Annotated in this window: 47 protein-coding genes, 1 tRNA gene and 1 pseudogene (1 of these 49 running past the window's edge); 30 read left to right on the forward strand and 19 right to left on the reverse strand. The window is 45.7% G+C overall.

What is annotated here, in order from left to right; all coding sequences use genetic code 11:
- The first annotated feature begins 282 nt into the window (after nt 1-282).
- Both AC5JL3_RS10860 and AC5JL3_RS10865 read left to right on the forward strand, forming a co-directional pair.
- Nucleotides 283-717 (forward strand): hypothetical protein, encoded by a 435-nt coding sequence (locus tag AC5JL3_RS10860; RefSeq protein WP_496074508.1) that lies wholly within the window; start codon nt 283-285, stop codon nt 715-717.
- A 559-nt stretch (nt 718-1,276) separates the two neighbouring features.
- Nucleotides 1,277-2,302, forward strand: a complete 1,026-nt coding sequence (locus tag AC5JL3_RS10865; protein ID WP_496074509.1) for a glycosyltransferase family 2 protein — start codon at nt 1,277-1,279, stop codon at nt 2,300-2,302.
- On the opposite strand, the gene AC5JL3_RS10870 is transcribed toward AC5JL3_RS10865, so the two are convergent.
- Nucleotides 2,201-2,485 carry a hypothetical protein gene (locus AC5JL3_RS10870; RefSeq protein WP_192221540.1) on the reverse strand — a complete coding sequence of 95 codons (285 nt, stop codon included), beginning with the start codon at nt 2,483-2,485 and terminating at the stop codon, nt 2,201-2,203. The two genes, AC5JL3_RS10865 and AC5JL3_RS10870, sit on opposite strands and share 102 nt — an antisense overlap.
- A 664-nt stretch (nt 2,486-3,149) precedes the next feature.
- Between AC5JL3_RS10870 and ybaK the strand changes: the two genes are divergently transcribed.
- Nucleotides 3,150-3,617, forward strand: coding sequence for a Cys-tRNA(Pro) deacylase (gene ybaK, locus AC5JL3_RS10875; RefSeq protein WP_496074510.1), 468 nt, complete (start codon nt 3,150-3,152; stop codon nt 3,615-3,617).
- A gap of 94 nt (nt 3,618-3,711) precedes the next feature.
- Here the strand turns inward: ybaK and AC5JL3_RS10880 are convergent, their stop codons facing one another.
- A complete protein-coding gene (locus tag AC5JL3_RS10880; RefSeq protein WP_496074511.1) occupies nt 3,712-4,722 on the reverse strand; it encodes a zinc-dependent alcohol dehydrogenase family protein in 1,011 nt (336 codons plus the stop codon).
- A gap of 90 nt (nt 4,723-4,812) precedes the next feature.
- On the opposite strand from AC5JL3_RS10880, the gene AC5JL3_RS10885 reads away from it, so the two are divergent.
- The 3 genes from AC5JL3_RS10885 to atpC all read left to right on the forward strand — a co-directional run bounded on the left by AC5JL3_RS10885 (nt 4,813) and on the right by atpC (nt 7,427).
- On the forward strand, nt 4,813-5,112 hold the full coding sequence (locus AC5JL3_RS10885; RefSeq protein ID WP_496074512.1) for an ArsR/SmtB family transcription factor: 300 nt from the start codon (nt 4,813-4,815) through the stop codon (nt 5,110-5,112).
- 366 nt (nt 5,113-5,478) lie between these two features.
- The gene (atpD, locus tag AC5JL3_RS10890) at nt 5,479-6,933 is read left to right on the forward strand and encodes a F0F1 ATP synthase subunit beta (RefSeq protein ID WP_496074513.1); all 1,455 of its coding nucleotides are present in this window, start codon (nt 5,479-5,481) and stop codon (nt 6,931-6,933) included.
- A gap of 83 nt (nt 6,934-7,016) precedes the next feature.
- A complete protein-coding gene (gene atpC / locus AC5JL3_RS10895; protein ID WP_496074514.1) occupies nt 7,017-7,427 on the forward strand; it encodes an ATP synthase F1 subunit epsilon in 411 nt (136 codons plus the stop codon).
- A gap of 74 nt (nt 7,428-7,501) precedes the next feature.
- On the opposite strand, the gene AC5JL3_RS10900 is transcribed toward atpC, so the two are convergent.
- Nucleotides 7,502-7,801 (reverse strand): 30S ribosomal protein PSRP-3, encoded by a 300-nt coding sequence (locus AC5JL3_RS10900; RefSeq protein ID WP_192221534.1) that lies wholly within the window; start codon nt 7,799-7,801, stop codon nt 7,502-7,504.
- Nucleotides 7,802-8,018: 217 nt separating this feature from the next.
- On the opposite strand from AC5JL3_RS10900, the gene AC5JL3_RS10905 reads away from it, so the two are divergent.
- On the forward strand, nt 8,019-8,852 hold the full coding sequence (locus AC5JL3_RS10905; RefSeq protein ID WP_496074515.1) for a TIGR01548 family HAD-type hydrolase: 834 nt from the start codon (nt 8,019-8,021) through the stop codon (nt 8,850-8,852).
- A gap of 183 nt (nt 8,853-9,035) precedes the next feature.
- On the opposite strand, the pseudogene AC5JL3_RS10910 reads toward AC5JL3_RS10905, so the two are convergent.
- Nucleotides 9,036-9,296: pseudogene (locus tag AC5JL3_RS10910) on the reverse strand (IS701 family transposase); the annotation flags it as partial.
- A gap of 374 nt (nt 9,297-9,670) precedes the next feature.
- On the opposite strand from AC5JL3_RS10910, the gene AC5JL3_RS10915 reads away from it, so the two are divergent.
- Both AC5JL3_RS10915 and AC5JL3_RS10920 read left to right on the forward strand, forming a co-directional pair.
- Nucleotides 9,671-9,949: a hypothetical protein gene (locus tag AC5JL3_RS10915; protein ID WP_496074516.1), complete on the forward strand. Its 279-nt coding sequence runs from the start codon at nt 9,671-9,673 to the stop codon at nt 9,947-9,949.
- Between the two features lie 218 nt (nt 9,950-10,167).
- Nucleotides 10,168-10,947: a class I SAM-dependent methyltransferase gene (locus AC5JL3_RS10920; RefSeq protein WP_496074517.1), complete on the forward strand. Its 780-nt coding sequence runs from the start codon at nt 10,168-10,170 to the stop codon at nt 10,945-10,947.
- Nucleotides 10,948-11,151: 204 nt separating this feature from the next.
- Here the strand turns inward: AC5JL3_RS10920 and AC5JL3_RS10925 are convergent, their stop codons facing one another.
- From AC5JL3_RS10925 to AC5JL3_RS10945, 5 genes are all read right to left on the reverse strand, one after another.
- Nucleotides 11,152-11,268 carry a photosystem I reaction center subunit VIII gene (locus tag AC5JL3_RS10925; RefSeq protein WP_192221465.1) on the reverse strand — a complete coding sequence of 39 codons (117 nt, stop codon included), beginning with the start codon at nt 11,266-11,268 and terminating at the stop codon, nt 11,152-11,154.
- 294 nt (nt 11,269-11,562) lie between these two features.
- A complete protein-coding gene (locus tag AC5JL3_RS10930; protein ID WP_496074518.1) occupies nt 11,563-12,069 on the reverse strand; it encodes a photosystem I reaction center protein subunit XI in 507 nt (168 codons plus the stop codon).
- A gap of 290 nt (nt 12,070-12,359) precedes the next feature.
- On the reverse strand, nt 12,360-13,919 hold the full coding sequence (gene kaiC, locus AC5JL3_RS10935) for a circadian clock protein KaiC (protein ID WP_496074519.1): 1,560 nt from the start codon (nt 13,917-13,919) through the stop codon (nt 12,360-12,362).
- Nucleotides 13,920-14,004: 85 nt separating this feature from the next.
- Nucleotides 14,005-14,319 carry a circadian clock protein KaiB gene (gene kaiB, locus AC5JL3_RS10940; protein WP_192221468.1) on the reverse strand — a complete coding sequence of 105 codons (315 nt, stop codon included), beginning with the start codon at nt 14,317-14,319 and terminating at the stop codon, nt 14,005-14,007.
- A gap of 226 nt (nt 14,320-14,545) precedes the next feature.
- Entirely contained in the window at nt 14,546-15,439 is an 894-nt protein-coding gene (locus AC5JL3_RS10945) for a circadian clock protein KaiA (protein ID WP_496074520.1), read from the reverse strand.
- Between the two features lie 335 nt (nt 15,440-15,774).
- Between AC5JL3_RS10945 and AC5JL3_RS10950 the strand changes: the two genes are divergently transcribed.
- Together AC5JL3_RS10950 and AC5JL3_RS10955 are read left to right on the forward strand one after the other, a co-directional pair.
- On the forward strand, nt 15,775-19,176 hold the full coding sequence (locus AC5JL3_RS10950; RefSeq protein WP_496074521.1) for an ATP-binding protein: 3,402 nt from the start codon (nt 15,775-15,777) through the stop codon (nt 19,174-19,176).
- Nucleotides 19,177-19,304: 128 nt separating this feature from the next.
- Nucleotides 19,305-21,050 carry a glycosyltransferase family 39 protein gene (locus AC5JL3_RS10955; RefSeq protein ID WP_496074522.1) on the forward strand — a complete coding sequence of 582 codons (1,746 nt, stop codon included), beginning with the start codon at nt 19,305-19,307 and terminating at the stop codon, nt 21,048-21,050.
- A gap of 148 nt (nt 21,051-21,198) precedes the next feature.
- On the opposite strand, the gene AC5JL3_RS10960 is transcribed toward AC5JL3_RS10955, so the two are convergent.
- Nucleotides 21,199-22,293 carry a RuBisCO accumulation factor 1 gene (locus AC5JL3_RS10960; RefSeq protein ID WP_496074523.1) on the reverse strand — a complete coding sequence of 365 codons (1,095 nt, stop codon included), beginning with the start codon at nt 22,291-22,293 and terminating at the stop codon, nt 21,199-21,201.
- 372 nt (nt 22,294-22,665) lie between these two features.
- Between AC5JL3_RS10960 and AC5JL3_RS10965 the strand changes: the two genes are divergently transcribed.
- The 4 genes from AC5JL3_RS10965 (at nt 22,666) to AC5JL3_RS10980 (ending at nt 26,779) form a co-directional block, all read left to right on the forward strand.
- Nucleotides 22,666-23,616 carry a response regulator gene (locus AC5JL3_RS10965; RefSeq protein WP_496074524.1) on the forward strand — a complete coding sequence of 317 codons (951 nt, stop codon included), beginning with the start codon at nt 22,666-22,668 and terminating at the stop codon, nt 23,614-23,616.
- A complete protein-coding gene (ubiE, locus tag AC5JL3_RS10970; protein ID WP_496074525.1) occupies nt 23,613-24,341 on the forward strand; it encodes a bifunctional demethylmenaquinone methyltransferase/2-methoxy-6-polyprenyl-1,4-benzoquinol methylase UbiE in 729 nt (242 codons plus the stop codon). Before AC5JL3_RS10965 ends, ubiE begins: the two co-directional genes overlap by 4 nt.
- A gap of 155 nt (nt 24,342-24,496) precedes the next feature.
- Nucleotides 24,497-25,726 carry a DUF445 domain-containing protein gene (locus AC5JL3_RS10975; protein WP_496074552.1) on the forward strand — a complete coding sequence of 410 codons (1,230 nt, stop codon included), beginning with the start codon at nt 24,497-24,499 and terminating at the stop codon, nt 25,724-25,726.
- Nucleotides 25,727-26,209: 483 nt separating this feature from the next.
- Nucleotides 26,210-26,779, forward strand: coding sequence for a hypothetical protein (locus tag AC5JL3_RS10980; RefSeq protein ID WP_496074526.1), 570 nt, complete (start codon nt 26,210-26,212; stop codon nt 26,777-26,779).
- A gap of 58 nt (nt 26,780-26,837) precedes the next feature.
- On the opposite strand, the gene AC5JL3_RS10985 is transcribed toward AC5JL3_RS10980, so the two are convergent.
- The 3 genes from AC5JL3_RS10985 to AC5JL3_RS10995 form a co-directional block, all read right to left on the reverse strand.
- The gene (locus AC5JL3_RS10985) at nt 26,838-27,416 is read right to left on the reverse strand and encodes a DUF981 family protein (RefSeq protein ID WP_496074527.1); all 579 of its coding nucleotides are present in this window, start codon (nt 27,414-27,416) and stop codon (nt 26,838-26,840) included.
- 156 nt (nt 27,417-27,572) lie between these two features.
- Nucleotides 27,573-28,904, reverse strand: a complete 1,332-nt coding sequence (locus AC5JL3_RS10990; RefSeq protein ID WP_496074528.1) for a sensor histidine kinase — start codon at nt 28,902-28,904, stop codon at nt 27,573-27,575.
- 259 nt (nt 28,905-29,163) lie between these two features.
- Entirely contained in the window at nt 29,164-29,400 is a 237-nt protein-coding gene (locus AC5JL3_RS10995) for a hypothetical protein (protein ID WP_496074529.1), read from the reverse strand.
- 382 nt (nt 29,401-29,782) lie between these two features.
- Here AC5JL3_RS10995 and AC5JL3_RS11000 point away from each other — a divergent pair, with 382 nt between their 5' ends.
- The 4 genes from AC5JL3_RS11000 to AC5JL3_RS11015 all read left to right on the forward strand — a co-directional run bounded on the left by AC5JL3_RS11000 (nt 29,783) and on the right by AC5JL3_RS11015 (nt 33,355).
- Nucleotides 29,783-30,823: a permease gene (locus tag AC5JL3_RS11000; protein ID WP_496074530.1), complete on the forward strand. Its 1,041-nt coding sequence runs from the start codon at nt 29,783-29,785 to the stop codon at nt 30,821-30,823.
- Nucleotides 30,824-30,870: 47 nt separating this feature from the next.
- Nucleotides 30,871-31,680, forward strand: a complete 810-nt coding sequence (locus AC5JL3_RS11005; RefSeq protein WP_496074531.1) for a TIGR03943 family putative permease subunit — start codon at nt 30,871-30,873, stop codon at nt 31,678-31,680.
- A 149-nt stretch (nt 31,681-31,829) separates the two neighbouring features.
- Nucleotides 31,830-32,540 carry an actin-binding WH2 domain-containing protein gene (locus tag AC5JL3_RS11010; protein ID WP_496074532.1) on the forward strand — a complete coding sequence of 237 codons (711 nt, stop codon included), beginning with the start codon at nt 31,830-31,832 and terminating at the stop codon, nt 32,538-32,540.
- 113 nt (nt 32,541-32,653) lie between these two features.
- Nucleotides 32,654-33,355, forward strand: coding sequence for an actin-binding WH2 domain-containing protein (locus tag AC5JL3_RS11015; RefSeq protein ID WP_496074533.1), 702 nt, complete (start codon nt 32,654-32,656; stop codon nt 33,353-33,355).
- A 250-nt stretch (nt 33,356-33,605) separates the two neighbouring features.
- On the opposite strand, the gene AC5JL3_RS11020 is transcribed toward AC5JL3_RS11015, so the two are convergent.
- Entirely contained in the window at nt 33,606-37,787 is a 4,182-nt protein-coding gene (locus AC5JL3_RS11020) for a PAS domain-containing protein (protein ID WP_496074534.1), read from the reverse strand.
- A gap of 437 nt (nt 37,788-38,224) precedes the next feature.
- Between AC5JL3_RS11020 and AC5JL3_RS11025 the strand changes: the two genes are divergently transcribed.
- Nucleotides 38,225-39,049: a SirB1 family protein gene (locus tag AC5JL3_RS11025; protein ID WP_496074535.1), complete on the forward strand. Its 825-nt coding sequence runs from the start codon at nt 38,225-38,227 to the stop codon at nt 39,047-39,049.
- 153 nt (nt 39,050-39,202) lie between these two features.
- Here AC5JL3_RS11025 and AC5JL3_RS11030 read toward each other — a convergent pair whose 3' ends face one another.
- Nucleotides 39,203-39,661, reverse strand: coding sequence for an SRPBCC family protein (locus tag AC5JL3_RS11030; protein ID WP_496074536.1), 459 nt, complete (start codon nt 39,659-39,661; stop codon nt 39,203-39,205).
- A gap of 353 nt (nt 39,662-40,014) precedes the next feature.
- Here AC5JL3_RS11030 and AC5JL3_RS11035 point away from each other — a divergent pair, with 353 nt between their 5' ends.
- A complete protein-coding gene (locus AC5JL3_RS11035; protein WP_496074537.1) occupies nt 40,015-41,790 on the forward strand; it encodes a mechanosensitive ion channel in 1,776 nt (591 codons plus the stop codon).
- Nucleotides 41,791-41,943: 153 nt separating this feature from the next.
- On the opposite strand, the gene mutS is transcribed toward AC5JL3_RS11035, so the two are convergent.
- Both mutS and AC5JL3_RS11045 read right to left on the reverse strand, forming a co-directional pair.
- Complete coding sequence (gene mutS, locus AC5JL3_RS11040; protein WP_496074538.1) at nt 41,944-44,670, reverse strand: DNA mismatch repair protein MutS; 2,727 nt, start codon at nt 44,668-44,670, stop codon at nt 41,944-41,946.
- Nucleotides 44,671-44,847: 177 nt separating this feature from the next.
- Nucleotides 44,848-44,920, reverse strand: a tRNA-His gene (locus tag AC5JL3_RS11045).
- Between the two features lie 116 nt (nt 44,921-45,036).
- Here AC5JL3_RS11045 and AC5JL3_RS11050 point away from each other — a divergent pair.
- The 8 genes from AC5JL3_RS11050 (at nt 45,037) to AC5JL3_RS11085 (ending at nt 54,110) form a co-directional block, all read left to right on the forward strand.
- On the forward strand, nt 45,037-45,417 hold the full coding sequence (locus AC5JL3_RS11050; protein WP_496074539.1) for a DUF4359 domain-containing protein: 381 nt from the start codon (nt 45,037-45,039) through the stop codon (nt 45,415-45,417).
- A 13-nt stretch (nt 45,418-45,430) separates the two neighbouring features.
- Nucleotides 45,431-46,033 carry a hypothetical protein gene (locus tag AC5JL3_RS11055; RefSeq protein WP_496074540.1) on the forward strand — a complete coding sequence of 201 codons (603 nt, stop codon included), beginning with the start codon at nt 45,431-45,433 and terminating at the stop codon, nt 46,031-46,033.
- Between the two features lie 307 nt (nt 46,034-46,340).
- Complete coding sequence (locus AC5JL3_RS11060) at nt 46,341-47,720, forward strand: GUN4 domain-containing protein (protein WP_496074541.1); 1,380 nt, start codon at nt 46,341-46,343, stop codon at nt 47,718-47,720.
- A gap of 272 nt (nt 47,721-47,992) precedes the next feature.
- Nucleotides 47,993-48,676, forward strand: a complete 684-nt coding sequence (locus tag AC5JL3_RS11065) for a manganese catalase family protein (RefSeq protein ID WP_496074542.1) — start codon at nt 47,993-47,995, stop codon at nt 48,674-48,676.
- A 171-nt stretch (nt 48,677-48,847) separates the two neighbouring features.
- Nucleotides 48,848-49,768 (forward strand): sirohydrochlorin chelatase, encoded by a 921-nt coding sequence (locus tag AC5JL3_RS11070; protein WP_496074543.1) that lies wholly within the window; start codon nt 48,848-48,850, stop codon nt 49,766-49,768.
- 10 nt (nt 49,769-49,778) lie between these two features.
- Nucleotides 49,779-50,576, forward strand: coding sequence for a uroporphyrinogen-III C-methyltransferase (gene cobA / locus AC5JL3_RS11075; protein WP_496074544.1), 798 nt, complete (start codon nt 49,779-49,781; stop codon nt 50,574-50,576).
- A gap of 207 nt (nt 50,577-50,783) precedes the next feature.
- The gene (locus AC5JL3_RS11080; RefSeq protein ID WP_496074545.1) at nt 50,784-52,565 is read left to right on the forward strand and encodes a tetratricopeptide repeat protein; all 1,782 of its coding nucleotides are present in this window, start codon (nt 50,784-50,786) and stop codon (nt 52,563-52,565) included.
- Nucleotides 52,566-52,715: 150 nt separating this feature from the next.
- Nucleotides 52,716-54,110 (forward strand): MATE family efflux transporter, encoded by a 1,395-nt coding sequence (locus AC5JL3_RS11085; protein WP_496074546.1) that lies wholly within the window; start codon nt 52,716-52,718, stop codon nt 54,108-54,110.
- A gap of 222 nt (nt 54,111-54,332) precedes the next feature.
- On the opposite strand, the gene AC5JL3_RS11090 is transcribed toward AC5JL3_RS11085, so the two are convergent.
- Nucleotides 54,333-54,998 carry a DUF2834 domain-containing protein gene (locus AC5JL3_RS11090; protein ID WP_496074547.1) on the reverse strand — a complete coding sequence of 222 codons (666 nt, stop codon included), beginning with the start codon at nt 54,996-54,998 and terminating at the stop codon, nt 54,333-54,335.
- A 38-nt stretch (nt 54,999-55,036) separates the two neighbouring features.
- Here AC5JL3_RS11090 and AC5JL3_RS11095 point away from each other — a divergent pair, with 38 nt between their 5' ends.
- On the forward strand, nt 55,037-57,379 hold the full coding sequence (locus tag AC5JL3_RS11095) for a phosphodiester glycosidase family protein (protein ID WP_496074548.1): 2,343 nt from the start codon (nt 55,037-55,039) through the stop codon (nt 57,377-57,379).
- A 25-nt stretch (nt 57,380-57,404) separates the two neighbouring features.
- Here AC5JL3_RS11095 and AC5JL3_RS11100 read toward each other — a convergent pair whose 3' ends face one another.
- Nucleotides 57,405-57,671: the 3' end of an HD-GYP domain-containing protein gene (locus AC5JL3_RS11100; RefSeq protein WP_496074549.1), read on the reverse strand. 339 nt of this gene lie beyond the right edge of the window; only the last 267 of its 606 coding nucleotides appear in the window; its start codon lies off the right edge, out of view; its stop codon occupies nt 57,405-57,407.

Raw genomic sequence — 57,671 nt, forward strand, 5'->3', positions numbered from 1 at the left:
TCATCAGTTTTCCTTATGAATCTGTCGTGGTGAGCGCAGAAAACGGGTGAGCGATTGCCTAATTTCAGACCTCATATTACCCCAGCGACGACTTTTGCAAGAGGTCTATTAGCTATCAGCGGTCAGCCATCCGCTACTAGCACCGTGTGATGAACGGCTTACGGAACCCTTGAAAGATTCGGCTTAACTAAGGAAGCTCTATGTTGTTACCTTAATTTAAAGAAGCACAACTCTCTGGTACAGTTTTGACGTTTTTACATAAGTCAGGAAAAAACGCCCAAGATGGAACGTGGTTTACTCTGGTTACCTTTACTAGCTGCATTTTTTTGGCTTACTTGGTCAGGTTGGAACGAATTCCAAAAAGTTGAAGCCTATGGTCAGTGGGCAGCTCAGTTTGAGCGGGCAAAATATGATATCTATGCGGTACTGGGTCAAAAAAATAGTGACCTAACGTGGGGAAAGCCAACACGCAAGGGTCCGATAAATCTAGATACCTTTTCTCTCAAAGAGGTGCAAGCCATTCGCCTACTAGTGGATACTCAACCCGTTGACTTGGAGAAACCACCTCGCGGAGGTCGTGCGATCGCTTTAGAATTTCTTTTTCCAGAACCCACCGCTTCAATCCAAGTTCCCTTTACAGAAATACCTCTAGCGGCCGAATGGGGAAAGTTTTTACAACAAGAATTGCAGCGCTTGCGTCTAGAAGCGGCTGAGTAGGGTTTTATTCACTTGGTCAAACGGTTTAAGCATCATCCGCTAGAGAGAGGAGTAGGATGACAGGGTTTTCACCTGAACAACGACTGTTTGAACTAAGTAGTACTCAAAAATGCTGCTAATTCAGTAAAAGGGGCAGGAATCAATGCCTGCTTTCTCCTGCTCCCTGATAGCGTTGCTAGGGTAAAATAGTGTCCATTTCTCTTTATAGAATCTTTATATACCGAACAAAGAATAAAAAGATTAAGTAAAGAACTGCTGAAGAGGATAACGCAGTGACATTTCCTCAGTAGTATTACGTAGAGCGACAAACAACTCAGAGCAGAACGCTCAAAATGGCGTAGATATTGAGTAAATAGTTTCTTTAAGACTAGAGGGGTTTATCCAAAAGACGGCGCGTAAGTAGTTATACGATAGATACCTCCTCACTCCGAGTTTAGTTTCAGGCAATTCTTAATAATTGACAAAGAATGTACTATAGCTAAACAAAGAAGAGTTTTTTAGAAAAGTTAAGAAATTAAAGCTATCCACTTGACTTAAAACACAAAAGGGTTACGGGTGTATGAAAAAAGTATCAGTCATCATTCCGGTCTACAAAGTCGAGAAATATATCGCTGCCACCGTCCAATCAGTCCTCGAACAAACCTACAAGAACTTCGAGCTTTTGATTGTTGATGATGGCTCCCCCGATCGCAGCATCGAAATCTGTCAACAATTCACTGACCCTAGAGTTAAAATCCTTCGTCAAGAAAACCGTGGGGTTGCTGCCGCCCGTAACACTGGTATCCGTGCTGCCCAAGGTGAGTACATTGCTTTCCTAGATGCTGATGATCTGTGGGTACCCCACAAACTCGAAGCCCATGTTGAGCATCTTAACTCATCACCCCAAGTTGGTGTTAGCTTCTGTCGCTCGGCTTTTATCGATGAAATGGGTAACCCCTTAGGTATCTACCAGCTCACTACGCTGACCGACATTACCCCATTAGACATTCTTTGTCGTACTCCGATTGGCAATGGTTCAGTTGCGGTAATTCGACGCAAAGTCCTAGAGGAGATTAGCTTCCAAGATAATCTTTATGGAACTGTTGAGGACTTTTACTTTGATGATGACCGAGTACTACACCCCTCAGAAGACGTAGAGTGTTGGTTACGGATTGCTGTCAAGACCAATTGGCTGATTGAAGGGGTAGCCGAGGCATTGACACTGTATCGTGTTAATCCCGAAGGACATTCAGCACAATTGCTCAAAAAATTACGTTCTTGGGAACGGATGCTAAAGAAAGCCCGTGCTTATGCTCCCGAACAGGTGAAAGATTGGGAAAAACCAGCAATGGCTTATCAGTTGCGCCATTTAGCCCGCCGTGCGGTGACATTGGAAGACGGAAAGACGGCGGTAGAGCTAGCACATCAAGCAGTAGCGGTACACAGCCGTCTTCTTTTGGAGGAGCCGCATAAAACATTGTTGACGTTATCGGCGGCGCACACATTACGGTTGTTGCCGCGCTCCTTCTACAGCCAGGTGGAGAATTTGGCGTTCCAACTGGCGGGGGCGCTCCAACGTCGTCGGATTCTTCAGGACAAGCTCTGATGGAGTGACGGTTCCGTCATAGAGGAACTGAGCTTGAAGCTGAAGTCCTCTATTTTGACCGTGAGACTTGCGTAAATCTAGGACAAGTAGTAGACCTAGAACCATATAGACAGCGATCGCCATTCCGAGTGTGATGGTAACAGCCCCAGCAGTCCAAAAAACAAGAGATAGCACTAAAGACATATATTTATCCTATGACTGAGGTTTGATCGGTGAGTTGGTTGCGTCTACTTTCAGTATCGAAAGCGGATGTCTATGATGGTGTTGGTCTGGGGTTTTAGTTATGTATACGTTGCGTCGGTACTAATCAAGTCAGATTCTGGTACCGCTTATGCGAAGGCAACGATTTAATTTCCTCATACTTTATGTAGCAACTGGTATTAAGCCTTTCTAATAAGTCTTAATTACCAGAACTTCAATCACAGCCTTGTTTCCAAGACTTGTATTGAGGGTTTTGAATACTTGCTCCCCTGTCATTAGCGCATCTAACAAGCGCTTAGCTTAAAAGTCATTAATCTACCTACTGAGAGTTTGGGTGCATCTAAGATCGCTTCATTGTTCTTGTTGCTGGCTCTCAGGGTTATTTCTTTTCCTTTCTTTAATGTAGGGTTTATTTCAGGAAGTGTCCGTAAAGCTTCAATAGAGAAACTGAGTAACAAGTAAAATTTTTGTAAATCCTTGTCTAATAGAACTCTACTGACTAAAGCTTTTTGGTTAGATACACCAGATTGCGGATTTTACCGGGAAAGCCGCGCATGACCCAGGGGTCGAGGTAGCCCCATTCCCAAACTGTTAGAGTGTATTGGCAATATTGGGAAGAGAGTCGCTTATCTAGCCCAACTCCCAGATGAAAACTAATGCTGTTCGCATCCTTGCTCATCTAGAAATCTCCTACCAACTTCTCCACTATGAGGTTGATCCAGAGGATTTGGCAGCTGAGAGTGTAGCGCAGAAGATTGGTCTTCCCCCAAAACAAGTTTTTAAAACCTTGGTCACACGGGGAGATCGAACAGGTGTTTGTCTTGCTGTTGTGCCTGGAAATGCTCAACTCGACCTTAAAGCCTTGGCACTGCTGACAGAAAACCGCAAGGTTGAGACGGTTTCCCTGAAGGATGTTCAGCCGCTAACTGGATACATCCGTGGTGGCGTAACGGCATTGGCTTGCAAAAAAGATTATCCAGTCTACGTTGACGAGACTATTGAACTGTTTGATCAGATTGCTGTTTCGGCGGGTGTGCGCGGTACGATGATTCTGCTTGCTCCAGATGATTACCTACGTTCTGTGAAGGGTACGGTAGGAGCGATCGCAAAATAACTCACCATATGTGTCTGAATCCTTTGCCAGTAAGACGATGATAAACCGCTAATAGCTAGATTCTTGCAGGGATACAGTCTATATATATCCTTGCCTAGAAACGAATCACAATCTTACCAAAGTGCTTACCGCTCTCCATGTACGCTAGCGCTTCACGCACGTCTGTAAAGGGAAAAACCGAATCAACTACTGGACGGAGTTGGTGCAGAGCAATTGCACGGTTCATTGCCTCGAACATCGCCCGACTACCAACATAGATGCCCTGAACCCGAATCCCCTTATGAAGAATGGAACCAGTACTGATGTCTCCAGTCAATCCAGTCAGTACACCGATTAAACTGACAGTGCCACCGAAGCGAACAGCACGCAAGGATTTATTCAAGGTGCCAGCACCACCAACCTCGACAACGTGGTCAACACCAACTTCATTGGTTAGTTTCCAAACCTGTTCATCCCAGTTTGGGGTTGTTTTGTAGTTGATGCCGTTAGATGCCCCTAGCTGAAGGACTCGCTCTAATTTCTCATCACTGCTGGAGATTGCGATCGCACGCGCACCGACTAATTTCGCAAATTGAACGGCAAAGAGGGAAACCCCACCTGTCCCTTGCACCAAAATCGTATCACCGGCATTCAAGTTGCCTTGAGTAATCAGTGCTTGCCAAGCGGTTACAGCCGCGCAAGGCAAAGAGGCGGCTTCTTCATCAGATAAATGTTCCGGCACATGAACAACACCGTCTTCGTGCAGCGTCACGTATTCCGCTAAGATGCCGTCAATTGCTCCTCCTAGCGCGGATTTCGGCTTTTCTGCCGAGAATTCTCCATCCAACCACGTTTGCATGAAAATCCCAGCAACGCGATCACCTATCTTTACTCGTGTCACACCCTCCCCAACCGCGACAACTTCCCCAACACCATCGGACAAGGGGATGAGTGGCAATCGCTGCTTCGAGTTGTAAGCTCCTTTTACGGTTAGCAAGTCGCGGTAATTTAACGATGCAGCACGCATTCTTAGCAGAACTTGTCCTAGCGCTGGCTGCGGTTCTTGGCGCTCAGTCAAAGTCAACGCTTCCAAGCCCTGCTTATTTTGAATTTCCCAGACTCTCATCTGAACCTCCTAATATTTATTCGATTGTTCGTAAATTTACGAACAATCGAAATATAAACGAGTTTGTGAGATAATGCAAGGATGAGAAAAATGAGTTTCCCGGTACGGGATGAAATCTCCTTAACTGGCGTGCTCTACGCTCTGAGTGACCCAATCCGGCTTCAAATCGTTAAAAGCCTAGCGACGAAAGGGGAAATAACTTGCTGCGCCTTTAACATCCCCGTTGCTAAATCAACCCTTTCTCATCATTTCAAAGTGCTACGTGAGACAGGCGTTATCCGCACTCGGACGGAAGGGACACAAAGCTTCAACACGCTACGGTGCGAGGATTTGGAAATTCGCTTTCCTGGATTGCTTGATGCTGTGTTGCAAGCATCTGAGCCTCTTTAGAGGTGTTAGGTCGTAGGTGGTAGGTTTTAGGGAAAATCTAAATAAGGTGTTAGGTCGTAGGTGATAGGTTTTAGGGAAAAATCTAGCTTAAGACTTTGGAAGATTAGAACTTCGGGGAAATTCTAACTCCAAGACTCGCCGCTCACCCTACCACCTCACCCCCTAACACCTGCCACCTTACCTAAGCTAAGTCTTCCCAATCCCTAGCCTCCAATCGCCGATCCCCACCCCCCAACCCATAGCGCTTAATCAAGCTACCAGTAAGATTCAGAGTCCTTTCAGTGGTAATCTGGAAGATAGCATTTCTAAATGTTAAGACTGTTTTCCAGTATCTGAAACATAGCTGATCACACTTATAGGCGCAGCATGGTCACCACTACAGAAAAGACAAACACTGGTCGTATCACCAGAATCATTGGTCCCGTTGTCGATATTGAGTTTCCTCGCGGTAAAATGCCGCAGATTTACAACGCCTTGAAAATTGAAGGCACAAATGAAGCAGGACAAGATGTTTCTGTGACCTGCGAAGTGCAGCAATTATTGGGCGACAACCAGGTACGAGCCGTTGCCATGAGTACCACGGACGGTCTAGTACGTGGGATGGAAGTCGTTGATACTGGTGCTGCCATTAGTGTGCCAGTAGGCATGGCTACCTTGGGTCGGATTTTCAACGTGCTGGGTGAACCTGTAGACAACAAAGGCCCCGTTAATGCCGAGGAAACTTCCCCAATTCATCGTTCTGCTCCGAAGCTGGTTGATCTAGAAACCAAGCCTTCTGTCTTTGAAACCGGGATTAAAGTGATCGACTTGCTGACGCCCTATCGTCGTGGCGGCAAAATTGGTCTCTTTGGCGGTGCAGGTGTTGGTAAGACCGTAATCATGATGGAGCTGATCAACAACATTGCTACCAATCATGGTGGTGTGTCGGTGTTCGGCGGTGTGGGTGAGCGCACTCGTGAGGGAAATGACCTCTACAACGAAATGATCGAGTCAGGGGTGATTAATAAAGACAATCCCTCCGAATCCAAAATTGCGCTGGTTTATGGTCAGATGAACGAGCCACCTGGAGCCAGAATGCGGGTTGGTCTTTCTGCTCTGACAATGGCGGAGTACTTCCGGGATGTGAACAAGCAGGACGTGCTACTGTTCATCGACAATATCTTCCGGTTTGTGCAAGCCGGTTCGGAAGTATCGGCGCTACTCGGACGGATGCCTTCAGCAGTGGGATATCAGCCAACGTTGGGAACTGATATGGGGGATTTGCAAGAGCGGATTACCTCAACCAAGGAAGGCTCGATTACCTCGATTCAAGCCGTTTATGTACCAGCTGACGACTTAACCGATCCGGCACCTGCAACCACCTTTGCTCACTTGGATGGAACTACGGTGTTGTCTCGTGGCTTGGCAGCTAAGGGAATTTACCCAGCGGTTGACCCACTAGATTCAGCGTCTACAATGTTGCAGCCTGCTATTGTTGGTGAAGAACATTACGGGACCGCTCGTGCTGTCCAGTCAACTCTACAGCGGTACAAAGAACTTCAGGACATCATCGCAATCTTAGGTCTGGATGAATTGTCTGAAGATGACCGTCTGATTGTGGCGCGGGCGCGGAAACTGGAGCGCTTCTTGTCGCAACCGTTCTTTGTAGCGGAAGTTTTTACGGGTTCTCCTGGGAAGTATGTGAAGCTGGAAGATACCCTCAAAGGCTTCGATATGATTCTGTCTGGGGAACTAGACCCTCTGCCGGAGCAAGCCTTCTACATGGTTGGCAGTATTGATGAAGCGGTCGCCAAAGCCGAGAAAATCAAGTCAGGCAGCTAATCAATCTGTCTTTACTTAAATGAGTAGAGTGGGCGTTGTCTCACTCTACCAACAACAAACAACAAACAACAAACAACTAACTGATGACCTTAACTGTTCGTATAGTTGCTCCCGACAAAACAGTCTGGGATTCTGAGGCAGAGGAAGTTATTCTGCCTAGTACTACTGGTCAGTTGGGAATATTGACTGGTCATGCTCCTTTGTTATCGGCTTTGGATATTGGTGTCATGCGAGTTCGTCCCGGAAAAGACTGGGTTGCGATCGCGTTGATGGGTGGATTTGCCGAAGTCGAAAATGATGAAGTGACGATTCTTGTCAATGGTGCTGAACGAGGAGACACGATTGAACGAGAAACCGCACGGGAAGCTTACACCCAAGCGCAGACTCGCCTCAATCAAGTCCAAAACAGCGACAATCGCCAAGAGAAGATTCAGGCGACTCAAGCCCTGAAAAGAGCACGCGCTCGCTTTCAAGCCTCTGGTGGGATGATTTGAACGTAAAAAACAAAAAGGCAAAAGGAAGAAAAATTTTCTCTCTTTTGCCTTTTGTATTTCACCTTTTACCTTGATTATGCACTGCCAGTAAAGGTAACTTCTGGGAACTTTGATTGAGCTTCAGACATTGGACGACGCCGACCTTCCTCTTGCCAGTAGTTAATCACTTCTGTGGCTTTGTTAAGTAGCTCAACGCGATCCGTTTCATCAATCCAGTGCTTTTTTTCCAGCTCGTCTTTTAGCTGATCCCACGCATCAGCACGAGGCCAGAAAAAGTAGGAAGTCAGCGGGCTAGTGCCTTTGCCTACTACTTGATCAACGGCTAGGGCAACGTTCTCATCCAACCAAAGAACTTTTAAAATAAATTTCGACAATCACACCTCCAAGGACACCCAAGCTTCCTTCGATTACATTACAACTCTTAATCTTAACCTACGGTTCAAGCAACTGAGAAATAATGTAGGGCAGATGTTAAAAGCCTTGGCGATAAGAGAGCAAAAAGCTTTAGCACTTGGCAAAATGTGCAAGTTCGTGTGAGAACTATTCTCCTACTGCGTTTTCTAAAATATCAGCCGATTTGAGATTTGCAACGTGACGAATCCAACAGCAACAACACCTACTGCCAACTCAAGCGCGATCATTGTTTTCGACATTGATGGTGTTGTGCGTGATGTGGGTGGTTCTTACCGACGTGCGCTCGCTGATACAGTAGAGCATTTCACGGGGGGCGCTTATCGACCATCCTCGATAGAAATTGATGACTTAAAAGCAGAGGGGATTTGGAACAACGATTGGGAAGGATCTCAGGAGCTAGTTTACCGCTACTTTGAAGCTCAGGGTCAGGAGCGATCGCAAATTGCTCTCGACTATGACACCCTCGTTGCCTTCTTTCAGTCTCGCTACCGAGGATCAAACCCGGAAAATTGGACAGGATATATCTGCACTGAACCACTACTCTTAGAGCCTCGCTACCTAGAGAACTTAACAGCAGCAGGGATACTCTGGGGCTTTTTTAGCGGTGCGACACGAGGTTCAGCGACTTATGTATTAGAAAAACGCCTCGGTCTTCAGTCCCCAGTACTCCTTGCCATGGAAGATGCTCCGGGTAAGCCTGACCCCACAGGTTTAGTCGCAACAATTGAGCAGATAAAACAGCGATATCCAGTTGTCAGTGAGATACCAGTTATTTATGTGGGGGACACCGTAGCAGATATGTACACCATAGAGAAAGCCAAAGCTTTGTATCCTGAACGCCGTTGGATTGGTGTTGGTATCCTACCGCCTCACGTTCAGGAAACAGCAGAACGCCGTCATGCCTATGAGGAAATTCTCAAAGAAGCAGGTGCTGCTGTCGTTTTCAGCAATGTTGAACAGTTGAGTGTTGACCAGATTCAGCGATTGGTGATTAACTCATCCCATGCCTAAAAGACATAGGATTTCGGGTTGGTTGTTGTTTGTTATTAGTTATAGCGGTTCTCGATCAAATGAGGTATATATTTTAAGCTGAAAAGCTTAATGATAAGGGGATTCACTGTACCTCACTGGTGTAAGAACCGCTATAACCCTCTTCTGTCACTCTCCGAAATACGAAGCAACAAGAAAGCCAAACTATCCATCAGGAAAAAAAGGTTGAAATTGATTCATGGCATGAATTAACTCGTGAAAACTGAGCAATAAAGAAGGATTAGGGAAAAGGTCTAGCCAAGGAAAAATGAGCGACAAGGCAAGAGTCGGCTGGATAATTAAACGCAGATTATTTAAAACATTTTTCCAGCCCGTTTGAAGATTCCATTGTTGATGGCTAGAGAAATCAACAGGAGTCGGTTGAATCTCAGCTTCAGTTGAACCAGATTGATTTAAAGACAAAATCTCCAGTTTCATCGATTACTACTGTGAGCGCATTGCCCTTTAATGCGGCTAATGTTTGCGATAATCTTCGCTCTCTTAATTCGCTGTATCCCACACAATATTTATCGATGAAGGATACAGTCGGCTGTGCCTCTCTTGCCAAATGTTTTAGGATTTGTAACTCTACATCCATTGCCCTGCCTACAAGGCACGCGGTTTACAGTATCTATTTCTTCATTCTAATTCTCGGAGAGTGACAGAAGAGGGCTAAGCAAATAAAAAGCTAACGGGCTTGGGGCAGGCGGGACGCCATAGGTGTCAAGTTAAGAAAAAGGAAAGCCTGTCAAGATGGGGACAGAAATCGCTAAACTCAACAAAAACAGTCGAGTCGAGCGATGGCAAAACCGCGCAAGAAACAAGGCAATCCAGACTTTCGGCATCGTGTAACTCCCCCCGCCCCACCGACAGAAGAAATTGAAGCCCGGTTGTGTAAGTTACTCACTCCTGGCACGTTTACGAATCTCAAAGGAGTGAAAAACAAAGAGCGCAGCTTACGTAGTCGGGTGCTGACGTTACCTGTGATGGCAGCCATCGTGTTGAGTCTGGTGTATCGGCAAGTGCAACAACTGCGGGATGTCTACAAGCATGAGCAATACTTCTGGGAAAACTTCTAAAATTATGCGATCGCCTTTATCTAGTAGAAAGCTGTCAGCCATCAGCTTTTTAGTTTTCCTGATGCGAACGGTTTTGAGAACCTTTGACTCATTCAACTGAAAACCGTTATAGAAGCGTCCCCATTCTTAATGGATAGAGTAATGTGTATAAACACGTATCTCCTCTTTCTAAAAGTCAAGCTAGAGAGCAATAACCCTAAATTTCAACCTAGCCCTCAATGATTACATCACAAGTGAAGACTTTAAACCCTACTAGCATCCTTAACGAATTAATTAAAATTCAAGAGCAAAATAGTAGTTGTAGCTTGTGGCAATTTAGAAGCTTAATCAGTGCCAATCAATATCGTCGGCTTTATCAATATTTTTTAAAGTATGTCCCTCAAGGAAGCGAAGTTTTAGATTGGGGGTGTGGGAATGGTCACTTTTCGTATTTCCTTGCCAGTTCAGGTTATAAGACATCTGGCTTCTCTTTCGAGGATTTTTGTCTTCGTAGTGGTCTAAATAACGTTGCTTATCAATTTAAGCAAGGGAGTTGGGAGGAACCAACAGCTATTCCCTTTTCAGATAATCAGTTCAATGCAATTGTGTCTGTGGGTGTTTTAGAACACGTTAGAGAGACAGGAGGAAGCGAAATCACTAGCTTAAAGGAAATTTCCCGTCTCCTGAAACCTGGTGGCTTTTTTATCTGTTACCACTTCCCCAATCAGTTTAGCCTTATAGAAGCGATCGCTTCTCGATTCCCAAACAAATACCATCATCAATATCGTTACACCGGGAAGTCAATTGAATCGCTTTGTCAAGAGACGGGATTTGATGTTCTAGACATTAAGCGTTACGGTTTTTTACCTAGAAATATGTGGGGTGTATTCCCCAAACCAATCAGAAATTCCCAATTGCTTGCCTATATTTGGGATTTACTTGATGACGTTCTGAGCTATCCTTTCTCTTTAGTTTGCCAAAATTATCTGTTTGTGGCGAGGAAACCCTTCACCGAATAAGCTAAGCAATTCAAAATCCAAAATGCTTTAAGCTAATAGAGCCGTACCTTCTAGCGCCTGCAACAATGTAAGTTATAGACGCGGCAGCTGATTAACTCAAGCAATCGACTTTAGTTAAGAAAATTCCCTACCCGAAGGCAAGGAACTTTCAACGATTACAAGAGACTTTTATCCCTATGGGACAAGCTCTAAAATTTGACTGAGTTAGGATTCGCTTTCAATGTAGATAAAGAAAAGACTAAACGCAATCAGAGGTAAGACCCAGGTCACTAAGGGTATCAAGATCCAAGGTAAGAATGAAGCCGCGTATGAACCTGTCATATCAAACTGTCCTATTGAAATTTACAGGGTTACAAAAGGGATATTACTGCGAAGTGAGCTACAGTTTCTTCTATCTAAAGATTCTTAACGTTTTGTGGGGTTCTGAGTGACCTAACAAAAAAGTGTTTAATTGTCTAGCCCCTACAGAACCCAACATTTTGTATTAAAACGATGACGGTGAAAGTAGGCGTTAAAAACCTAAGCTTTAATCGCCTATCAAACTAGCCTGGACAATGGCTCAATTCACTTAAACGTGTTATCGAGCCATACTTGCCAGTTTAAAAGTGGCTAGGATTAGGTGTTGTTAACGATTCCACGCAAGATGGAATCCACAACATCAAAATTTTCAAACAGGAAAAAGGCGAGGAAAGCGCCAGCCATTCCGCCCAGGAAGAACCCAGCCGTTAACTGACTCCAACCTTCAGCCGTTTTTAGTTCCGAAGGGGTACGAGGATTTTGTGATTCAAACTCATTACCCGTTTGGAATGAGACAATGCCATAGATAGACATACCTACGGTGGCGACAAGAACTAATGCGATCGCTGTCAGTAATCCGCCTACATAAGCCACATCTGTCTCCCGTAGAGGACCGAGTAACGTCTCTGGACCAAACAGGAAAAAGCCATGTGCCAAGCCAATTTCTACCCCCCGAACTAAGGGAGCTACATTTCTGCGATAGGCTGGCAGATTGTTGATGTAAGCCCTAACTACAGGAGAATCACTAATCGGTGTTGATAGATGACCCACAAAAGGATCATCGTAAAACGGTTTAACAACCTCTCCATCTCTGGGATCAGCCATATTTATTAGTCCTCTTTGTCCTAAAGTTTACAAGTGAACTTGAGATCACATTCTACGCAAGTACGGGTTACCGAGTTGCAGAATCAGTTGCGACCTTTAGAAAAGTTCATTAAATAGCCATTGGCTAAGCTTATCCCTCAAAATCCATCTATACCATTAGACTTAACTCGAATGGCACTGACTTAAGACAAAAGTCATTCTGCGCTGAAGAACTCAGCCTCAGGTATCTTCTCTTTTCCTTACCTTCGGGGATGCTAGTGCCTAGCAGAGGTCTCCTAGGACAGATTTAATCATTCCCCTGACTTGTCACGGACTCCTTGAACAATCCGAGAGAGTTCATTTTTCTCATTGATCGTAACGCGAGTAGGAGAACCACTAATGATTCGTTCATAATTGCGGAACGAATCTTTAATTTCTGGGCCGTCCGCACTAATGGTATATTCGCGAATCCCTGTATCGTGCCAAGACCCCCGCATCTTGAAGACATTGATCGCACGGGACATGTCTCCGCGAATCTCCACATATTGCAGCATCAAAATTGTGTCTGTAATTGTGGAAATATGGGAATCTGTGATCGAATTAGAACCCATAAACTGGTCAGTTGTGTTCGTAAAAAAGCCAGTAATTTCTTCTTGCTTAGCGTAGCCAGTAACTCCAATCACAAACTGACGGAAGGCATTATTACTAACTCCTCGTGCCAAAGCAGAAAGTGAATCAATGGCAATCCGAGACGGCTTAAATTCGGCAATTTCTGATTTAATAATTTGCAAGTGATCTTCTAATCCTGCTGATTCTGGGTAGGTGCAAAGGATTTTCATCAGACCTTTTTTTTCCAATTCCTCAAAATCAATCCCCCAAGACGAAGCATTACGAGATAGCTGAGCGCGAGATTCTTCGTAGGCAAAAAGAATTGCGCGGTCGCCTCGCAAGCAAGCATCTTGAATAAACTTACTAACTAACAACGTTTTTCCTGTACCCGTAGCACCCGTTGCCAAGATAATCGAATCTTTGAAAAAGCCGCCACCACACATTTCATCAAGTGTTTTTACACCTGAAGAGACACGAGCATTGGAAGACCGTTGAGTCAGGCGCATTGCCCCTAATGGGAAAATATTGATTCCTTGATTCGTCATTGTAAAGGGATATTCTCCCTTCATATGGGTTGTTCCACGTAGCTTGAGAATCTCCATTGTCCGGCGCCGACGTTCGCCTTCTAGAACATTACGAACAATTACCACGTTGTCTGAAACAAACTCTTCCACGCCAAATCTTGCGACTGGACCATACTCCTCAACTCGCTCGGTGGTCATTACTGTTGTTACACCGATTTGCTTGAGCCTTGCAACTAAGCGAAAAATTTCTCGTCGCACGACCGAAGCCGCATCGTACTGCTGAAATATAGCAGTCATAGAGTCAACAGAAACTCGTTTTGCTTTGTATTTACGAATAGCGTATTGAATCCGTTCAATTAAAGCAGAGAGGTCAAAGTTGCCGACAACTTCTTGTCCCTCTGGGTCAGGTGAGGCATCTAAAATAAAGAGCTTACCTTCATTAATTAATTGTTGTAAATCCCAGCCAAAGCTAGAGGCATTTTTAATAATATCTGTAGGAGATTCTTCAAAAGTAACAAATACACCAGCCTCATCAAAATAAGTGATGCCATGGTAAAGAAATTGCACAGCCAACAAAGTCTTACCCGTGCCAGATGTTCCACTTACAAGCGTCGTCCGACCTACTGGTAGCCCTCCATGGCTAATATCGTCGAAGCCTTCGATCATTGTGCGGATTTTCTGAACTCCTACCGTTGCTGAGTTATCTAGCTTTGGCTCACCTTGGTTAAGTTGACTCATATTTTCGATCAAAAAAGATATTACTCAGGAAAAAATTACTACGCTTTCCTTAGGAAGGATTTATTTCACCAGAACCATCAAGACTTTAAAAATCTAATTCTTCTTCACGAAGCTCCTCATAGAGAAGATCCAATCCGATTAAGACTTTTTCCCGATCCGAAAGATCACCAATAATTCTACGGACAGGCGGTGGCAAAACTTTTGACAAAGTGGGTGTAGCCAAAATTTTATCTTCCTCTGCTAACTGGGGGCTTTTTAAGACATCAATCACTTTGAGAGCGTACACCCCCTGAAATTCCTGTTCAAGGATATTTTTAAGTGTTTTTAAAGCCTTGACAGAGTGGGGAGTGTTCCCAGCAACATAGAGCTTGAGAACATAGGTTTTCTTCAGCGGACTCATAGGTTAGCAATTAGCAATTAGCAATCATGGATGAGAATGTAATAGCAACCAGAGATGAACTCAAAGACAAGGTTGGGTAGAGAGGCTCAAATCAAGCTTATCGCTAAATGCTGGTGAGTAAGGTGGTCAAAACAGATTAAACAACCTCTGTTGCCTTTTGGCAAAAGGATAGGGGTAATCAGAGGTTATTATTTTACAGCTACCGACTTCGCACTAAAAGTGGTGGTCACAACTCTCTAGGGATAGAACGACGATACATTTCGCCTAAGTGAGCAATCACATCGATAAGCGTCAGGCGATAGTCAAGTAAAACCTCCTCATTTCGCCCTTCAAGCTTCAACTGCTTGGAAAATTCTTCCATCAGTTCCATATGGATTTCTACAATCCTTGACACCGATATATCTGCAAAAAAGGCTTTATCAACGAAGTTATCGATTTTTTGATTCAGGTTATCTTCTTGAGAGAAGTACTTCAAAACAATTTCGCGATACTCTAATTTTAAGTTTTCTAACAGCTTCTGCCTGTCATTTTGAGACAGATGACGTAAAAAAAGCTGAGGGTTTCTCTTGTAGTACACACCTAGGTATCCTAGCCGCTCTTTGAGTTTTTCAGATAACCGACGCTGCTGCTGGATCAGAAAACTCCGAGTGGCGAGTTCTGCTGTGGGATCAACCGCAGCAGACGGTTCAGGTAAGCTAGAGGCAGTAGAAAGCGAAAGAAACTGAGCGATCGCTTTTTCAATGAACTCGCCAATCTCAGGAGATTGAGTGACACCGAGTTGAACTTCCGCCGCGTGGAAGAGGTAGTCGTCCTGACTAGGTGGAGAATTCTCAGTTATCTGGATAGTCTTGAGTAGGTGATGGGTCGTAGCGCGATGAGCTGTTCTTTCAATTTCCTTAGGGAAAATTACAACAGGGAGCAATGTCCCTTGTTCCAACAAGCGGTTGATGACGGGTAGCAATGAACCGTCATCTTGCAAAACTAAACAATCGAGCTGCTGCTTGTACTGCTCTAAAAAGTCGAAAAACTCAGATTCTGAGCCTGTAACATGCAACGTATAGCGATCGCTACTCAAAATCTGGCTCAACGACTGAGCTAGCGATTCCGAGTGTACAAACATACAAATAGACAGTTGGAGAGGCAAAACAATACAACTTAAAAAAATAAGCGAGTGAATTCAGTAGCGACCTCATTGAGTCGAGAATATTTTAACAATTTCTTTATAGAAGAACTTCATATTAATTTAAACAATCTGGAAATTGTAAGTAATTGTAATTGGTAGGCCATCCCTACCCCCATTTAAGAGCAATAATTGAGCTGTACTTGCTCGTTACGAGTACCAAAAATTATCAATCAAGCAATCTTGCCTTACTAAACCTGATTTGTAATTCACCCAAAAAAGATGTGCTGCCGCCATGGCATCACCCTACTATTGCAGCCAGATTGGTCATATCCATGCCAACTCCCAGTCTAAAAGAATTTGCTCAAGCGGCTCCAGTGTGTCAACAAACCTCTGGTCTTGCTGCCGTACTGGAGATTTTTCGCACTTCAAGGTGTGATGCCATCGTTGTGCTAAGCGAACAGCAACGTCCTCTGGGAATTGTTAAGCTGCAACAAGTCATGCCCTACTTGCTCTCACCAGCAAGGGTAGGAGAAAGCAATATCACGACAGCAAGTGTAGATTTCCACCAACCCATAGTTCAACTTGAGCCGTCGATCATTGAACCGCTCACCATTTTGTCAGCACAGTTGAGTTTGAACCAATTCTGGGCTTATGTAGACGAGTCAGGCGATGAACTCACGCCAAACTGCGGACGCTGTACAACTCAGAAGAACACAAGAGTTGGGGAATTTTACTCTTGTCCTGCCTTACCGGATTGGGCAGTGGTAGACGAGGAAGGCAAGTTTCTCGGACTGCTCAATAGCTGGCTGATTTTAAAATCTACAGCAGCAAGTTTTACCGCGTCCCCAACCGCGAACACCAGTCAGCCACCTGTGCTAAACGATCTTTATCCTTTAGTACAACTATTGGAACAACTACCATTACCCCTGAGCTTACAGACAGCTACAGGACAAGTACTGGCTCAAAATCTGACTTGGCGTAAGCAGATTGGAACCTCACAAGATCTAGATTGGGTGAGACGAACCACCGCCGCTATGCTAGATTTCCCTGCTGTTGAGGCGCACTCAGCGTCCCACAGTAGTGCGGTGTCTCATGACGCGACGAGGCTAGTACCGCTTAGCTTTGGTGAAGTGGCTTTAGAGGAGAATACAGTAGCCACCCTAGAAGCTATGGCTTCCCAAACATTAACGAGTGCGCCAATGGTCACAGGAAAGAGCATCAAAGAGCGCTATGAGCCTTCTCAGGCAGCCGTTCAACGCTACTGTGCCATTGATACGCCCCACATGATGGCAACAGCCTTTAAACAACGAGTGATTTTGTCAACGCCATCAGGGTTACATAGCGCTGAGACACCAACATCAGAAACCCTCAAAAACAACATCCAAGAGCGCGTCTTCTCATTTGTCAAAATTCCCCTGTTGCAGCCAATTACGAGAGAGGGAAGACGCGCAGGAGCATGGAATCAGCACTTTAACAACGTTGGACAAGACTTGAGGCGCTCACCTCATCCCTCACCCAACTCGGATTTATGGCTAGTGCTGGCTCAAGACACAACGGAACAGCAACAAGTTACGAAAGAACTAGCCGCGAAAAATGCGGATTTAGTCCAACTCAATCGCTTGAAAGATGAGTTTTTAGCTTGTATTAGTCATGAACTGAAGACCCCTCTGACTGCGGTTTTAGGGTTGTCAAGCTTGTTAAAAGACCAGGCATTGGGAGAACTCAATGAACGTCAATCCCGCTATGCTCAACTGATTTATCAGAGTGGGCGACAGCTCATGACTGTGGTCAACGATATCTTGGATCTGACTCGGATGGAAACAGGCCAGCTAGAACTGACACTGGGGCCTGTACATATTCAAAGCGTATGCGATCGCGCTTACTCCCAAGCCCAACAACTCCATCCAGAAGCATCCCAACAGGACGAAGAATCAACACCCGAAACCCGTTTTACCCTGGAAATTGAGCCGGGTTTAGAGATGCTCATTGCTGACGAACTGCGCCTACGGCAAATGCTAATGCATCTCCTTTCCAATGCCCTCAAGTTTACAGATGCTGGGGGTGAGATTGGTCTGAGGGTCAATCGTTGGGAAGACTGGATTGCTTTCACAATTTGGGATACTGGCATCGGTATCCCCCCAGAGAAGCAGCACTTAATCTTCCAGAAATTCCAACAACTGGAAAAACCGCTCACCCGGCGGTTTGAAGGAACAGGCTTAGGACTCGTCTTAACCCAACGCCTTGCTCACCTACATGGTGGAGATATTTCCTTTGTTTCCAAACTCAATGAAGGAAGCCAGTTCACTCTACTTCTACCACCCTGTCCGCCCCAGAACAGTGAGCAAGATGGAGCCACCCAGAACTGGGAAAATGGAGGCAATCCCAAATCCCAAACCCCAAATCCTCAAAAAGAAGGACAGCAAGAGAACCAAAACCGTTTGGTGCTGATTGTTGAAACCGTACCCCGATACTTGGAAGGTTTAACAGAACAGCTCAAGAATTTAGACTATCGGGTTGTGATTGCCCGCGCAGGGACAGAAGCGATCGAAAAAGCTCGAAGCTTGCAACCCTGTGTCATCTTACTCAATCCCTTACTCCCCCAACTTTCCGGATGGGATGTCTTGACTCTTCTTAAATCAGACACCCAAACCCTTCACATCCCAGTCTTAGTAACAGCCACACAGGCAGAAAAACAGCAAGCTTATCATCACAAGGCTGATGGCTTCTTAAACTTGCCAGTACAAGAGCAAGCCCTACTCCAAAATCTGACTCGCTTAGGGAAATATAAGGAAGGTACCCAAAGTGGTCTGACAATTCTACACCTACATCCTGACATCGTTGAAACACAGCCTGACCAGCCAAGCTTGTGTTCTGCGCTGACTGACATACTCAGCCTTGAACACTCCAAGCTCAACTACCGAGTTCTTGAAGCAGATGATTTAGAGCAAGCTGAATTATTAACTCGTGTTTGGCATCCAGATGTCGTCTTACTTGATGGTGCTGCGCTCAAAGACCCAGCGAACTACTTGAAAGAGTTCTCATCTTATACAGACTTAACTGCTTTACCACTAGTAACGCTAGACCATCAGACGACAGAGGCAGCCAATCAAATTACTGAACTTTCGGTATATCCCTGTTTAGCAGCCGATAACGATTCAAAGTTCTCTGCCATCTTGCAAGTCCTTCAAGTAGCGACTGGGATGAGTCGGCAACCTAGCATTCTCGTGATGGATGTTAGTATCGCACAGCAAGATCCAGATAACTCAAAGGGCGAATCTCAAACCGCAAAGACAACGCGGCAGCGAAAACTTCAACGCCAAAGTTGCTCTGATTCAGCCCTAACGCCACATTACTCATGGCTTAAGGGATTGATTCAATACTTAGAAACCGCTGGATTTAAAGGCTTACTCTCATCGTCTTGGGCGGAAGTATCCCGTCAACTCCAAGAGCAAAGCCCTGATATGCTCTTGATTTGTTTAAAGGACGTGACTGACTCTTGTGCGCTAATGAAAGGCTTAGTTTCCCTTGCTCAGTTACCAAACCTCCCTCCAATTCTTGTTTTGGATCATCGCTTAGAGGTTAAGTATCCGAATAAAGCAGCAATGGACAAGGATGTCTCAAACTCTGAGCTAGAGTCATGCTTGAGATCTGTAGCCACTCGTATTGTGGGCGGGGCATCCCAGTCGATGACCCAGTTAATAGATCAGGTTTATCAAACTATGGCTCAGAATTGATAGTTAGTTGTTAGTTATTTGTTGTTGGTTGTTTGTAAAAAAACAAACAACTAATAACAAACAACCAACAACCTTTTGCTATAAAGCCGTGCGTCTGTTGTAGAGTGGTTTCGCAAGGATGCCGGAAGATGAATAACAGCAAAAACCTTTCTACACATTACTGGACGTTGGCTGGAGTTATGGTTCTAGGAGCCATACTGCGGTTTTGGCATCTCGACCTCAAGCCTTTATGGTTAGATGAGGTACTGACTGCGTTGCTGAGCTTAGGACGCCTCTATGTCGATGTCCCTCTAGACGTTGTGTTTCCTCTCTCGACTTTGCAGCAGCTATTTACCCTAAAGCCAGATGTCAGTTGTCCTGAAATTGCCCAAGCTGTTGCGAGTCAATCGACTCATCCTCCTCTGTTTTTTTGCTTGATGCACCAATGGCTAAGTTGGCTAGAACCAGTCGCTCAGTCATTGAGTTGGAAACTCAGGGCACTACCTGCTTTGATTGGAGTTTGTGCGATCGCATCAATCTATTGCCTAAATCGCATCGTCTTTTCTCCAGCCGCTGGCTTGATGGGGGCGTCTCTTATGGCTGTCTCTCCATTTGGTGTCTACCTTTCCCAGGAAGCACGACATTACACGCTACCTGTGCTTCTAACCACGCTGGCACTTTTGGGCTTCGTTCAAATTCAGCAAACTCTTTATTCCCGAAAGCTACCACGACCAAGGATTTGGGCAGTGTGGGGCATTGTTAATAGCCTTGGTTGCTATGTCCACTACTTTTTCATCCTTGCTTTTATTGCCCAACTTGCAACACTTATTGGAGTAATGTTGCATCGCCGGAGGCTACCAAAGGGCAGTTGGCTAGCCGTTGGGCTTGTCGTTGTTGGCGTAGCGGTGAGCTATCTGCCTTGGCTGCCCATGCTGTTTGGAGACTTTGGGCGTCCAGAAACAGGTTGGCTACCAACGCCTGAACACATCATGCCCCTTGTCCAAACCTTGATGGGGTGGATACTGATGGTGATTGCCCTGCCAATAGAAGGTCAACCCCTAGGGATTCAGGTGCTAATGGCATTGTTAATGCTGGGGTTTACGAGTTGGGTTAGTTTACATTGGCGTGGATTTAAGCAACTGTGGCGACAGCCAGAAACCCACGTTGCTACGCTTGCACTCTCCTGTTTCACCGTTTGTGTACTCCTGCAATTTTTTGCGATCGTCTATCTATTAGGTAAAGACATTACAGTTGCCCCTCGGTATAACTTTGTCTACTATCCAGCTATCACTGCCCTACTAGGAGCCAGTCTCGCCGTCAATACAAGAACGATGGGGCAATGGAGAAAAATTCTCCCCCTGTGTCTTGGATTATTGAGTTGTGTCTTTGTCGTCTCAAATTTGGTCTTTCTTAAGCCCTTCAATCCTCAGCAGATAGCACAAGACATGAACCTAGAACCAGTTGTGCCCATGATGATTGCAATGGGATACAACAACTTTCAAGATGTCGCTTTGGGATTAAGCGTTGCCTTGGCTGTTGAACAAGAAGAATACAGAAGTTCAGGAGTTCAGGAGTTCAGAACTTTTATGAACTCTGGACGAACTGAACTTCTGGCAGAGGATACCTCTTTTGTTTTCCTGGATAGTAAGTTGGGATACGACCTTGTCTGGCAAAAGCTGTCGAAGCTGCCAGCGTCGTCGCTAGGTCGAATGAATCTCTGGGTAATTGCTCCCGGGTTAAGGCGTAGGGACTATCCCCAGCAGTTGACGATTGGTTCTGCGGAACCGGACGTAGGTATTGCTAATCAAATCCCTTGCACCCGTGACCCTAGTGAGTACTACCGCATTGGCTTTCCCTATCAGTTATATCGGTGCCAAAAAGGAGCTAGCCCCTAGTCTCCTATAGCCTCTTCTCACTAGACCTCTTGAAGAGCATTCTTTTTCATCAAATTTTTGGGCAGACGGGACGCCTACCCCACAAGAAAAAATGACTATGAGTGGGATGGGCTGAAAAGCCCGTCCTAGCTATTGCTCTTCAAGAGGTCTACTCATCAATTTGCCAAACATCACGGCTTAAGGCTTCATCCAGAATTTTTTTCGGGCGTAACACCAAGATGATGCGTCCCAAGAGGGTGGTATCTGGTGCGTCTGGAAACCACTTAATTTCTAGCTGTCCTGCCTGGTCAACGACAAAGTAGCTCTCAGCATCCCATTCCTGCTGGGTTCTGTCGATGAGCAGTAGGATATCTTCTGGTTTGTCTGTCGTTTGAGTCGGTAGCTGACTTGTGTTACACAAAATCCCCACCAGGTCTTGCGCCTGTAAGATAACTTGCCAGCCAGGTATTGCCATGAGTGTCTGCTTGCCAGATACTTCAACTAACTGGAAGGCTCCGCTACTGTTAAGAGTCGGAAAATCTTTCAGGTCAGTTGTCTTCAGTGGCAGTTGACCTGCTACTGGCACCAGCCTTGGCACTCCTTCCTCGGCTTCGAGACGGTAGAACGGGAATCGAGGGGCGTGACGCTGTTTACCGCCGACTGATTCGGTCAGCAATTTCTCGATTTGTTGCCGTGCTGCTTGGGTGTGAGCGAACATTAAAGCGCGTGCAATCAAACGCGATCGCTCTTGTAAGTCATTGTGCTCTCTGGCACTTCTCCAATACCCATAAGCAACGGCATCACCGGGATGATTGGAAAATCCTTGCGGTGGAGAACCACGGCGGGAAAATTCTTTTACAGCTTTTGCCACCTCACGCGCTCCCTCTGAGTCGAGGTTTCTTGCGACAATAAATTCTGCCGCTGCTGCGCGTTCCGGTTGGGTAAGGATGCGTAACTCATACAAGGAATCACTACCCGTCCGCTCAAAACGCGATCGCACCGCATCAGATATTCCAACCTTTTCCAACGTCGCGTAGACTTGAGACGCTACAATCACTTGATTTTGTTGGATTGGCTCAAATCCGGTTTCTTCAAAAATTGCCTGGGAAGTGTATCCTGCTTTTTGTAGCTGCTGACAAGCCTGTCCCCACTCAACCCAGTTGCTCTCTTTTCGTCGCAGCAGTTGTAGTAAGTCTTTAACATTGACATCTCCTGAGTCTGCTTGAGGCTGATGCTCAGGAGTGCCGGGTGATATTTCAGTCATGATTTAGGGAAAATTGACGATGCTTTTCCAGTGGGATGATGTCTCTAATTTATCGTGATTGGGATATTAATAATTCAGCGTACTCAGCGGTTAGCTTTCAGCTATCGACTTTACCATATACCTAAAAGCCCATTGATTGCATAAACTACTAGGTTTGATTGACTGCTTTGTTAACTTTTAAGAGCAAATCTTTACTTCTATTTCAGGGCTGCGGCAGTGAACGCTGATAGCTGATAGCTTTTCCTTGCTCAGTTTCACAAAAAACGCTTTTTTCCTGAAAAATTGCCTTCTCCTGGCAAATATAACCAAAGATAGCCGTTAGCTAAATTGGTTGCTAGCCTGGGTTTGCTACAAGAAGTTTATTGTATTGTTATGGACAAGGCTATCCCCAATCTTGACAATATCAGCCGTCAGTTGATGAACTTAGAACGACCCAAAAAACCGAAAATGCTGGTAGTGGACGATGAGCCAGATAATCTGGATTTGCTGTACCGTACCTTTCGGCGAGAGTTCAACGTCCTGAGAGCTGAAAGCGGTCACAATGCCCTCTCTTTGCTTTCCACTGAGGGGGAAGTAGCTGTAATTATCTCCGACCAACGAATGCCGGAAATGAAGGGAACAGAGTTTTTGAGTAAAACAGTACCCCAGTTTCCCGATACGGTGAGGATTATCCTGACAGGTTTTACAGATGTTGAGGATTTGGTTGAGGCAATCAACTCAGGACAAGTTTACAAGTACATCACAAAGCCTTGGGACCCCAATGAACTCAAAGCCGTGGTGCAACGTGCGGCTGAAACCTATGAACTACTTAAACAACGAACCGAGGAACTACAGCGATCGCAAGCGCAAACCGAGCTACTCGCAACCATTGTCCAGGTTGCTCAGGACTCGAATACTTTAGAAGATTGCCTTGCACCGCTTGCCAAGGCGTTTGGTGAAAGCTTTTGTGCAAATTGCTGCATTTTACAATTAGCAGAGAATAATGCGCTTCTCCCGGCACGGGGGATTTATACAACATTTGACACGATTGAATACGGTTTAGAGAATGACCCACTTGTCCAAGAAGCGCTTACTAGCCATTCACTTCAGGCTTGGGTCTATACTCCCGGAGAGATACAGCAAGCGAATACCGCACATTACCAGGCTGCGGATATTCAGGCACACCTACTGGTTCCGATTGTCTACCGTAATCAATTGCTAGCCGTTCTATCGCTTCAGTGGAAGCAAAGAACCACACATCTCAAAGAAGATGAATTGAAACTGATTCATTTGTCAGCACAGCACGTTGGTTTAGCGCTCACCGTTACCCGTATTCATCAATGATGACCGATCGCCCAGTGACACCCCCTGCCTCGGAAATTCGCGAGTTGTTTGACCGTATTGCACCCGTTTACGACCAGCTAAACCATTGGTTGAGTTTGGGTCAGCACCGTGTATGGAAGCTAATGGCGGTAAAGTGGAGTTCTCCCTGTGCTGGGAATGTCTGCTTAGATTTATGCTGTGGTAGTGGTGATTTAGCCCAACTGCTAGCACGGCAGGTTAGAGCCACTGGTCAAGTTTATGGGGTAGATTTTTCACCCGCTCAGTTAGCGATCGCACGTCAACGTGCTGAAAGTCAACCACCACCAGCTCCAATTACCTGGGTTGAAGCTGATGCCCTGGATTTGCCGTTTGAGGACAATGATTTTGACTGCGCCACAATGGGGTATGGTTTGCGTAATGTAACGAATATTCCTCGCTGTCTTTCGGAGTTGTACCGCGTTCTTAAACCAGGCGCTAAAGCCGCTCTGTTGGACTTCAATCGTCCCACACAGCCTTATATGCGTACATTTCAGCAATGGTATCTCGATAACGTTGTTGTACCAGTTGCCGAACAATTGGGCTTAACTGAAGAATACGCCTACATTGCACCTAGCTTAGATCGGTTTCCGACAGGGCAAGAGCAGGTAAAATTAGCCCAAAAAGCAGGCTTTACCGCTACTCACTACCCGATTGCGATCGGAATGATGGGAGTGTTAGTGATGACAAAGCCTCAAGAGAGGTCGTGAGGTGGTAGGTGTTAGGTTGTAGCTATTGTCCCCAATACACAAACTAAGATGGGGATTAGGGGGATGAAGGCAAAAAGTATTAAGAAAAGATACTTATTTTTGCTTGTTCCTTCTGTTATCCCTTCACCTCCGTGTATTGGATTGCCACCTTGAATTTGGATCTAGCTACACTTTGGATTTACGTTGCCCCTCCCATAGCGGGGGCAATTATTGGCTATTTCACCAATGACATAGCCATCAAGATGCTGTTTCGCCCCTACAAGGCTATTTATTTCGGTAAGCGACAACTACCGTTTACACCGGGTTTGATTCCTCGCAATCAAGAACGCCTTGCCAAGCGGATTGCTGACACCATTATGGGTTCACTACTGACCCCTGGTGAGCTGCAAACGTTAGCAGGACGTTTGCTAGCAACAGAACGGGTGCAGGGAGCGATTCTCTGGTTGTTAAAGCTGGGATTAGAGCAAGTCCAGCTCGATAAGGAACAGAAAACTGCCAAAATTCTCGCAGGTATCCTTCGGGATTTACTGGGTGAGTCTTTACCTCGATTGCTGAAGGTACTCGCTCGTCGTGAGGATTTCTTGGAAGCTCAGATTAATCAAATTTTTGATCAGGTTTTGTTGGATTTTCAACTGACTGAAGACCAAGCCCGAAAGCTTTCTGACTGGCTATTACAGGTGGTGTTACCACCCGATGTTTTACGACAAGCGATCGTTGACTTCCTTACTGATCGAAATATTCAAATTATTGATGAGGGCTTTCGGGAAAAATCGAGTGGGACGTATTGGGTAGTAGCAAATCTGTTTGGTTTACGCAATACGTTGACACGTCTGCGAACCTATTGCTTGGATGAAAGGGATGCGGCAAATGCTCGTCTTGCTGAGTTAAGTGTTTCTCTGGCGGTTCGAGAGCGCTTGCGAAAATGGCTGCAAAATGTCTCGCTGCAAAATCTACCCGTATCAACAGTGCGGCAGTTGCGGAAAACAACGCGAGATACAGTTCGCAGCTATGTTCAAGAGCGTGGTGGTGAACTCCTAAAAGGGTTAAATCAGTCGATTGATTGGGCAAATGTGGCGGCGCTTATCCTTAATCGGCTCCGGAATTCCGCTGCTGTAAACTCTTCGCTTGGATTGGTGAGTCAGGAGTTGGCGTTGATTTTGGAACGCTATTTGGAGAAAGATTTAGAAAATATTGTGGCGCAAGCAATTCCGATTTTATCGATTGATCAGGTGATTGTTGAACGAGTGAGGGCAACCTCTGCTGAGGAACTGGAGACGACGATTCAAGGGATTGTAAAAAGTGAGTTGCAAGCGATTGTTAATTTAGGTGGAGTTTTAGGCTTTGTTGTCGGTTTGCTACAGACTGCTTTGCTGCTATTTCGGTAAACGCAATCGCGATCGCATTCACTCTAGGGGAGTAATGGTCTACTTGTTACTGTGTGCCTCTGTTTGAGTAATAACTTCACTTGCTGTCTTTAAGCCCCATTCAAGATTGTGAACGCCTATCTTAACGGCAACAATAGACACGAAGATAACTAGAGTAAGTGTCCACGGGTCTCTCTGATGGTGCATAAAGTTTTGTAATTTTAGCGGTAAGTGTATCGAAGACTCTTGCCTTTATATCATTCAAACAAGCTTCTTGCACAATCGTGTTCATTTTAACTTTCCGTTGAAGCTTGGCATCTAAACATCTAAGACTGAACAAGTAGCTTGCGATCGCTTTGAGCCACTTGCTATACACAAGGGAGGAAAATCCTAATGTCAGGATGAACTTTGCCTGTAGAAAAATTTAGTGGTAGAAAAACTGTTATCCGGATTTTGGACATCAATTCAGGTTGAAGTTGATAGTTCTTGACTCAACAACAGCTCATGCACTTACTGAAGCTAGCGATCGCCTTTACTGCTTCTCTTCTCTTCATTGGCTGTACCTCCCCACCCCCACAAACGCAGTCCACACCCACCCCAACACAAAGCACTCCTACACCAGACACTACTACCCTCAAAGCTGCTATTGAGGAACTAGAAATGCTGCAAATCAAGCTTAAAAGCGGCATCAACCCTAGCACGTATGCCCACTTGATTAGGAATACTTTACCTATCGTCGAGAGGGCTAGTGGTGAAGCTAAGGCAGTAGCCGCTATGAAATCAGCCATGGCAGGACACCAATTAGCGCTCAAGTTTTGGCAATGCGATCGCCTAGAAGGCTACTATAAACTCCACCAATGCCGAGGTAAGGCACTCTCAGGTATATTTGCCAAGTATCCAGACATCAAAGCGCAAGCAAAAGTAAACATTAAGAGTACAAAACCGACTACGATTAGCACTCAAGTCAACCAAGAAGGGATGTTACAGAGAATTTGGGAAAACACAAATGCGGATACTCAGACAGCCAAACGGGTACTCTCTCCAGTTCCCACTCCACAAGCACAACAACTGTAAAACGGGTTGAATGTTCGTATACCTGTTCAGGGGGATAGGTGATAGGCGATCGCGTTTTTCAAGGTGATTGCATAGTAGATGGTACCCAATCCGAGTAACCTTCCAAATGACCCCAGTAGGCTTGAATCCCAGTCACTGCCCAGATTAATGCCGCGACTACCAATACAACAACACCCACCAATCGAAAGGTGCGATTGGCTTTTAAATAAAGCGCTGGTGCGGCACAGATACCCCCCAATCCAGTCAAAATAAAGCCAATTCCTGAAATGACTGGCTGCTTCGTCAAGCCTAGATTAATAATGCGTAAGCCTACGACAATTGCCGCCACACCTGCAAAGAATGCATAAATTGCAACACTTAGCAAGTCCCATCCTTGGGCAAGAGAAACTGATGCAGCGATAAATATGATGCCGAACAGAACTGACAATTCACCATAGGCAATGTTGAAGCTACCTCTAACCGGCCAGGTAAAGATCATGTGTAAACCAGTAACTAATGCGATCGCACCAGTCATTCCGAACCCAGGAATCCAATGCCTCTGTGTCCGATCCTCAAACCCCTGATACACGTAGTAAGCCAGCAGAAACAGACCAGCTACCATATTGATCAGCATTAGTGTGATGTAGTTGATGAACAAGACTCACCTCCGACTTGAATAATATGTATATTTTGATACTCTTGTCATTTACTACTAATAAGTTTATTTACCACTAATTTAAGTAACTCGACACTGATTCAAAGCTCAGAGTACTCACACACCTTCACCTCAACAGCATCAGAAGCCACCTTGTGGTTAAGCAAGAGGCAGTAAAATCTGAAATTCTGTGCCTGTGTCTGGCTGAGAACGCATGAGCAACTGTCCTCCATGTTTTTGAGTGACAATTTGATGGCTAATGGCTAAACCTAATCCTGTTCCCTTGCCAACAGGTTTTGTCGTGAAGAACATCTCGAAAATCCGCTCCTGAATTGCTGGTTGCATTCCAATTCCATTATCAGCAATTCGTACCGATACCCATTCCCGATTGGATTGTTCTAAGATATCAGTGCTAATCTCAATCTGAGGTTGCCAAGTCTTGGAGCTAGTGGCTTGTTCATTGAGCTTTTCTGTTAGAGCATCGATCGCATTACTGAGGATGTTCATGAACACCTGGCTCAGTTGACCTGAGTAGCAATTAATTGGTGGGAGATCGCCATAATTTTTAATGACTGCGATGCCTGACTTGAGGCGGTTATTTAAAATAATTAAAGTACTCTCAATACACTCATGAAGGTCTGCTGGCTTACGATGAGTTCCATCCATGTGAGAGAAGCTTTGCAATCCACCCACAATTTTGGTTAATCGCTCAGAGCCTAACTCCATGCTTTTGAGGATTTTCGGTAAATCTTCTAAGACAAACTTTAGGTCATATTCTTCTTTTAGCCCACTCAAATTTGAAGAGGTTTCAGGGAATTCTACTTCATAAGCTGACAATACTTTTATTAATGTCTGGCAGTAACTAAAGAGAAAATCAAAGTTACAGGTAATACAGCCAACAGGATTTTTAATTTCATGACCAACACTAGCAACCATTTGTCCCAAAGCTGCCATCTTTTCGGTTTGAATGAGCTGAGCCTGAGTTTTCTCGTCGAGTAGTCGGGTAGCCAGTTCATGAATGTTTGACTGTGCTACTAGTAATTGATGCACATCCAGTAAGCGATATGTGCCTGTCTCTAATTCAACAATAATTGGTTCATAAAGCGCATTGGCTGACCGCTGCAATGAGCAACGAGCTGCTTCGACAATCTGTGTCTGACCAGGAAGAATCAATACGTCTGTATTGGCAAAGCGATATAAAGAAGATAGTGGACGCTTCAAAAATAGTTCTAGTCCATAGGGACGGCTCATCTGTTCCAAAAATCGACGCCGTGAAATCATCCCAACTAACTTCCCCTGCTCAGTGAGGATGACTCCTGGTAGCAGTTGATTCACCTGAAAAGTTTGGGTGACTTCTTTTCCTAAATGAGAAGAATCAATTTGAAAATCGTGTAGTGATAGTTCTTGAATGGTGGATTCTAGACTTAGATTCTCTGCCTTAGGTGGCGTGGAAGGAGAGAATTGTGTGTAAGGCTTCTCTAAGGCAAGCATAAGAAGATCCAAACGGATAAAAGTAATTGGGGTGACGGTCAAGCTTCCAGCTTTAATCTAACACTCAAGTTTCCGCTTTAATGATTGAGTTATGCTAAAAGTTTTCGATAAGAACCTGAACAATAGTTAAAATTAGGTTAACTATTGGTTATCTGTATATAGAGTTCTTAGGGCTAAAATTTCCGAAATTTATATACAGTTAAAAAATAAAGCCTCTATAAATAGATAGTAGGTTGGAGTTCTACTTGTGAAATTGTAGCTAACTCAAGTAGGGATTGAGAAAAAGGCGATCGCCCAAGTGACAGACGGCGCGATCGCGTCCTGATGATTTTGCTTGATACAATGCCGTATCAACCGTTGTAATTAGTGTTGTTGGTATTACCTCTAAGCTAGTGCAGGTCGGCAGGAATAATTCGCCAGTATGCAAGAGCGAGGTTTGTTTGGTTTTCAGAACTAGAGAGAAACTTTCGCCACGTTGCACAAGAACGCCAGCCACCCCTAGCCTAAGCTGCCGAACATTAAAGAAAGCTTGTTAGACGGATGGAGAGATGGTAAATAGGGCGATAGGAAGAGAATTTAGTCATTTTTCCCAAAATCTGAAAATATACAAGTAAAAAGTTCATTAGCTTACTACCCAAAGAACACAGTAGTAAATCAAGATTTAGCTATTGCTGTAAAATACCATTCGCACAAGATAGTGAGTGTGACACCGAGTAGAGTCGGTGTTTTGCCGTATTGTTGATGAGCAGGATGGCAACTTTTCTCAAATCGTCTGTGTCAAGGGCTACATTGGTTGGATTAATAGTAATACCTTCTTTTCCGATAAAATGGCGCTTGCTGCGTCATTTAGGTAAAACATCTTACGATCAGCCCAACACATGAATCAGCTGAACACCGCTTTCACTCTCTTCCTAAGTTTGCTTGTTGAAGCCATTCCTTTCTTGTTGCTGGGGGTTTTATTATCCAGTTTGCTCCTGTTGTTTGTCGATGAGCGTAAGCTGATTTCGGCTATGCCTCGAAACCCCGTGTTAGGGGCAATTGTTGGTAGTTGTGCAGGGATGTTCTTTCCTGTGTGTGAGTGCGGCAACGTGCCAGTGGCGCGGCGTCTGCTACTTCAGGGCGCACCAACACCCGTAGCGATCGGGTTTTTATTGGCAGCACCAACGATTAATCCAATTGTGATTTGGTCAACCTGGGTAGCCTTTCGTGACCAACCAGAAATTGTGGTGTTGCGAGTATTGTTTTCTTTAGGGATTGCCATCTTCATTGGTTGTGTTTTCAGCGTTCAGACAGATTTACGCCCACTGCTGAAACCCGCGATCACTCGCTCGATGCCCCGTCCTGAGAAGGGTGGAGGAGGTGATTTGAGATATGCCTCTAGTAAACAAGAGCAGACACCCATGCTGTTACAGTCCGGTTCCTATTTACTTGGTCAACCGGGGGCACCTTTGCGGATGGATACTACGGTTTTACAAGCATCGTTAGCCGCAACTAAACCAACCAAACCCCTACCCGATCGCTTGCGCCTATTTTTGGAGAATACGATCCAGGAGTTGCGAGAGTTGGGTGGTGTCTTGATTTTGGGAAGTGCGATCGCAGCTTTAATTCAAGTCCTTGTACCTCGTGAAATTATCCTGAGCTTGGGACAAGGGCCAATAACATCAATTATCGCGATGATGTTGTTAGGAGCCGTGGTGTCGATTTGTTCCACTGTCGATTCATTCTTTGCTCTTGCCTTTGCTTCAACGTTCACGAGTGGCTCTCTGCTGGCGTTTTTGGTATTTGGCCCGATGATTGACCTCAAAGCGCTCGGCTTGATGTTCTCTGTATTTAAGCCAAGGGCAATCATTTATTTATTTGCTCTAGCCACACTGTTAACCTTTTTGTTTACGCTGTTTGTGAACTTGCATATTAGTTGACGTTTAGTGATTGCTCTTTGCTTTGGCGCTTATACAGGCTGTAGATTATGAGTTCAGCTCAAAACTTCGGGAAAGCCCGGTTCCCCCGTTCCTCCTTTCAAAGTGTTTTATTACCCCTCTTAGATATCTTCGCCCTGGGAACTTGGGGCGTATTGATGCTGAGATATTGGCTCAGGGGTCAGTTGAATTTACTGATTCACCCCAATTACTTTTGGCTAGTGATTGTCACTGGCTTTGCCTTATTGATACTGGCAGGGTTAAGGGTATTACAGCTATTCACTCAGATGCGTCAACGGGCGGCAGGGAAGCCTGTTACCATGCCATTAGCTCAACACATCAGCTTGTTTCCTCCGGGTTGGAGTAGTGCCTTACTGATAGCAACAGCAATTGCGGGGTTACTGATCACACCGAAGGTATTTACTAGTCAGACTGCACTCCAGCGAGGCGTTGCAGAATCGTCAATCTTAACGAGATCGCAACCTCAAGCGTTTCGTAGTGCCAGCAATCCTCAAGATCGCTCAATTATTGAATGGGTAAGGACGCTTAATGTTTATCCCGAACCCGATGCCTACACAGGGCAAGCGGTAAAAGTACAGGGTTTCGTTGTCCATCCCCCAGACTTACCCTCACAATACCTCTTAATTTCTCGCTTTGTGATTACTTGCTGTGCAGCCGATGCCTATCCTGTTGGCTTACCCGTGAAACTAAAGGAAGATCGTAAGGCGTATCGTACTGACACCTGGTTAGAAATTGAAGGTCGGATGATTACCGAAACCTTGAAGGGTAAGCGTCAGCTAACCATCGAGGCAAGTTCCCTGAAAAAGATTCCTGAACCCGCTAATCCTTACTTCTACTAACTAGCACCATAGCTTTTCCCTTAAAACCTATCACCTACCACCTTTTTGGGATCAACGCCGATTCCGGAAAGTTTGTTTTGAGAATTGTTGCTAATGGCAGTTGACAAGAGATTCTTGCTAAAACTAGGTATGCCTTAGGAGAGAAGAAGATGATTCAACGTCAAGGTCAAGTCCAGGCAACACGCTACTTTACAACCTTAATCGGATTATTACGCGATCGCTCCTTATTTCTGGAAGAGATTCGTTCCGGCATTAAGCTCAAGAGTAAGGTAAGCTCACTGCTGATTTGCAGTTCGCTGTTTTTTGCCGTTTATGGTGGGATTATTGGTTCCTTCCACAGCATTGCTCAGGCTTTGTCTTCAGCGGTTAAGCTACCTTCGCTTTACCTGATTACCCTGATTATCTGTTTCCCAACGCTCTATTTCTTTAACATCCTATTTGGTTCCCGCAAGACATTTGGGCAGCATTTTGCGATGCTCTTGACAGCAGTATCAGTAATTAGTGTCTTGCTCTTCAGCTTTGCACCAATCACACTATTCTTTCTTATTTCTACTTACAATTACCAGTTTTTTAAGCTGTTGAATGTAGCCATCTTTGCCATTACTGGCTTCATTGGGGTTAAATTCCTTTACCAAGGAATGCACTTGCTTTCTAAGGAAGATGAGGAAGGCTTAAGCACCCGGATGAGTATTCTCAGGTTTTGGCTGATTCTTTATGCCTTCGTCGGAACGCAACTAGCTTGGACACTGCGACCTTTTTTTGGTACACCTGATTCACCGTTCGAGCTATTTCGTGAAATGCAGGGAAACTTTTATCTAGATATTTTTACAGCCTTGGGAGAAATTTTTGGTTTTCAGTAGTTATAGCAGTTAGCTATCAGCCATCAGCTTTCTTGTTTTCCTAATGGATTCTCGCTAATGGCAGTTGACAAGAGATTCCTGCTAAAACTAAGTATGCCTTAGGAGAGAAGAAGATGATTCAACGTCAAGTCCTGGCAACACGCTACTTTACAACCTTAATCGGATTATTACGCGATCGCTCCTTATTTCTGGAAGAGATTCGTTCTGGCATCAAGCTGAAAAGCAAGGTAAGTTCCCTGCTTATTTGCAGTTCGCTGTTTTTTGCGGTTTATGGTGGGATTATTGGCTCCTTCCACAGCGTTGCTCAAGCTTTGTCTTCAGCCGTGAAGCTACCTTCGCTTTACCTGATTACGCTGATTATCTGTTTCCCAACGCTCTATTTCTTTAACATCTTGTTTGGTTCCCGTAAGTCGTTTGGGCAGCATTTTGCAATGCTCTTGACGGCAGTATCAGTAATTAGTGTGTTGCTTTTCAGCTTTGCACCCATCACGCTATTCTTTCTTATTTCTACGTTTAACTATCAATTTATTATTTTGTTGAATGTAGTGATTTTTGCCGTTACAGGCTTCATCGGGATTAAATTCCTTTACCAAGGAATGCAATTGCTTTCCAAGGAAGATGAGGAAGGCTTAAGCACCCGAATGAGTATTCTGAGGTTTTGGTTAATTCTTTATGCTTTCGTCGGAACACAACTGGCTTGGACATTACGACCGTTTTTTGGCACACCTGGCTCACCCTTTGTGCTGTTCCGCGAGTTGGAAGGTAACTTTTATTTGAGTTTAGTGCAAGCGTTAGGAGAAATTTTAGGGTTTTAAGCAGTTGCCCCTTTAATTTTGAGGGATAAGGGGCATAGGAAAGGTTGTAGGTTGTAGGTTTTAGGTTTTAGGTAAAGAGTCTGCATCATTTATCACCTGCCAACTGACGTTAGAAAGTAGCACCCGATGTCCTGGTGGCACTGTGATTTGATTGAGTTCTAGCAGCATTTTCCAACCCTACTCAGTAGAATTTCTTTGTGACCATTACTGTGTCCGCCACATCGGTTCCTATACCTCTCTAGGTTACAGGTTACTGTTGTCTCGGAAGATTACTATTGTCTCTGAGTAGGGTGGCGATCGCATTTGCGAGAAATGCTGGCTCAACTGGCTTTGTAACGTGCTTCTGGAAACCAGCAAGGAGGATTTGTTGATGATCAGTCTCTCCCGCGTAAGCGGTTAGTGCGATCGCAGGTATCTCGCCTCCTTGTTCGGGACAACGTGAGCGAATTTGCTGGATAAACATATATCCATCCATTTCGGGCATTCCAATATCACTCAACAGGACATCTGGTTTAACGTTCACCAAAATGTTTAGCGCCTCAGTCGCCGAGGTAACGGCTTGTACGCTAGCACCATATTGTTCAAGGATGAAGACAATCAGCTCAAGAGTGTCCTGCTCATCATCCACGACAAGTACCCGTGTTCCTTCAAGATTTGGCTCGTCTCCTGGCAACCCCAAGTCTTCACTCTCATTAGACACAACATTCATCAACGGCAGAGTCACCGTAAACGTTGCGCCCTGATTAACTCCCGTACTTGAGGCTGTAACTTTCCCACCGTGGAGTTCTACAAGATGTCGGACAATTGCCAGCCCTAGTCCTAGTCCACCAAATACCCGTGTCGTGCTGCTGTTTTCTTGACGAAAGTAATCAAATACATGGGGTAGAAATTCAGGGAGTATACCCTTGCCTGTATCTCGAACAATAATTTGAGCATTGCCATTCAAGCGTTCCAACTTGATTTCAACCCGTCCCCCAGTAGGAGTGAACTTGACGGCGTTTGAGAGGAGATTCCACACCACTTGCTGCAAGCGGTTAGCATCTCCCATCACTTTCCTCACGTTGACATCAAACACTGTACTGATCTCAATTGACTTCGCCTCAGCCGCTAGACGCACTGTCTCTTGTGCAGCTTCAATCACCGTTACTAAATCAACTAGAGAGACATTTAAGTGAATCTTGCCTTGCAAAATCCGCGAAACATCCAGCAAATCTTCAATTAGCTGAGTTTGTAGTTGGGCGTTGCGTTCAATTGTTTCCAAGGCATAAGCCGTTTTTACCTCGTCAAGCTTGTGGGTACGCAAAAGCTTTGCCCATCCTAAAATCGGATTTAGGGGAGTCCTCAGTTCATGGGAAAGGACAGCTAGGAACTCATCTTTAATCCGGTTAGCCGCGGCACTTCGTGCCGCTTCACTAACAGCTTGCTCTCTTGCACACTGTTCAGCTTCGTAGAGATAGGCACGGGCAATCGCTTGAGCGCACTGCTGTCCCAATGCCAGCATAAATGCTCTATCTTGCTCACAAAACGTCTGGGGGGTTGCAAAACTCAAACCTAACCCCCCAATTGTGCGTCTCTCGACTGTTAAGGGAATGGCGGCAAAGGCGCAACTACTTGTCAAGGCTGGTAGGTGAGCTAAATCAGGATAGTGAGTGGCAAAGGCTTCAACATTCTCTAGAAAAATCGGTTCTCCTTGCCACACTGTATCTGCCAAGGGTGTTGCTGTTGTTCCAGGACGGCACTCCCAGTTATCAAACATCTCTTCAGGATAGCCAACTGTGGCTGCTAGTTTGAGAGAGTTGCCCGAATCATCGAGCAAGACAACTGAGCCTGCGATCGCACCTAAAGCCGTAATTCCCTGATTGACTACAGCTTCAGCCACTTGAGCAGGAGTCAGTGCTTCCGAAAAAGCGGCTGTGACAGCTTGTAGAAGGGCTGTACGATTAGCGGCAAATTCTGCACTCTGGCGTGAAGTTGTGGCTTCCCGATAAAGCCTTGCATTATCAATCGCGAGGGCAGCACGACGGGCTAAATCCTCGGCGACAGCCAAGTCATCTGTCTTGTAGCGGCGACCTGATTGGGCAGTAACCATGGTGATCGTACCTAGTATCCGTTGGCGGGCAATCAGTGGCACAATCAGCACTGACTCAAGTCCCAGCCCACGCACAAGCTGCAAATGTTCTGCTTCAGGAATCGCTGCCACAAGCAATGAGTCGGAAATCTTAGGGATGAGTTCAGGTTGACCTGTTCTAATTACCTTCACAATTGGGTTAGCGCTATCAAGGTTAGGGTGGTACAGAGCAAGCTGTTGTGACACCTCGGCGTGGGATGACTCGGTAAATGCGATCGCCTTGCGTTTAATCGAGCCATCGTCCTGCACAATTTCCACGGAACACAAGTCAGCCAAACGAGGGACTGGAATTTGGGCAACGCTTTGGAGGGTTGCTTCATAGTCTAAGGAAGCAGAAAGGATGCTACTTGTCTCGGCGAGAAAATGTAGGGTGTCCTCTGCCTGTTTACGCTCAGTAATGTCCCGTTGATTTCCCCAAGCTCTTACTAAAAAACTATCTTCAACAATTCCAACCAAGTTATTCGAGAAATACTTAGAATTGCCAAATCGATCTAGCTCGTGGGATTGGGCATCGCTCAGTCGATACTGAGAACGGATAAAAGCACGTAGGTACTCTTCATTATCGGGGTCAGATCGGATAAGGAAGTCTCCAATTCTAAGTCCAACAAGTTCTTCGACACGCTCAAAGCCATACATTGATGCCATGGCTTGGTTGCATTCCGCTAGATAGCCATACTCATAAAGATGCTGAATTTGCTCGTCTTCCGGAGTTTCAATTGCCAAAGGCGTTTCTAATTCAAAGCGCCAAATTCCTTCGGTACTCTGCTTAACAAAAGCCCGATAGCGTTCTTCACTTTTGCGTAGTGCAGCTTCAGCTAAGTTGCGATCGCGTAGTGCAGCTTGGCGATCGCTAATATCAATCGCGGCACAAGTCACACCAATAATAGAACTCGCTTCATCCCGTTGTGGCTCCACAGTAAGGTCGTAATACCAATCCCGCTCCTGTTGCGTAATTTTCACCTCTTCTCGCATCCCAATGCCCGTTTCTAATACACTGCGCTTGATACGAGTCACAACCAAGGCATCATCAAGAGGCATCAGGTCTTCATCTCGTTTACCCAGCACTGACTCCACCTGATGCTCGAAGGCAGAATTATAAATCCACGTATATCGAAGTTCTTGGTCTTGGTTAAATAAAGTAATTGGCGAGTTCTTAATCGCAATCCGAAGTCGCTCCTCGGCAACACGCAGCGCCTGTTCTGCCCGTTTACTTTCGGTAATATCTGCCACCATGACACCAACACCAATTTGCCCCGCTTCACCCCTTACCGGGTAGTAGTTAGCTAGCCAATAGCCTAAGCGTCCTGCCTGTCCTGGTGCCTCACCACTAAATTCCACATTTAGCTGGGGTTGACCTGTATCCAAAACGTTTTGGATTTGTGGCTCAAACAGGGTTGCCATCTCTGGTAAGAGTTCTCGAAAGCGTTGCCCCAAGTGTTGTTCTACAGATAAGCCGTTGATCTGTGCAAGTACCTGATTAATGCGGATATAGCGTAGTTCTTTGTCAAAAAAGCAAATGCCAATTGGGGCGGCTGCTAGTAGTGCATCAATTAAAGCTAGCGACTCGGCTTGTTGCTGTAGTGCCTGCTGACGCTGGGTGATGTCATTGACTAGAGCAACAAATCCTCGAACTTCTCCTTGTTTGCCAAAATCAGGAATGTAAGTCGCCTGAATATAGCGATCGCCATCTTTATACAGCATCCGGGCTTCAAAGCTAACAGGTTCTCCTGCCAACACCGCTTCTAGCCGAGGCTGAATGGTTTGATACGCTGTCTCACCCAAAACTGACACGATGTGTTCTCCAGCAATGTCATTCCGAGAGACTCCAAACCAATCTTCATAGGCTCGATTATTGAAACCGTAGTGCAAAGAGGCATCAACATAAGCGATCGGCATAGGCAGAGCATCTGTGATTAGATGCAGTTGGGCTTGACTCTCCCGCAGCATCTCTTCCCTTCGCCTCTGTGCTTCAACGAGCCAGTTGCTCAACAGAGCAACCACCCCAAACACACTCAAACGCAAAAGATCGTCTACATGAACATTCAAAGCGTTATAGGGTGGAAGCGCAAAGTAATTAATCGCCAAGGTCGATAAAGCTGTTGCAAGCAGCCCCGATCCCAGTCCACCCCAAGAAGCGCTAATCATCACAGCTGCAAAAAATAAAGGTGTTGGAGTTGGCTTCAGTAGTGACCCTGACAAGAGTGTCAACAACAGAGCCGTTCCTACAGCAAGCATCGCTAGTACAACGGCAAAAGCAGCTATCATGTAGCGATTTAGGTGAAGGCGATTATTCTCTAATAGCATTATTTGAGCCGGGGTAACTCTCTAAAAGCGGAACCAAGGGCAGTGTCATCACAACATTCTCTCTTCTATCTTGCGATAGAAGTCAAAAAATAACCCTTGGTGTAAACACTGTTACAGTTTAGGCTGCTTTAGTTGGATGAGTTGCTCGACTTTATCCAATGAATCAGGAAGAGACTTAGCGACCTATAGCCATCAGCAGTCAGCTTTGGTGCGGTCAGCTTTCAATCAAATCGGCTCACTTCTAAGGAACGCTCTTCTCCCGTTAATGCCCTAACCTAAGTGGCTACTGCTATATCTTCTACTTTGAACAATAAACCATAGACAAAACGCCATTATTGGCGATCGCAATACCTTTGCCTCAGTCTTGATTGGGAAGCATCAAGACTGAGGCTCTTCTCTAAAATCAAAAAGAAAGCTTCGCCAAAAATGCCTTTCCTATGGACTTTTCCTTAGGGCGTAAAAACTTCGCTCAACAGATACAGCAGTCAGACACCCAAATTGACTTAGGGGCATCTGCCCTGTATATTGCCCAAGAAGAATACCCTGACCTTGATACTGCCGCCTACCTCAACGCCTTTGACGTTATGGCCATGGAAGTAGAGGAGCGCTTGCCAGTCGAACGATATCCTTTAAAAATTATCCAGAGTCTTAATCAATACTTTTATGATGACCTAGGTTATACCGGAAACACCGAGGATTACTATGACCCTCGCAACAGCTTCCTAAATGATGTCATTGACCGACGCATTGGTATCCCGATTACCCTCTCTGTTGTCTATCTAGAAGTTGCCCGACGCCTTGACTTTCCAATGGTTGGGATCAACATGCCTGGACATTTTCTGATTCGTCCAGAGTTTCAGGATGTAGGAATTTTTGTTGATGCCTTTAATCGGGGTGAGATTTTATTTGAACAAGACTGTGAGGAACGACTCACCCAGATGTACGGGCGTTCTGTACCACTGCAACCACAGTTCACAGAACCAGTGAGTCATCGGCAGCTACTAGCACGGATGCTGACAAATCTCAAATTTATTTACCTCAACCGCCAAGATTTCCTCAAAGCTGTAGCGGCGGTTGAGCGCATTTTGCTGTTGTTTCCTGATAGTCCCACAGAACTGAGAGATCGGGGGCTGCTTTATTCCCAACTAGGATATAAGTCAAGAGCTTCTCAGGATTTAGAACTATATTTAGCGATGGTTCCCGATGCAGACGATGCTGATATGATTCACCGCTTGCTTGAACAACTGCGGCGGGAGGTGTAAGCGGGAATGGGGAATAGGGAATGGGAATGGGCGAGAGGCGGATGTCTACCCCACAAGAAAAAAAACTCTTGTGGGATGGGCATCTTGCCCGTCCTGGCTATTTATGCAAGGAGTCTAATACCGCTTAGCTTACAATTCCCAATTCCCAATTTCTCACTTCATTCCTAGATATGTCTCCTCAGCAACGCGCTTAAGGCGCCTGAGTTGGGCTTTCATATCGTTTTGCGTCCAGTTGGCAGCAAAGGTGTTGAAGCCCCAGCTAACTAAGGGATTAGGGATGGCAAACTCGAAACGGTTGAGAAGACGTGTACCTTTTTGTGCTGGCTGACACTCCCAGCGATCGCGTCCTTGAAAAAATCCCTTGAACTCCCAGACGACTAAACCGGGTTCCCGCTCTACGACAATACTTTTTAGGGTAGGCTGCACTAAGGGAATTTGAATCACGAAGCGGCTACGACTGCCTATCTCTGTACTCCAGTCGCCGATGGGTTCACAACGCAAAGCTGGGTTGAGCCAACGGTGCATCAAAGCTTGGTCAGTGATACAGCGCTCGACGGCTGTGGCGCTTGCCTTGATTTGAATTGATTGCTCAAAAACCTGGGTATTTGACATTTAAAAATTTAACAGCGTCTCACAACTGGTAATCTTGCTCTTGTTAATACCATGCCAATTATGAGAGTAATGTTGCCAAAAACCAAAAACTTTAATGACCAAAAATCAGCAAATCCTAGATTTTCATGGCTTAATTATCCATAAGGATAGAGGTAAAGCTAGGAATTTCAGTTTAAGGTTGTGCCTGAACATCTCAGGCTGTTAATCTTAAATTTTCTAATTTTATGCATTCCTCGTGACGTTGGCACTGATTGGTTAAGAGGCATAGATAGCATCAATCACAGCAGTACGGGTATCACAAGTTCCAAGTTGAAGCCTTGTGAAGTTTGAGAATAACGCAAGAAGGAAGAGGTATGAATAACCTTTGGCAAGGTATTGTCCAAATTGTGGGAGTGGGTGTACCAATCCAGGTGCATCCAATTTTGGCGCAGGCTACGCCGACTGCTACACCCGCCCAATCGGCTCAACCAGGGATAGTTGAGAATGGCACAGATTATCTTCAATCAATTTTCGGAAATATAGCCGCTTTTGTTCCTAGCTTGCTGGCGGCGATTTTAATTTTGGTGGTGGGTCTGATCATCGCCTTCATCGCTTCAGCGATAACAAAGGGTATACTCAAGCGCACCAATCTTGACAACAAACTTGCTGACTGGCTTACCGGGCGGCAAGCAGGATCAGAGCCTCCCCCAGTTGAGCAATGGGTAGGTAGTGCCGTTTTCTGGATCGTAATGATCTTCACTGCCGTAGCGGTTCTCGATACTCTACGGCTAGAAGTTGTTTCTCAACCTCTAAATACATTCCTTAACCAAATCCTCAGCTTCTTGCCTAAGCTCTTTGCGGCGGGGATTTTATTAGGGATTGCTTGGTTGATTGCAACCCTCGTCAAGCTTGTGACAACACGGGGATTGCGGGCGCTTCGCTTAGATGAGCGTTTAGGTCAACAAGTCAGAACTACTCCAGATAACCCGGACGAGATTCCACCTAGAACAACGAGCCAATTCTCACTCGCCGATACGATTGGGAATGCGTTGTATTGGTTCATCTTTCTCCTGTTTCTTCCAGCAATCTTAAGCACCTTAGGTTTGGAAGGAACGCTGCTTCCGGTACAGCAACTGCTCAATGAAATTCTGGCAATTTTGCCGAATATTTTGGCAGCGATTGTCATCGCAGCAGTGGGTTGGCTGGTTGCTCAAGTCGTGCGGCGTATTGTTACAAACTTGCTATCGGCAGCAGGTGCTGATCGCTTAGGTAGCCGATTTGGACTACGGGCAACCCCAGGTGGTCAATCACTTTCTTGGATTCTCGGAACAATTGTCTATGTCCTAATCCTGATTCCCACAGCAATCGCGGCTTTGAATGCGCTTCAGATTGAGGCAATCTCACAGCCTGCGATCGCAATGCTCAACCAAATTCTGAGCGCTCTTCCCAAAATCTTTACCGCTGGGTTGATTCTGGTTATTGCTTATGTATTAGGGCAGTTCCTCAGTGACCTAGTAACCAATATCCTGACAAGCATTGGCTTCAACAACATTTTTCAGTGGATTGGCTTGCCCACACCCCGCAGCGCCCGCAGAACAACGGGAACTCCAAGGGATGACTTAGGACTCCCACCACCACCACCACCGACAACGGGGCCAGAGACTAGGCTACAGACTACACCCGTTCCGACTCGGACACCATCCGAACTGGTGGGAATTATTGTGCTAGTCGGCGTTATGCTGTTTGCTACTGTTGCAGCCGTTGATGTCCTAGAGATCACTGCTCTGACCGCAATTGTCAGTGGCATTGTTCTCATCGCTGGGCGGATTCTGGCTGGGTTAATCGTATTTGCGATTGGTTTATACCTAGCAAATCTCGCCTTTAACTTGATTATTAGCTCTGGCTCTCGCCAAGCCAAATTCCTTGCCCAAGCTGCTCGAATTGCAATCATTGCCTTGGTTATCCCAATGGCACTGCAACAAATGGGCATTGCTGGCAACATTGTGAACTTAGCATTTGGATTGCTTTTAGGAGCAATTGCTGTTGCGATCGCACTTGCCTTCGGTTTAGGAGGTCGCGATATTGCAGCGGGTCAAGTTCGGGAATGGCTAGACTCGTTCAAGCAAAACCGACCACCTGATATTCGATAGGTTGGGGAATGGGGAATGGGGAATAGGGAATGGAACTTTTGCACTTTATAAGGAAAAAAGCTAAAGGTTAAAAGAATCTATCATCCCCTTCCTCTCTGCTTCCCCTGCCTCCCCAGCTTAGATATTCTCAAGAGCGGAAGAGAGTAACAAGTATCAATCACCAAAAATATCTAACTGTTCCACAGGTATTTCTTCAGCGTCAACTATAGCCGCTGAAGATTTTTTTTGACCACCTTTACGCAGTCCAACGGCAATTTTACTGTGCTTCTCAATTTGGCTCATCACCTGCTTTGCCCGTTGAATAACAGGTGTAGGTAAACCCGCTAGACGCCCTGCTTCAATCCCATAAGAGCGGTCAGCGCCTCCCGGTTGAACTTGGTGTAAGAAGATAATTTGGTCGGGTAGTTCCTTCACTGTTACCTGGTAGTTAGCGATATTTGGTAGGAGAGAAGCGAGTTCATTGAGTTCATGGTAGTGGGTTGCAAAGATAGTTCTTGCCTTTATCTCCGTTGCTAGGTATTCTGCAACCGCCCAAGCAATTGAAAGTCCATCAAAGGTGGCTGTCCCACGCCCAATTTCGTCGAGGAGAACAAGAGATTTAGCCGTGGCATGGTTGAGAATATTTGCCGTCTCATTCATCTCCACCATGAAGGTAGATTGACCTGTAGCAAGGTCATCAACCGCACCGACACGAGTAAAAATGCGATCGCATATTCCCAATGTTGCTGACGACGCAGGTACATAACTTCCAGTCTGCGCCATCAGTTGAATCAACCCCACTTGCCGTAGATAACAACTCTTTCCACTCGCATTCGGGCCTGTAAGAATAATTAGGTCAGGACGTTCAGTAACCTGACTTTTCTTTAAGGGAGGTTGGGAGGAATCGACTGACTGCCTCCCCAAATACGCGGAATTCGGCACAAAAAAACCAGCAGGTAAAGATTGCTCCACCACCGGATGACGCCCGTCGATGATGGTAATCTCCCGACCTTCCACTATATTCGGGCGACAGTAACCTTGGTATACCGCTACCTCTGCTAAACCACAGAGGATATCAACGGCTGCCACCGCACGGGACACATTGCGAATCTGTTCAGCTTGCTCCCCAACCTGATTTCGCAGACCAACAAAAACCTCGTATTCCAAGCGGTTCAAGTCTTCCCGTGCCGTAAGAATCCGCGCTTCCCGTTCCTTCAACTCCGGAGTAATGTAGCGCTCCTCATTTGTAAGAGTTTGCTTGCGGATGTAGTTATCAGGAACTTGGTCTGCTTTAGTGCGAGTGATACTAATGTAGTAACCAAAGGTTTTGTTGAAACCCACTTTCAGCGTGGGAATGCCACTACGTTGTCTTTCCGTTACTTCTAAATTAGCAATCCACTGCTGGTCTGCTTCGGCAGTAAGCCGCATTTCGTCAAGCTGAGGATTAACACCAGGTCGAATTAAGTTCCCTTCTGTGAGATGTAAGGGGGGCGACTCAACGAGATGAGTCCGGAGTTGTTCTCCTAGTTGCTCAAGTTCTGATGGAACCTTTTGTAAAGCTCTGAGATAGGGAGAAGAGCCATAGGCAGCCAGTTCAGCGAGTTCCGGTAATTTCAAAAGGGAACTGCTCAATGCTACTAAGTCTCGCGCATTAGCCGTACCCGAACCTGCACGACCCGTCAGCCGTTCCAAGTCGTAGATTTGACGCAATAACTGCCGTAAGTCTTCCCGTAATCCGCCATTTTCAAATAATTCCTGAATCGTATCGTGCCGCGCCCGGATTCCTTTAATATCCAGGAGTGGTTGTAAGAGCCAACGGCGTAGTGCCCTGCCTCCCATTGCCGTGCTAGTTCTATCTAGTGCCCAAAGCAGGGAACCATGAAACGTATTGTCCCGGACTGTTGCCGTAATTTCCAGATTGCGGCGGCTCTGGTGGTCGAGAATTAAGTAGTCGGCAATGGTATAAGTGCGTAAGGTTTGGAGAGCGACGTAATTTTCTTTTTGGGTGTCTTCCAGATATTCCAACAAGCCACCAGCCGCACGAACACCGAGGGGAAGATGTTCACAACCTAACCCTTCAAGCGATCGCACTCTAAATCGCTCTAACAATCGTTGTCTTGCTTCCCCGGCAGAAAATGGGGTTTGTGAACGAAAGGCATAGCAAAATGCGTTGGGTAGACACTCCGGCAAATGCTCCGATTTTTCCCCTGGTCGTAGCATACTGACCAAATCCGGTGCATTTGTGGGAACTAATACTTCCGAAGGCTGCAAGCGCATCAATTCTGCGGTGAGGAGTTCTAAATCTGTGGATTGCGTTGTGAAGAACTCGCCCGTAGAGATGTCTGCATACGCCAAACCCCAGTGATTACCAGCAATTACTACAGCAGCAAGGAAGTTATTGCGTCGGGCATTGAGCATCCCGTCATCCAGTAAGGTACCAGGGGTGAGAATGCGTGTTACCTCACGGCGCACCTGACGCCCTTCTTTCGCTGCCACTGCCGCATCTTCAACTTGGTCACAAATTGCGATCGCAAACCCGCGTTCTACCAACATCGTGCAGTAGCGATCCAAGGCATGGTGAGGGACTCCTGTCATAAAAACTCGCCCAATCCCCTTACCTGCCTCCTTACTCGTTAAGACAAGTTCCAGTTCCTCCGATAGTGTCCGGGCATCCTGAAAGAAGGTTTCATAAAAGTCTCCCACTCGATACAGCAACATTGCATGGGGATACTGGTCTTTCATATCAGCAAAGTGCTGCATCATCGGCGTTAGTTTACTACGATCTACCGTCCGATAGTCAGCGTTTTCCGCTGTTACACGCTGTGCCTTCTCGGTAGCGCGAGTTGACTTAGAACTGTTGGGTTCGTTGGGAGGGGTAGATGCTTCGAGGTATCCGCTCATGACCAGTCAGTAGATTGCCAAGTTCTTAATGACTTTATCGCAAGCAAGGGATGAGCGTCACTCAAGGGAAATAAATACAAACTACAAGTTGACACCTGGCGACAAAAACCCAAGCTTAAAGCTGACCCCAGCTCTGTCACCGACGATACTTAATTAGTTGCTGTACAACACATTTAGGGCGAACGATGGGAATTGAACCCACGAATGGTGGTACCACAAACCACTGCCTTAACCATTTGGCTACGCTCGCCATCTGAGTTCCTAATATAACATCTGGTTTGTTGGTTAATCAATCTCTTTTCAATTAACAGGGAACTCTCGTCTCAGAGGGTGTAGTCATAGCGGATAGATGGTTTACTAAGTAGCATGAAGGTTTTACAAGTTGTTACAGCGGTTGGTGGGGCTGCTCTGGTGGCGTTAGGAGCATCGATGGCACTGACAAATCCTGGTCAGGATACCTATGAGCAGTATGCTGTTGAGCAACTGGCAACGTACTTAAAAAACGAAGGCTGCACGCAAGCACCTCCAGTTTTGGGGGATATACTCCAGAATCAATGCAAATCACTGGTTGATACAGGACGACCACAACTTCAGCAAATTATTGCTCAAACAACAAAGCGACAGAACTTTCTTCTGTTCAGCATTTATCGAACCAATTTAAACGTTGGTCCTTTTTTGCCTGTTTACCAGTTTGAGACGCTGGGAATTTTTCAAAACTTTTACATTTATCAAGCTTCGGAGCAGTAATACTAAACCTTCTATGCCTTATAGTAAATTTACCCTTAGCAAAGCTGTAGACGATTTTCAACTCACTATCGTTGAAGGCGATCGCTTTTTTCCAGAGGTTCCCCCAGTCAATCCAAGTTCTTTACTCAAAGATACGCTGAAAGAAACGCTACCTTGGGCGATCGCAGTCAGTACTGAAAAAGCACGTTCTGAAGGGATTATCAATCCAGTCTTGTTAGAAGTCAAACGTCAGCTCAAAGGACAAATTAGTGTCTTTTCGGGTGAAGAGTTCAATGTGCAGCCAGAAGTTGATTTGACGGGCTATGTTGATTTTCTGATTAGTCGCTCTCCAGAGCAATTGTTTATTAAAGCCCCAACGGTAGTTTTGGTGGAAGCGAAGAAAGAAGACCTTAAACCAGCACTCGGACAATGTTTAGCCGAAATGGTGGCTGCTCAACGCTTTAATCAACAGAAGCAGCAGCCTATTTCAACCATCTACGGAACGGTGACGAGTGGTACAGTTTGGCGGTTTCTCAAACTAGAAGGGCAAACTGTTACGATCGACCTGACTGATTATCCACTGCCGCCAGTTGAGCAAATTTTGGGCAAACTGGTTTGGATAATGCAAAATGGCTGATAAAAGCTCAAATGAGACTGAGCCTCGCACGTTTGGGATAATTCACGACTAACTCATTTACTGTTGCTATTAAATGCGTTTTCCAAAACCAAAGGCGTTGGCAACTATATCATCCCCCGTGACGCACCCTACTACTGATAGCTTTGGGCTATAACTGGGAACTTCGCTGTTAGAGGTTGTAGTCATTAGGAATTTTTCAAAACTTTTACATTTATCAGGCTTCGGAGCAGTAATACTAGTGGCTACGCACTAAGTGCAGGGTCGCAGAAGTTTTGTTGATTCATAAAAGTCTCCTTCAAATGCTGCAATGAGCTACTGTGTTATTCCTGGATGTCTCACGCCTCAAAATCCTCACCAAGCCAAGTTTTGTTTGAGCTGTGGTTCTAAACTGCTATTGAGAGAGCGATATCGTTCAACTCAGCCGATTGGTCGCGGCGGATTTGGCATTACCTTTTTAGCTGTGGATGAAGATATCCCCTCTAAGCCTCGCTGTGTAATTAAGCAACTCTATTTACACCAAGGTAGTTTGGTTTTAAAAAAGGCAGTGGATTTGTTTCATCAAGAAGCCGAACGACTGGATGAGTTGGGAAAGCACTCGCAAATCCCCGCACTTCTGGCTCACTTTGAGCAGAATAAGCACTTGTATTTGGTACAGGAGTTGATTGAGGGAGAAACTTTAGAGCAGGAATTGCAACGGGTGGGGACGTTTGAGGAAACGCAGATTTGGCAACTGCTAAGGGATTTATTACCTGTGTTGAAGTTTGTCCACGATCGCAAAGTGATTCACCGGGACATCAAACCCTCAAACATTATCCGACGCCGTAGTGATCACAGACCGATTCTCATTGATTTTGGCGTAGCTAAACTCATCACTAACACAGCGCTATTTCATACGGGTACAACCGTAGGCAGTGCAGAATACATGGCACCGGAGCAAACGAAGGGTAAAGCGTTCCCAGCAAGTGACCTCTACAGTTTAGGTGTAAGTTGTATTTACTTACTTACAGGTGTTTCTCCCTTCGAGTTATTTGACATTATCAATAACCGTTGGGCATGGCGTGACTATTTACCCAACGGCAAGGGAGTTAGCGATCGCTTAGGTAAAATCCTTGATAAGTTACTAGAAAGTACGATCAAAAACCGCTATCAATCTGTCGAACAAGTCTTACAAGCGTTGAACTCAACACAGGTAGCAACCCTGCTACCGCCTCAGCGAAATATCAATAAGGCTTTAGTCTCAGAAGTCGGGATTGATTACACCAAACTACAAAACTTGTTGGCGAGAAAAAAATGGAAAGAGGCAGACCAACAAACCTGGGATGTTTTGTGTCAGGTGCTAGGCAAGACACAGGGGCAATATCTCTTCAACAGTGATATTGAAAAATTGCCCTGTCGCGACTTACAAACAATGGATAAGCTTTGGGTGAAGTACAGCGAGGGACACTTTGGTTTTAGTGTCCAGAACCGCATTTATCAAGAGGCTGATGAAGATTACACGATTTTTTGCGATCGCGTTGGTTGGTCTCTCCACAATTCTTATTCCCAAGAATCAGCACTGAAATTTAATCTAAGAGCGCCTGTTGGTCATTTGCCCTCACGCCGTTGGCTAGGTGGCTACAACTGGTGGCATCATCCCAAAATTTTGGCAGCAAAGCTGGAAAACTGTGGCATTGCTTGTAGCAGTTAGCCCTCAGCTATCAGCCATCAGCTTTTTTTTTCTGACTATCTGAGATTAGGAAAAACGAGAAATTTTAAGTTTAACTTAATTACAATACTCTCCTGTAGTTAGAGATATGTGATAGTAAATTCTATCTCAGGATGTACGCTTGGTCATGGTGGGTGTTCTAATGTTGATTTCATAGCTGAAGTTGATAAAGGTGAAGAAAGCCTTCTCACTGGCTTGCAAAAGTCTGGTGCAATTTTTGTTGCTTAAATCCATCTTTCAAAAAAGGAAAACTCGTGTTTTTTCACAAAAAAGAACTGATTGCTAAGACAGTTAATGTTGATACACCCAATCCTAAATTTGCCCAACTTCTCCTAGAGCAATTTGGAGGGGCGACGGGTGAACTGACTGCGGCTTTGCAATACTGGGTGCAGTCTTTTCATGTAGAAAATGCTGGCATCAAGGATATGCTTCAAGATATTGCCATTGAAGAATTTAGCCATTTGGAAATGGTTGGCAAGCTTATTGAAGTTCATACAAAAGGTACCAACGAAACTGAGGCATTTAATAGTACGCTGTTTGCTGTGCGAGGTATAGGACCACACTTCCTCGATAGCCAGGGTTCTGCTTGGACTGCGGCTTACATCAATGAAGGAGGTGACGTTGTGCGTGACCTAAGAGCGAATATTGCGGCGGAAGCAGGGGCACGTCAAACTTACGAATCGTTGATTAAGCTAGCACCGGATGCAGGTACGAAAGAGACATTGGTGCATCTACTGACTCGTGAAATCTCTCACACCAAGATGTTCATGAAAGCGCTGGATTCGATGGGTAAACTGACTGACCCCTTCTTTGGTAATATCCAACCGGATGAAACAGTAGACATCTACTATAATTTGTCCACAAATGGCAAAGATGAGCGTGGACCTTGGAACTCAGATGAGAATTTCAAGTATGTTGCTAATCCTGTCCAAGACTAGGTGTAATTAGCAGAATTTAGCAGCAGTAATAAAAACTGTAAGAGCCAGCGTATATTTACACGCTGGCTCTTTCCTTTTAGGACTACTTTCAATTGGAAACACTTTATACAAAATTATGTTCCTTAAAACGATACAATCAACAAAACATAAATAGAAGTTTTAGATATACTATTGCCCTTGTTAACCGCTTATCTATTAGTCTCTCACGGGAGCCGTGACCCACGTCCTCAGGTTGCGATGGAAAAACTAGCTGAGTTGGTACGCACTCAGTTGAGAATTCAGGAGGCAACATATAGCGATCGCATTCCGGAAGAAGCCGCACCACTGTGTATCAGTGTCTTGAAAGCGACTCCAGACACGCTAGCATCTCCACGGCAGCCTCACCGAGTCACTGGAAGTACGATGTTAGTGAGTCGTGCTGGACATCCGCTTGTGGGAACTGCAACCTTGGAACTCGCTGACACTCCCCTACATGAGCAAATCTGTGAGTTTGCAAGTGTGGCTCTAGCCGCTGGCTGCAAGGAAGTGCAGTTACTACCGATATTTCTCCTACCAGGAGTGCATGTGAGGGAAGATATCCCCACAGAAGTAGCACTGGCGCAAAAAAGTTTGGGTGAGGCGATTACAATCCATCAGCGCCCACATTTGGGAGCGCACCCTAGCTTAGGAACAATGCTTGCAAGCCAATTAGCAGCAGTAGATACCGAAGCAAAGATAATGCTTGCTCATGGAACACGCCGTGCAGGGGGCAATGAGCCAGTGGAAGCTGTTGCTAAGCAGCTAGGGGCTGTGGCAGCGTATTGGTCAGTAAAACCCACGCTGGAAGAGCAGATTGTCACGTTAGCTAATGCGGGTCATCAACAGATTGCAATTGTGCCTTACTTCCTCTTCTGTGGGGGAATTACGGATGCGATAGCGAAGCGCTGCCGCGAAGCGCAGATCGCGAAATCTATTACAAGCCTCCAAGCCCGGTTTCCCAAGTTAGAGTTGAGTCTTGCTAATCCTATCGGTGTCAGTCCACAGTTAGCGAATTTGATTGTCGAGCTAACCGAGGATAAACCCAATCCAAGGGACGTTGACCAATTAGGGTGAATCAAACGTCATGAATGCAATAGACGAGAAAAACACAGAAGAAATGCAGAATCGGTGCTTAGGTAAGGTGTATTTAGTGGGTGCTGGACCAGGAGACCCTGGACTGATGACACTGAAAGGAAAAGGGCTATTAGAGTGTGCCGATGTCGTAGTTTACGACGCTTTAGTGAGTGCCCAAATTTTAGCGATGATCAATCCTCAAGCTGAGAAGATTGATGCGGGGAAGCGGATGGGGCGTCACTCTCGGCTACAAGAGGAAACCACGCAATTATTGATTGAAAAAGCACAAAACAATGCTGTGGTGGTGCGGCTGAAGGGGGGCGACCCGTTTGTGTTTGGGCGTGGTGGAGAGGAAATGCAGGATTTGGTGGAGGCTGGGGTGCCAGTGGAAGTTGTTCCAGGGGTGACATCCGGGATTGCCGCACCCGCTTATGCAGGGATTCCTCTGACTCATCGTGCTTATAGTTCCTCAGTAACCTTTGTAACAGGTCACGAATCGGCAGGAAAGTATCGACCGGAGGTGAAATGGAATGCGATCGCTCACGGTTCAGAAACTATCGTGATTTATATGGGCGTTCACAATCTGTCCTATATCGTGACCGAACTGTGTGGCGCTGGAATGAGTCCAGAGACACCCGTTGCCCTAATTCGCTGGGGAACACGACCAGAACAAGAAGAACTCGTTGGCACCTTGGGAACCATTGTCGCTGCTGTAGAGGCTCATCAGTTCAGCGCACCTGCGATCGCAGTAATTGGCAATGTGGTCAAGTTGCACAGTATTTTAGCTACGGCTCACCTATCCAATTAAAATACTTAGAATTTTTAATATCTATGTAACAGATTGTGCGTGTGTATGGCATACGCTCACACAATTTCATACCGTTAATGTGCTACGCCAAAATTTTTGTGTGACATTTTTGAGTGCGTGTTAATAATCACTAAGCTCATGCTAAGAGCCTAAGTTTTTTCTCACCTACAATCGGCTTAAAGTAGGGGCGGGGGGTGCAAAAAAGCCATGATTAATCAGGTTTTAAATAATCGTTATCGGATCGTTAGGGTTTTAGGCTCAGGTACCTCAGGACTGATTTATCTAGCCGCTGATAATCGCCACCCTGACTTCCCAGTCTATGTGATCAGGCAGTTAAAGCTTCCTCGACAAAACTCAGAAGCCCTGAACCGCCTGCTTTTTCTGTTGAAACACAAGTCCCAAACTCTGGAGCGATTGGCACAAAACCACCAGAGTCCCGAAATCTTGGATTATTTCGTGGAAGACCAAAAGTTTTATCTGGTAGAAGAATCTGTTCCAGGTCATCCCCTAAACCCACAACGACAACCGGGTCAACTCCAACCTGAAGACCAAGGGGTTCTCCGGATGCAAGAAATGTTAGAAATCGGGAATTTGCTCCCGGCTATTGAATCGGGACAGACCCCGAAGCCAGTCGTTTCCCAGCAACCTACTACTGATTCTGATCATTCACTGTTGCAAGATGTGTCCCCTCCTCAACAGCCGCAAAGACACTCGTCACACAAGCGCCTCTGGCTTGCTTTGGCAGGGGCAGCCGTTCTGTTTGTTGTCTTGGGAGGGGTGTTGCTGTTTCGCAATTCAACTCAAACGAACGCCAAAGAGTTTTATAAACAAGGTATCGAAAAACTTACAAAGGGTGATTTGCAAGGCGCAATTCAGGCATTCGATCAGTCAATTCAGCTCAATCCTAATGACCCATTAACCTATGGCAACCGGGGAAATGCTCAGTATGACTTGGGTGCTTATCAAGCTGCCATTGAGGACTATAGCGAAATGATTCGGCTTTCGCCCCAGAAGGCGGGTGCTTACTACAACCGAGGGCTGGCTTACTATGACATGGAAAACTACAAGGCAGCGATCGCAGATTTCAACCAAGCGATTCAGCTAGCACCAACTGATGCTGATGCTTACTACAAAAGGGGTTTAACTAACTATGAGTTAGAGAATTATCAAGCTGCGATCGCAGATTTTGACGAAGTGCTACGCTTAAATCCCAAAAACAGCGAAGCCTATCAAGCACGAGGACTAGCGCGTGCGGCGAGTGGGAATAAGCAGGAAGCCATGGAAGATTATACCCAAGCCATTGCACTCAATCCTGATGATGCCAAGGCTTACTACAGCCGAGGACGAGCGAGATTTCTCTTAGGAGACTATACAGGGTCTGTAGAGGATTACACACGGTCAATTAAGCTCAATCCCAAAGATGCAGATGCTTATACAAACCGCTGTAGCGCTCAACTAAACTTAGGAGTTTCTCAAGAAGCGATCGCTGATTGTACCGAGTCAATTAACCTCAACCCGAATAACGATACTGCCTACAACAATCGCTGTATTGCTTACTTTAATCTCAAGGATTATCAAAACTCACTCAAAGATTGTAGCCAAGCGATTCGGATTAATCCTAATAACGATAACGCTTATAGTAACCGAGGAGATATTCGTCAGGCACTAGACGATACGACCGGGGCACTTTCTGATTATACGCAAGCGATTCGGTTAAATTCCAACAACTCCGTTGCCTACAGTAACCGGGGAGATATTCGCCGGAAACTCGAAGATTATCCCGGCGCACTTGGAGATTATACAAAAGCGATCGCACTCAACCCTAATAGTGCTGTAGCTTATTACGGTCGAGGCTTAAACCATGCTGCGATGAAAAACAGAGAGGAAGCCATTGAAGATTTTCAGGAAGCCTCTAAACTCTTTTTAGATAACGGCAGAATTCCTGGCTATAACAACGCGCAATTTCAAATCAAAAAACTTCAAGAATAGCGATATAGCAGAAAGCTATCAGCTATCAGCTTTTTTGCTTTTCTTGCTCGGTCTCTTGCTTCAAACACCATAAACATTCTGCCTTCTGCCTTCTGCCTTTGTGCAAGTTAAAGTTTTGCGCGATAGCTTACAGAAGGAATCGTAGTCTGTGTGACAAAATTTGCTGTGCCTCAAGAACTGAATCAAATCTTTGACAAGAATGATGCAACATCCCCAATTAATCGTCGTGCCATCAGTCGCGATGTTGTGCGCCTTGCTCTTCCTGTAATTGGTCAATCGCTGCTCGAAACGTTGGTATTTTTGGTAGACCGACTAATGTTAGGGCGTCATAGTACAGAGTCACTTGCCTCTATGCAAATTAGTGGTCCTCTCGTTTGGTCAATTTCCAGTGTCTTGGGAGCATTTTCAATTGGTTCTGTGGCGCTAGTTGGACGGGCAATTGGCAGTGGCGATCGCATTTTGGCAGCAGCAACAGCTCGTACTAGCATCTTACTTGCAGTCGGAATTGGAGTCACTGCCTCAGCACTGAGTCTGGTAGGACTCGACAGCCTCCTAGCATTACTTGGTGCGGGTGATACAACAGTACAAGCTACAGCTGCTAGGTATCTTAGTATTGTTTTACTGGCAATGCCATTGCTATTACTGTCAATGGTGTCAGCGGCAATGCTACAGGCAGCAGGTAATACTCGTACACCATTTTTAGTCGCGATGCTTGCCAATGCTGTCAATGCAATACTCGACTACGCTCTCATTTTCGGTCACTGGGGTGCGCCTGAACTAGGAGTGCGTGGCGCAGCCATTGGTAGCGCCGTTGCCCTGGCTCTAAATGCAGGTATCCTGCTAATGATTTTGGCGCGTCGGGAAAGTGCCTTAACCTTTCGAGGTTGGGGTGGAGAAAGTGCTGCCCTAAAAAGACTACTAAGAATTTCCTTTCCTGCCTTCGGGGATCGTGGCGTACAGCATTTGGGATACATCGGATTTATCACGATGATTGGCGCACTAGGTAGCACCGCGATGGCAGCTAACCAAGCACTCATTAGTATTGAATCAATTTGTTTTCTCTCCGCTGATGGGTTTGGAGTAGCGGCAGCAGCAATTGTTGCCCAACGACTAGGAGCTAAACACCCAAAAGAATCAGCCTTTGGCGCATGGATAGCGACGGCTTTAGCGATCGCACTGTTGAGTTTATGTGGTTTAGCATTTATGTTGATTCCTAAACTGCTCCTATCGGCATTCTCGCCGGACAAGCGAATAATCTTAGCTGGTGTTCCCTGTCTTTATGTGGCAGCAGTGGCTCAACCGTTTATGGCAATTAGCACTGTACTCGCTCAGGGACTCCGGGGGGCAGGTGATACCAAGACAGCGTTCTATGTTTCTCTTGCTGGCTGGTTAGTTGTCCGTCTCAGTGCTACCTATTTATTTGCGTTTACTTTAGGTTTCGGTTTGGTTGGAGTCTGGTTGGGTTCGACTTGCGACTGGATTTTTCGCTCAATTATCCTTGTAATTGTCTTTGTGCGAGGACGATGGCAGCTTACTACGGTGTAGTTGAGATAGGCAATCCACAAATCTTTGTAGAGACGTTCCGGCGGAACGTCTCTACGACTAGGGCGTGTTTTCTTACCTTCCCCGTCAGATTCAAGACTTTTGAAACCCGCGTAGGTGGGTTTTGTTTGTGTAGATGCGGTTTCAACCGCCAAGCTACAGTGCGATCGCACTACAAAAAACGCCTTTAAAAACGCGCTTCAATGGTTAAACTATGTCATTTTGTCAACTTTCCAACACACTCTCCTTAGCACTAGCCGAGGGTATGGGTGGACGCAGACATAGATAAGCAACTGAACCAAATAGCGGTAGCAGAGCTACAGCCCAGAATATTCGTTTATCTTTAATCCCGTGCCGCGCCATATCATCCCCCAAGACGGCTGGAAACACTAGGCAAAATATTCCGAAGGCAATAGTCATTGCATTGACGAAGCGAGTGGTTTGAAACTGCACGACAAAGTCTCCCCAGTCGCCAAACAGCAAGCCAAAACCCACTAAAGCGATCGCACTAATCGCAAGAATTACCCCAGTCCCACGAGAGTCGAAAATTTCGAGGAACGTATCTTTTTCCCCAGAGAACTCCTGATTATCGTCTCGCAGAGCTAAATAAGGTAATAACCCAATTACCCCTGAACCAACTGAAGCGACGGCAAACAGCCAGAATGGGAGCGTTTGCATCCTGCCATCAATGAACAAAAGACAGCTATAAATGAGTAGCCAGATTCCGACGAGGGCAAATATCGCCAGAATAATCGGATTGATTTGTGTCCAGTGCAGTGTGAATAAATTTTTCAGCAACGTGATGTTTGATGAGGTACCTGCCGGAGAAAACCACACGGCATAGACAATAAATCCAGCCCATAACAACCAAAAGCCAATCTTTCTCACCATAGTTTTCTTGAAGTAATACCTAACCCTCTTTTACTAGAATGGTCAGTTCCTTACCAATTTTTCCTGATACTCAAGACCATTGGGCAAGTTCTTTTATCCAAGGCTTGCGATCGCGTAATCTTGTTAACGGCTTTAGTGATGGGACTTTTCGACCTAATCAAGCGATGACACGGGCAGAGTATGCCACGCTCGTACAAAGGGCATTTCAACGTCCCAAACTACGGCAGTATGCGCCTTTTGTAGATGTTCCCTCTAGCTTCTGGGCAGCGAGTGCAATTCAAAAAGCCTTTGAAATGGGATTTATGTCGGGTTTTCCCGATAAACGATTTCTTCCTCAAGAGAAGATTACCAGGGCGCAAGTTTTAGTTTCTCTGGTTGCTGGCTTAGGACTTGCCTCAACAGTGAATACAGCAAGCCAAATATCCCCCTTGACAGAAATCTATCTAGATGCATCTCAGATTCCTGGATATGCTAAAGACGCGATCGCAACTGCTACCCGTGCCAAAGTTGTTGTAAATTCTCCCAATCTCCGCACACTCAACCCAAACCAACCCGCAACAAGAGGTGAAGTAGCCGCGTTTATCTACCAAGCATTGGTGTCTATAGGACAAGCCAGTGCGATCGCATCTCAGTATATTGTGGAAGTCTTCCCTGCTGGAACAATTCGCCAAGGGATGACTGTATCTGTCAATGGTAGGTCGATGTCTGCCTCGTGGAGTCAGTGGAGTAATGGTGCTTTCCCTCGCACAGGGATTAGTGATACGGGACTTAGGCAAACACTGGGGGTAGAACTCCTAAATACTACTGATTCAACTAAACAACCAGGACAGTGGTTTTCCTCATCAGCCAATCCCTTGAATTTGGCGACAAGGCGGGATGGAACAAATCGCTACTTAGATATCACAGATTGGGTAAGCACTAGCGATTGGCAGATACAGATTAACGGCAACACACTGAATCTCGTCACGAAAATCGGCAACGTGGAGAACATTACCTTTACTGAACAATCTCCAGGTTCGCGCCTTGTAGTTGATTTAAATCGAGCAACTCCCTGGCAACTCAGTCAACAAAACCAGCAATGGGTAGTGACAATTGATGCTTTAGTTGACCAAGCGATTGTAGAACGGTTTAAGCCTCGTCCGGTTGAGCCTCCAGCCAATCCCGGAGACACAACAGAGGATAGGAATGAGGGAGAAACAGGCGGTAGTAATGAAAAACCGTTACCACCAACAGTCGAGAAGGGCAATAACCAAACCATTATTCGAGGAAATCTCCCTGATGGCTTGTCAGTTCGCACCTCAACGCTATCTAACCCAAATCGTCTTGTTGTTGAGTTGCGATCGGATGCGCTAGTAGAACGAGATATTCTTTGGGCAAAGGGACTACGTTGGCGACAGCAGTATCTTAGTCTCGGTTCAACTCGCTTCCCAATTGTTTGGCTAACCATTGATGGGCGTTCTATTGGACTAACTATTAAACCAATCTGGACTAACCCCACCACGATGACAGGAATCGCGCCATTAATTACAATCGCTCAAAAGTCACAGGTAGCAGCAGCGATTAATGGGGGATTTTTTAATCGGAATAATCAGTTACCATTAGGTGCAATTCGGCGGGAAAATCGCTGGTTATCAGGCCCCATTCTCAACCGAGGTGCGATCGCCTGGAATGATGCAGGTTTGTTTAAAATTGCTCGGCTGACGCTGATGGAAACCTTGATTACAAGCAGTGGACAGCGTCTCCCATTAGTCTTACTCAACACTGGCTATGTTCAGCGTGGGATTGCTCGTTATACGCCTGATTGGGGAACTACCTACACTCCTTTGACTGATAACGAAATTCTTGTCATTGTCCAGAATAACCAAGTAACCAGCCAATCACCAGGAGGTGCAGTCGGTCAAACTCCGATTACGATACCTCGTGATGGCTACTTACTCACCTTACGAGTCACACCAGAAACAGCAAGTGCTTTAACCGTTGGGACAAAAGTGCAACTAGAAAGCACCACAGTTCCGGCTGATTTTAGCCAATTCCCTCACATCTTGGGTGGAGGGCCAATGCTGGTGCAAAATCAACAAGTTGTTCTCGATGCTAAGGTGGAAGGCTTCAGTGAGGCGTTTAATAAACAAGCGGCAATTCGTAGTGCTGTTGGGATTTCCGCGTCTGGCGAGTTGATGATTGCCACAATCCACAACCGCATCGGGGGAAGTGGCCCTACCCTAGCAGAAACTAGCCAACTCATGCAGCAATTAGGGGCAGTTGAGGCTCTAAATTTAGACGGTGGTAGTTCGACAAGTCTAGCCTTAGGCGGTCAACTTCTTAATCGTGCGCCGAGTACAGCGGCTAGTGTTCATAATGGTCTTGGCATCTTCCTGGATTGATAGTTCTTTGCAAGTAGTCATCCTCTCAACTACCACCTCGGTAGTAAAGCTCAAGAAAGCGGAAAAACTTCTCACAGAGTTCTGGATCTCTTGCTCCCGCCTGCATTTCTTTAGTGATTTCCTCTACGGCTTGTGCCCAATAGGGGCGATCGCTGGCTGGAGCGTTACGGGCGCGATGTAGGCGTTTGCTAATAATCGCATCCGCCACATTCACCAACTGAAAGACTTGAACAACATAAGGAATTTTTTCCCTAGTCAAGCCATCCGGATATCCTGTGCCATTGAGGCGTTC

This window comes from Symplocastrum torsivum, from assembly GCF_059505465.1.

Excerpts from the sequence above, each read along its gene's own strand:
- AC5JL3_RS10860 (WP_496074508.1), top strand. The coding sequence starts at position 283 with ATGGAACGTGGTTTACTCTGGTTACCTTTACTAGCTGCATTTTTTTGG.
- AC5JL3_RS10865 (WP_496074509.1), top strand. The coding sequence starts at position 1,277 with ATGAAAAAAGTATCAGTCATCATTCCGGTCTACAAAGTCGAGAAATAT.
- AC5JL3_RS10870 (WP_192221540.1), bottom strand. The coding sequence starts at position 2,485 with ATGTCTTTAGTGCTATCTCTTGTTTTTTGGACTGCTGGGGCTGTTACC.
- ybaK (WP_496074510.1), top strand. The coding sequence starts at position 3,150 with ATGAAAACTAATGCTGTTCGCATCCTTGCTCATCTAGAAATCTCCTAC.
- AC5JL3_RS10880 (WP_496074511.1), bottom strand. The coding sequence starts at position 4,722 with ATGAGAGTCTGGGAAATTCAAAATAAGCAGGGCTTGGAAGCGTTGACT.
- AC5JL3_RS10885 (WP_496074512.1), top strand. The coding sequence starts at position 4,813 with ATGAGTTTCCCGGTACGGGATGAAATCTCCTTAACTGGCGTGCTCTAC.
- atpD (WP_496074513.1), top strand. The coding sequence starts at position 5,479 with ATGGTCACCACTACAGAAAAGACAAACACTGGTCGTATCACCAGAATC.
- atpC (WP_496074514.1), top strand. The coding sequence starts at position 7,017 with ATGACCTTAACTGTTCGTATAGTTGCTCCCGACAAAACAGTCTGGGAT.
- AC5JL3_RS10915 (WP_496074516.1), top strand. The coding sequence starts at position 9,671 with ATGGCAAAACCGCGCAAGAAACAAGGCAATCCAGACTTTCGGCATCGT.
- AC5JL3_RS10920 (WP_496074517.1), top strand. The coding sequence starts at position 10,168 with ATGATTACATCACAAGTGAAGACTTTAAACCCTACTAGCATCCTTAAC.
- AC5JL3_RS10925 (WP_192221465.1), bottom strand. The coding sequence starts at position 11,268 with ATGACAGGTTCATACGCGGCTTCATTCTTACCTTGGATCTTGATACCC.
- AC5JL3_RS10930 (WP_496074518.1), bottom strand. The coding sequence starts at position 12,069 with ATGGCTGATCCCAGAGATGGAGAGGTTGTTAAACCGTTTTACGATGAT.
- kaiC (WP_496074519.1), bottom strand. The coding sequence starts at position 13,919 with ATGAGTCAACTTAACCAAGGTGAGCCAAAGCTAGATAACTCAGCAACG.
- kaiB (WP_192221468.1), bottom strand. The coding sequence starts at position 14,319 with ATGAGTCCGCTGAAGAAAACCTATGTTCTCAAGCTCTATGTTGCTGGG.
- AC5JL3_RS10945 (WP_496074520.1), bottom strand. The coding sequence starts at position 15,439 with ATGTTTGTACACTCGGAATCGCTAGCTCAGTCGTTGAGCCAGATTTTG.
- AC5JL3_RS10950 (WP_496074521.1), top strand. The coding sequence starts at position 15,775 with ATGCCAACTCCCAGTCTAAAAGAATTTGCTCAAGCGGCTCCAGTGTGT.
- AC5JL3_RS10955 (WP_496074522.1), top strand. The coding sequence starts at position 19,305 with ATGAATAACAGCAAAAACCTTTCTACACATTACTGGACGTTGGCTGGA.
- AC5JL3_RS10960 (WP_496074523.1), bottom strand. The coding sequence starts at position 22,293 with ATGACTGAAATATCACCCGGCACTCCTGAGCATCAGCCTCAAGCAGAC.
- AC5JL3_RS10965 (WP_496074524.1), top strand. The coding sequence starts at position 22,666 with ATGGACAAGGCTATCCCCAATCTTGACAATATCAGCCGTCAGTTGATG.
- ubiE (WP_496074525.1), top strand. The coding sequence starts at position 23,613 with ATGATGACCGATCGCCCAGTGACACCCCCTGCCTCGGAAATTCGCGAG.
- AC5JL3_RS10980 (WP_496074526.1), top strand. The coding sequence starts at position 26,210 with ATGCACTTACTGAAGCTAGCGATCGCCTTTACTGCTTCTCTTCTCTTC.
- AC5JL3_RS10990 (WP_496074528.1), bottom strand. The coding sequence starts at position 28,904 with ATGCTTGCCTTAGAGAAGCCTTACACACAATTCTCTCCTTCCACGCCA.
- AC5JL3_RS11000 (WP_496074530.1), top strand. The coding sequence starts at position 29,783 with ATGAATCAGCTGAACACCGCTTTCACTCTCTTCCTAAGTTTGCTTGTT.
- AC5JL3_RS11005 (WP_496074531.1), top strand. The coding sequence starts at position 30,871 with ATGAGTTCAGCTCAAAACTTCGGGAAAGCCCGGTTCCCCCGTTCCTCC.
- AC5JL3_RS11010 (WP_496074532.1), top strand. The coding sequence starts at position 31,830 with ATGATTCAACGTCAAGGTCAAGTCCAGGCAACACGCTACTTTACAACC.
- AC5JL3_RS11015 (WP_496074533.1), top strand. The coding sequence starts at position 32,654 with ATGATTCAACGTCAAGTCCTGGCAACACGCTACTTTACAACCTTAATC.
- AC5JL3_RS11020 (WP_496074534.1), bottom strand. The coding sequence starts at position 37,787 with ATGCTATTAGAGAATAATCGCCTTCACCTAAATCGCTACATGATAGCT.
- AC5JL3_RS11025 (WP_496074535.1), top strand. The coding sequence starts at position 38,225 with ATGGACTTTTCCTTAGGGCGTAAAAACTTCGCTCAACAGATACAGCAG.
- AC5JL3_RS11030 (WP_496074536.1), bottom strand. The coding sequence starts at position 39,661 with ATGTCAAATACCCAGGTTTTTGAGCAATCAATTCAAATCAAGGCAAGC.
- AC5JL3_RS11035 (WP_496074537.1), top strand. The coding sequence starts at position 40,015 with ATGAATAACCTTTGGCAAGGTATTGTCCAAATTGTGGGAGTGGGTGTA.
- mutS (WP_496074538.1), bottom strand. The coding sequence starts at position 44,670 with ATGAGCGGATACCTCGAAGCATCTACCCCTCCCAACGAACCCAACAGT.
- AC5JL3_RS11050 (WP_496074539.1), top strand. The coding sequence starts at position 45,037 with ATGAAGGTTTTACAAGTTGTTACAGCGGTTGGTGGGGCTGCTCTGGTG.
- AC5JL3_RS11055 (WP_496074540.1), top strand. The coding sequence starts at position 45,431 with ATGCCTTATAGTAAATTTACCCTTAGCAAAGCTGTAGACGATTTTCAA.
- AC5JL3_RS11060 (WP_496074541.1), top strand. The coding sequence starts at position 46,341 with ATGAGCTACTGTGTTATTCCTGGATGTCTCACGCCTCAAAATCCTCAC.
- cobA (WP_496074544.1), top strand. The coding sequence starts at position 49,779 with ATGAATGCAATAGACGAGAAAAACACAGAAGAAATGCAGAATCGGTGC.
- AC5JL3_RS11080 (WP_496074545.1), top strand. The coding sequence starts at position 50,784 with ATGATTAATCAGGTTTTAAATAATCGTTATCGGATCGTTAGGGTTTTA.
- AC5JL3_RS11090 (WP_496074547.1), bottom strand. The coding sequence starts at position 54,998 with ATGGTGAGAAAGATTGGCTTTTGGTTGTTATGGGCTGGATTTATTGTC.
- AC5JL3_RS11095 (WP_496074548.1), top strand. The coding sequence starts at position 55,037 with ATGGTCAGTTCCTTACCAATTTTTCCTGATACTCAAGACCATTGGGCA.